This window comes from Streptomyces sp. NPDC089919 (genome assembly GCF_040684615.1).
Taxonomy (GTDB): domain Bacteria; phylum Actinomycetota; class Actinomycetes; order Streptomycetales; family Streptomycetaceae; genus Streptomyces.
Window position 1 is genome coordinate 1 of record NZ_JBFBGK010000038.1, and the last position, 57,671, is coordinate 57,671.

33 protein-coding genes and 1 riboswitch (1 of these 34 running past the window's edge) are annotated in these 57,671 nt (G+C 74.0%); of the genes, 27 read left to right on the forward strand and 6 right to left on the reverse strand.

Annotated features, from left to right (window positions below; genetic code table 11):
• Nucleotides 1-286 precede the first annotated feature (286 nt).
• Together AB0O40_RS17435 and AB0O40_RS17440 are read left to right on the forward strand one after the other, a co-directional pair.
• Nucleotides 287-1,252 (forward strand): GlxA family transcriptional regulator, encoded by a 966-nt coding sequence (locus AB0O40_RS17435; RefSeq protein WP_365041700.1) that lies wholly within the window; start codon nucleotides 287-289, stop codon nucleotides 1,250-1,252.
• A 148-nt stretch (nucleotides 1,253-1,400) separates the two neighbouring features.
• Nucleotides 1,401-2,036 carry a DJ-1/PfpI family protein gene (locus AB0O40_RS17440; protein ID WP_365041703.1) on the forward strand — a complete coding sequence of 212 codons (636 nt, stop codon included), beginning with the start codon at nucleotides 1,401-1,403 and terminating at the stop codon, nucleotides 2,034-2,036.
• Between the two features lie 60 nt (nucleotides 2,037-2,096).
• Here AB0O40_RS17440 and AB0O40_RS17445 read toward each other — a convergent pair whose 3' ends face one another.
• Complete coding sequence (locus AB0O40_RS17445) at nucleotides 2,097-2,855, reverse strand: enoyl-CoA hydratase/isomerase family protein (RefSeq protein ID WP_365041706.1); 759 nt, start codon at nucleotides 2,853-2,855, stop codon at nucleotides 2,097-2,099.
• A gap of 78 nt (nucleotides 2,856-2,933) precedes the next feature.
• Here AB0O40_RS17445 and AB0O40_RS17450 point away from each other — a divergent pair, with 78 nt between their 5' ends.
• Together AB0O40_RS17450 and AB0O40_RS17455 are read left to right on the forward strand one after the other, a co-directional pair.
• Nucleotides 2,934-3,644: an HdeD family acid-resistance protein gene (locus AB0O40_RS17450; RefSeq protein ID WP_365041709.1), complete on the forward strand. Its 711-nt coding sequence runs from the start codon at nucleotides 2,934-2,936 to the stop codon at nucleotides 3,642-3,644.
• Nucleotides 3,645-3,812: 168 nt separating this feature from the next.
• Complete coding sequence (locus AB0O40_RS17455) at nucleotides 3,813-4,277, forward strand: ATP-binding protein (RefSeq protein ID WP_365041779.1); 465 nt, start codon at nucleotides 3,813-3,815, stop codon at nucleotides 4,275-4,277.
• A 29-nt stretch (nucleotides 4,278-4,306) separates the two neighbouring features.
• On the opposite strand, the gene idi is transcribed toward AB0O40_RS17455, so the two are convergent.
• Together idi and AB0O40_RS17465 are read right to left on the reverse strand one after the other, a co-directional pair.
• Nucleotides 4,307-4,903: an isopentenyl-diphosphate Delta-isomerase gene (gene idi, locus AB0O40_RS17460; RefSeq protein WP_365041712.1), complete on the reverse strand. Its 597-nt coding sequence runs from the start codon at nucleotides 4,901-4,903 to the stop codon at nucleotides 4,307-4,309.
• A 128-nt stretch (nucleotides 4,904-5,031) separates the two neighbouring features.
• Nucleotides 5,032-6,366 (reverse strand): bifunctional class I SAM-dependent methyltransferase/N-acetyltransferase, encoded by a 1,335-nt coding sequence (locus AB0O40_RS17465; RefSeq protein ID WP_365041715.1) that lies wholly within the window; start codon nucleotides 6,364-6,366, stop codon nucleotides 5,032-5,034.
• A 401-nt stretch (nucleotides 6,367-6,767) separates the two neighbouring features.
• Between AB0O40_RS17465 and AB0O40_RS17470 the strand changes: the two genes are divergently transcribed.
• The 16 genes from AB0O40_RS17470 to AB0O40_RS17545 all read left to right on the forward strand — a co-directional run bounded on the left by AB0O40_RS17470 (nucleotide 6,768) and on the right by AB0O40_RS17545 (nucleotide 26,075).
• Nucleotides 6,768-8,546: a DUF5941 domain-containing protein gene (locus AB0O40_RS17470; protein WP_365041781.1), complete on the forward strand. Its 1,779-nt coding sequence runs from the start codon at nucleotides 6,768-6,770 to the stop codon at nucleotides 8,544-8,546.
• Nucleotides 8,543-9,295, forward strand: coding sequence for a phosphocholine cytidylyltransferase family protein (locus AB0O40_RS17475; protein ID WP_365041717.1), 753 nt, complete (start codon nucleotides 8,543-8,545; stop codon nucleotides 9,293-9,295). Before AB0O40_RS17470 ends, AB0O40_RS17475 begins: the two co-directional genes overlap by 4 nt.
• Nucleotides 9,283-10,344 carry an iron-containing alcohol dehydrogenase family protein gene (locus tag AB0O40_RS17480; protein WP_365041720.1) on the forward strand — a complete coding sequence of 354 codons (1,062 nt, stop codon included), beginning with the start codon at nucleotides 9,283-9,285 and terminating at the stop codon, nucleotides 10,342-10,344. Before AB0O40_RS17475 ends, AB0O40_RS17480 begins: the two co-directional genes overlap by 13 nt.
• Nucleotides 10,322-11,101 carry a CDP-alcohol phosphatidyltransferase family protein gene (locus AB0O40_RS17485; RefSeq protein WP_365041723.1) on the forward strand — a complete coding sequence of 260 codons (780 nt, stop codon included), beginning with the start codon at nucleotides 10,322-10,324 and terminating at the stop codon, nucleotides 11,099-11,101. The genes AB0O40_RS17480 and AB0O40_RS17485 overlap by 23 nt, the downstream gene beginning before the upstream one ends.
• Nucleotides 11,098-11,985, forward strand: a complete 888-nt coding sequence (locus AB0O40_RS17490) for a glycosyltransferase (RefSeq protein ID WP_365041726.1) — start codon at nucleotides 11,098-11,100, stop codon at nucleotides 11,983-11,985. The genes AB0O40_RS17485 and AB0O40_RS17490 overlap by 4 nt, the downstream gene beginning before the upstream one ends.
• 99 nt (nucleotides 11,986-12,084) lie before the next feature.
• Entirely contained in the window at nucleotides 12,085-13,014 is a 930-nt protein-coding gene (locus AB0O40_RS17495) for an ABC transporter permease (protein ID WP_365041729.1), read from the forward strand.
• The gene (locus AB0O40_RS17500) at nucleotides 13,007-13,795 is read left to right on the forward strand and encodes an ABC transporter ATP-binding protein (protein ID WP_365041732.1); all 789 of its coding nucleotides are present in this window, start codon (nucleotides 13,007-13,009) and stop codon (nucleotides 13,793-13,795) included. Before AB0O40_RS17495 ends, AB0O40_RS17500 begins: the two co-directional genes overlap by 8 nt.
• 332 nt (nucleotides 13,796-14,127) lie before the next feature.
• On the forward strand, nucleotides 14,128-15,048 hold the full coding sequence (gene hpnC / locus AB0O40_RS17505; protein ID WP_365041734.1) for a squalene synthase HpnC: 921 nt from the start codon (nucleotides 14,128-14,130) through the stop codon (nucleotides 15,046-15,048).
• Nucleotides 15,045-16,007 carry a presqualene diphosphate synthase HpnD gene (gene hpnD / locus AB0O40_RS17510; RefSeq protein WP_365041737.1) on the forward strand — a complete coding sequence of 321 codons (963 nt, stop codon included), beginning with the start codon at nucleotides 15,045-15,047 and terminating at the stop codon, nucleotides 16,005-16,007. The genes hpnC and hpnD overlap by 4 nt, the downstream gene beginning before the upstream one ends.
• A gap of 100 nt (nucleotides 16,008-16,107) precedes the next feature.
• Complete coding sequence (gene hpnE, locus AB0O40_RS17515) at nucleotides 16,108-17,508, forward strand: hydroxysqualene dehydroxylase HpnE (protein ID WP_365041740.1); 1,401 nt, start codon at nucleotides 16,108-16,110, stop codon at nucleotides 17,506-17,508.
• Nucleotides 17,505-18,656 (forward strand): polyprenyl synthetase family protein, encoded by a 1,152-nt coding sequence (locus AB0O40_RS17520; protein WP_365041743.1) that lies wholly within the window; start codon nucleotides 17,505-17,507, stop codon nucleotides 18,654-18,656. Before hpnE ends, AB0O40_RS17520 begins: the two co-directional genes overlap by 4 nt.
• 110 nt (nucleotides 18,657-18,766) lie before the next feature.
• Nucleotides 18,767-20,893 (forward strand): squalene--hopene cyclase, encoded by a 2,127-nt coding sequence (gene shc, locus AB0O40_RS17525; protein ID WP_365041745.1) that lies wholly within the window; start codon nucleotides 18,767-18,769, stop codon nucleotides 20,891-20,893.
• Nucleotides 20,893-21,609, forward strand: a complete 717-nt coding sequence (locus AB0O40_RS17530) for a 1-hydroxy-2-methyl-2-butenyl 4-diphosphate reductase (protein WP_365041748.1) — start codon at nucleotides 20,893-20,895, stop codon at nucleotides 21,607-21,609. The genes shc and AB0O40_RS17530 overlap by 1 nt, the downstream gene beginning before the upstream one ends.
• Before the next feature lie 5 nt (nucleotides 21,610-21,614).
• Nucleotides 21,615-22,637 (forward strand): adenosyl-hopene transferase HpnH, encoded by a 1,023-nt coding sequence (hpnH, locus tag AB0O40_RS17535; RefSeq protein ID WP_365041751.1) that lies wholly within the window; start codon nucleotides 21,615-21,617, stop codon nucleotides 22,635-22,637.
• A 49-nt stretch (nucleotides 22,638-22,686) separates the two neighbouring features.
• Complete coding sequence (dxs, locus tag AB0O40_RS17540) at nucleotides 22,687-24,672, forward strand: 1-deoxy-D-xylulose-5-phosphate synthase (RefSeq protein WP_365041754.1); 1,986 nt, start codon at nucleotides 22,687-22,689, stop codon at nucleotides 24,670-24,672.
• Nucleotides 24,669-26,075, forward strand: a complete 1,407-nt coding sequence (locus AB0O40_RS17545) for an aspartate aminotransferase family protein (protein ID WP_365041756.1) — start codon at nucleotides 24,669-24,671, stop codon at nucleotides 26,073-26,075. Before dxs ends, AB0O40_RS17545 begins: the two co-directional genes overlap by 4 nt.
• An 87-nt stretch (nucleotides 26,076-26,162) precedes the next feature.
• Here AB0O40_RS17545 and AB0O40_RS17550 read toward each other — a convergent pair whose 3' ends face one another.
• On the reverse strand, nucleotides 26,163-26,969 hold the full coding sequence (locus AB0O40_RS17550; RefSeq protein ID WP_365041759.1) for a tyrosine-protein phosphatase: 807 nt from the start codon (nucleotides 26,967-26,969) through the stop codon (nucleotides 26,163-26,165).
• A 280-nt stretch (nucleotides 26,970-27,249) separates the two neighbouring features.
• Nucleotides 27,250-27,445, forward strand: a riboswitch (cyclic di-AMP (ydaO/yuaA leader).
• A 4-nt stretch (nucleotides 27,446-27,449) separates the two neighbouring features.
• Here AB0O40_RS17550 and AB0O40_RS17555 point away from each other — a divergent pair.
• From AB0O40_RS17555 to AB0O40_RS17565, 3 genes are all read left to right on the forward strand, one after another.
• A complete protein-coding gene (locus tag AB0O40_RS17555; protein WP_365041762.1) occupies nucleotides 27,450-28,379 on the forward strand; it encodes a LysM peptidoglycan-binding domain-containing M23 family metallopeptidase in 930 nt (309 codons plus the stop codon).
• Between the two features lie 288 nt (nucleotides 28,380-28,667).
• Nucleotides 28,668-29,405 carry an SGNH/GDSL hydrolase family protein gene (locus AB0O40_RS17560; RefSeq protein ID WP_365041784.1) on the forward strand — a complete coding sequence of 246 codons (738 nt, stop codon included), beginning with the start codon at nucleotides 28,668-28,670 and terminating at the stop codon, nucleotides 29,403-29,405.
• A 193-nt stretch (nucleotides 29,406-29,598) separates the two neighbouring features.
• On the forward strand, nucleotides 29,599-30,792 hold the full coding sequence (locus tag AB0O40_RS17565; protein WP_365041764.1) for an MBL fold metallo-hydrolase: 1,194 nt from the start codon (nucleotides 29,599-29,601) through the stop codon (nucleotides 30,790-30,792).
• A 30-nt stretch (nucleotides 30,793-30,822) separates the two neighbouring features.
• Here the strand turns inward: AB0O40_RS17565 and AB0O40_RS17570 are convergent, their stop codons facing one another.
• Nucleotides 30,823-31,638, reverse strand: coding sequence for an alpha/beta hydrolase (locus tag AB0O40_RS17570; RefSeq protein WP_365041766.1), 816 nt, complete (start codon nucleotides 31,636-31,638; stop codon nucleotides 30,823-30,825).
• Between the two features lie 81 nt (nucleotides 31,639-31,719).
• On the reverse strand, nucleotides 31,720-32,160 hold the full coding sequence (locus tag AB0O40_RS17575) for a hypothetical protein (RefSeq protein WP_365041768.1): 441 nt from the start codon (nucleotides 32,158-32,160) through the stop codon (nucleotides 31,720-31,722).
• Nucleotides 32,161-33,095: 935 nt separating this feature from the next.
• Here AB0O40_RS17575 and AB0O40_RS17580 point away from each other — a divergent pair.
• The 4 genes from AB0O40_RS17580 to AB0O40_RS17595 form a co-directional block, all read left to right on the forward strand.
• On the forward strand, nucleotides 33,096-42,506 hold the full coding sequence (locus AB0O40_RS17580; protein WP_365041787.1) for an SDR family NAD(P)-dependent oxidoreductase: 9,411 nt from the start codon (nucleotides 33,096-33,098) through the stop codon (nucleotides 42,504-42,506).
• Nucleotides 42,503-48,130: a type I polyketide synthase gene (locus AB0O40_RS17585; RefSeq protein WP_365041770.1), complete on the forward strand. Its 5,628-nt coding sequence runs from the start codon at nucleotides 42,503-42,505 to the stop codon at nucleotides 48,128-48,130. The genes AB0O40_RS17580 and AB0O40_RS17585 overlap by 4 nt, the downstream gene beginning before the upstream one ends.
• Nucleotides 48,131-48,183: 53 nt before the next feature.
• Nucleotides 48,184-54,729, forward strand: coding sequence for a type I polyketide synthase (locus AB0O40_RS17590; RefSeq protein WP_365041773.1), 6,546 nt, complete (start codon nucleotides 48,184-48,186; stop codon nucleotides 54,727-54,729).
• An 80-nt stretch (nucleotides 54,730-54,809) separates the two neighbouring features.
• Nucleotides 54,810-57,671: part of an SDR family NAD(P)-dependent oxidoreductase coding region (locus AB0O40_RS17595; protein WP_365041776.1), annotated on the forward strand (this coding region is incomplete at its 3' end). 9,467 nt of the annotated region lie beyond the right edge of the window; the window shows 2,862 of its 12,329 annotated nt.

The following is a 57,671-nucleotide window of genomic DNA, read 5'->3' on the forward strand; positions in this document are numbered from 1 at the left end:
GAGGCGACCGCCGCGCAGCGGTGGTGCGGGGGCTCCGGGGGCAGCGCCCACCGGTTTCGGGAAGGGGCGGGGAGGGGCCGGCTCCGCGCAGCGGCCGGGCGCGGGCCCGGGCCCCGGGCCTCAATCGCCGGCGAGGCTGGATTTGCCACTGCCCGGGCCCCGGGCCTCAATCGCCGGCGGGGCTGGATTTGGCGGGGCTTCGGCGGGGGCGGGCGCCAGAGACGGTGGCAGGAAAGGTGGGGAGGGTGTCATTGCGGACGGGGGCGGGGGCGCGGAGCATGGGGGCATGACGCAGCGCAGCGTGCTCGTGGTCCTGTTCGACCAGGTGCAGAGCCTGGACGTGACCGGCCCCGTGGAGGTCTTCGACGGCGCCGGCCGCAGCCACCCGAGGGACGGCTACGAGATCCGCACGGCCTCGCTCGACGGCGCACCGGTCCGCACCTCCAGCGGCCTGACGCTCGCCCCCGACGGCCGCCTCGACGCGGCGGACCGCCCGCACACCCTGCTCGTGCCCGGCGGCCCCGGCACCCGGGACCCCGACCCGCGGCTGATCGACTGGCTGCGGACGCACGGCCCGCGGGCCGATCGCCTGGTGTCGGTCTGCTCCGGCGCCCTGCTGCTGGCCGCGGCGGGGCTGCTGGACGGCCGGCGCGCCACCTCCCACTGGGCGGTCTGCGAGCTGCTGGCCCGCCGCTACCCGGCGGTCCGGGTGGAGCCGGACCCGATCTTCGTCCGGGACGGGAACGTCGCCACCTCGGCCGGCGTGACGGCCGGGATCGACCTCGCCCTGGCGCTCGTCGAGGAGGACCTGGGCCGGGAGACGGCCCTGCTGGTCGCCCGTCACCTGGTGGTCTTCCTCCGCCGCCCCGGCAACCAGGCGCAGTTCAGCGCCCAGCTCGCGGCCCAGACCGCGCAGCGGGCCCCGCTGCGGGAGGTCCAGCAGTGGATCGCCGAGCACCCGGGCGACGACCTCTCCGTCGAGGCCCTGGCGGACCGCGCCCGCCTCTCGCCGCGCCACTTCGCCCGCGCCTTCCACGCCGAGACCGGGGTGAGCCCGGGCCGGTACGTGGAACGGGTCCGGGTGGAGCACGCCCGCCGCCTGCTGGAGGACAGCCCGGCGGGCGTCGCCCAGATCTCCCGGGCCTGCGGCTACGGCACCCCGGAGGCGCTGCGGCGGGCGTTCGTGAAGACCTTGGGGCAGTCGCCGGCCGAGTACCGGAAGCGGTTCAGCGGGGCGGGGGGTGACGGGTGAGAGGGCCTGGACCCCGCGCCCGGCCCGCCCGGGTCCCGCCCCGGCCCCGGTACCGGCCCCCGGCCGGGTGCGTGCCGGCCGGGGCCCCGTTCGTGTCCGTCCTGACTGCTGTCCCTGACCGTTGTCGCTGACCTTCAGAGGAGAATCCGTGCAGATCGCCATCGTGCTCTTCGACCGTTTCACCGCCCTCGACGCCGTCGGGCCCTACGAGACCCTCGGGCGGCTGCCCGGCGCGGAGACCGTGTTCGTGGCGGAGCAGCCCGGGCCGGTGCGCAACGACTCCGGCTCGCTGGCGCTGGTGGCCGAGCGGGCCCTGGCCGACGTACCGGCGCCGGACATCGTCGTGGTGCCGGGCGGGCCCGGGCAGACCCCGCAGATGGACAACCGGGTGCTGCTCGACTGGCTGCGCGCCGCCGACGCCACCAGCACCTGGACCACCTCCGTGTGCACCGGATCCCTGCTGCTGGCCGCGGCCGGGCTGCTCGGCGGCCGGCGGGCCACCTCGCACTGGCTGGCGCTGGAGACGCTGCGCGAGTACGGCGTCGAGCCCACCGGCGAGCGGGTGGTGACCGACGGCAAGTACGTCACCGCCGCCGGTGTCTCCTCCGGCATCGACATGGGACTCACACTGCTCGGCCAGATCGCCGGCGACCGCGTCGCCCAGTCCGTGCAGCTGCTGACCGAGTACGACCCCCAGCCGCCGTACGACGCGGGCTCCCCGGAGAAGGCGCCCGCGGACCTGGTGGAGGAGTGGCGGGAGAAGAGCCGGTTCGTTCTGAAGTAGGGGGGCCGGGGGCGGAGCCCCCGGTTTCGGGAAAGGCTCCGCGCAGCGGCTACGCCACCGTCACCGGGGCCACGTGAAGCGGGGCGGGCGCCGCTCCAGGAAGGCGGCGACGCCTTCGGCGGCCTCACGGGAGGCGGTGGCCTCGCCGGCCCAGTGCGCCTCACGACCCCGCAGGCCGTCCGCGAACTCCTTCGCGGCGGCCTGCGTGAGCCCGGACCGCGTGGTCAGGACCGCGGTGAACTCGGCCACCCGCTTGGCGAGTTGGCCGGACGGCAGCACCTCGTCCACCAGACCGGTCCGCAGCGCTCGCTCGGTGTCGATCAACTCGCCCGAGAAGAGCAGGTACTTGGCGGTCGCCGGGCCGACCAGGGCGACCAGGCGGCGGGTGGTGTCGGCCGGGTAGACGATGCCCAGCTTGGCCGGGGTGATGCCGAAGGCTGCGCCCTCCTCGGCGAAGCGGAGGTCGCAGGCGGCGGCCAACTGGCAGCCGCCGCCGACGCAGTAGCCGCGGACGGCGGCGATGGTGGGCTTGGGGAAGGCGGCCAGGGCGGTCTCCGCGCGGACCGCGAGGGTCTGCGGGTCGGCGTCCGCCGGGGCGTCGCGCAGGGAGGAGATGTCCGCTCCGGCGCAGAAGGTGTCGCCGGCGCCGGTCAGGACCAGGGCCCGGACCGCGGGGTCGGCCGCGAGGGCGGTCAGCAGCTCCGGGAGCCGGGTCCACATGGCCGCGGTCATGGCGTTGCGTTTGGCGGGGTGGTCGATGACGATCGTGGCCACCCCGTCGGTGACCGTGTGCCGCAGCTGTGCGTCCTGGCGCTCCATGCGCCGGATGCTATCCCGCCGGGCCGATCCTATGATCAAGGGAGTCCGGCAGGGGGGCGCGCTGACGAGGAGCCGCTGATGGCCGCTGACCGCAAGGCCGACCGAGCCGAGCGCGGGGACCCCGGTCCCGGTGACGCGCACCGGGAGGGCAAGAAGCTGAGCCGCAGCTTCGGGCTGCTGGCCCTGCTCGGGGTGATCCTGGTGATCGCCGGACTGATCGGCCTCCTGTACACCGGGCTGGCCACCCTGACGTCCATGACGCTCTTCGGCTGGCTGCTGCTGATCGGCGGCGCGGTCGGGCTGCTCCAGGCGGTGCAGTCGCGCAAGAGCAACTTCTTCTGGCTGGCGGTGGTGGTCGCGGCCCTCAACCTCGCCGCCGGGCTGGTCATCCTGCGCCGTCCCGAGGCCTCCGCCGAGGCGCTGACGATGTTCGCCGCGCTGCTCTTCCTGACCGGCGGCGCCTTCCGGCTGTTCGGCGCCCTGGTGGTGCGCGGTCCGCAGCTCGGACTGACGCTGGTGCAGGGCGCCTTCGGGATCCTGCTGGGCTTCCTGATCCTCAGCCGGTGGCCGGGCGACAGCCTGTACGTGATCGGTACGTTCTTCTCACTGGCGGTGCTCTTCGACGGGCTGAGCCTGCTGGCCCTGGGGCTGGGTGCCCGGCGGGTGCTGGGGATGGCGGCCGACGCGGGCAAGCAGCCGGACGGCGGGGCCGGTGCGCCCGGGACCGCCGGCGGGACCGGGACCGGTGCTGCTGAGGGCTGGGGGCGGCGCGAGGAGGGCGGTGCGTGAAGCCGCCCGTGGAAGATCAGGAACGGTCGAACAACTGACGCTGTCATAAACCACCGGTCAAAAAGCGTCCGATTGCTGCTGACTTCTGGTCAGCGCCCTGGCCCGGACCATCGGCTTCCCCACCCTTGGGCTGTGGAGACGATCGAGCGTGAAGACGGGGGCCGGGACATGGATGCACCGCCCCCGACCGTGCCCCCCACTTATGAGGGAGTCTGGCGGTTCACCGCACCCGCTACTGAAGAATCCGTTCCGCAGGCCCGGCACGCGGTCCGGGACCTGCTCCGCCGGCAGCTGACCGGCCTGCCCCCGGAGGCCGGGGACGACCTGGTGCACTCCCTGCTGCTGATCGTGTCCGAGTTGGTCACCAACTCGGTCCGGCACGCGGCGCTGCTCTCGCCCGAGGTGGCGGTGGAGGTGGCCATCGGCCGGGAGTGGGTACGGGTGGCCGTCGAGGACGACCACCCGTACCGCCCCAAGGCCCTGGAGGCCGACTTCGGCCAGACCGGCGGCCGGGGCCTGCTGCTGGTCCGTGAGATCACCGCGCTGGCGGGCGGGGTCTGCGACGTGGAGCACACCGCCGGCGGCGGCAAGGTGATCTGGGCGGCGCTGCCGCTGGCCCCGGCCGCCGGCTGAGGCCGGCGCCGGTCACCGGCGGCCGCTGCTCACCAGCCGGCGGCGTCGCCCGTCAGCTCGCGGATCGCGGGCCGGGCCGCGTCGAGGACGGTCATGAACCACGCCGAGAAGGGGTCCGCCGCGTGCCGCTTGGCGAGTTCCTGGGCCGTCACGTAGACGGTGTCGGCGATCTCCTCCGGGTCGGGCTGCACCGGGGCCTGCGCGAGTCCGACGAAGAGGTGGTTGTACTCCTGCTCGACCAGACCTGAGGCGGGGTCGGGGTGGTTGTAGCGGACCGTGCCCGCCTCGGCCAGCAGCGAGGGCGACAGGCCCAGCTCCTCGTACGTGCGGCGGGCGGCCGCGGCGAACGGGGATTCACCCGGATAGGGGTGGCCGCAGCAGGTGTTCGACCAGACGCCGGGGGAGTGGTACTTCCCGAGGGCGCGCTGCTGGAGGAGCAGGCGGCCGGACTCGTCGAACAGGAACACCGAGAAGGCCCGGTGGAGCTGACCGGGGGCCTGGTGGGCGGCGAGCTTCTCCGCGGTGCCGATGGTGTTCCCCGCCTCGTCGACCAGCTCGAGCATGATCGGCGCAGCGGCGGTGCCGTTGGACGCGCTGTTCGCGGCGGTGGCAGAAGTGATCGGCATAACCATCCTTCGCTTCGGACTACGGCCTTCAGTTTGCCGTACAAAAGCGGCTTGTCCTCACTTCGGTGATCTGCGCATGTCCGCCCCCCGTCGCGTGGTAGGCGACGGGGGGCGGGGGTGTGCGCCCGTCAGATCCCGAAGGGTGCCGGGTAACTGATCGTTCCCGCCGGGACGGCCGCGGAACCGTCCAGGACGAGCGCCATCATGTACTCGTCCGGGACCTCGAACGGCGCCCGGATCCCGTACCGCGAGGCCCGGACGAAGCCGAACCGCTGGTAGTAGGCGGGGTCGCCGAGCACCAGGACCAGCCCCTCGCCGGCCGCGCGCGCGGCGTCGAGCAGGGCGGCCACCACGGCGCTGCCCGCGCCCTGCCGCTGGGACCCGGGGACGCTCGCCACCGGGGCCAGCGCCAGCGCGGGCACCCCGTCGACGTGGCACCGGGTGAGCAGGGCGTGCGCCGCGACCGAGCCGTCCGCCGCCTCGGCCACGTACGACATGCCCGGCAGCCAGGCGGCCGGGTCGGCGCGCAGCGCGTCGACCAGGTCCGCCTCCTCCGGCGTCGGGAAGGCCGCCGCGTGCACGGCGTGCACGGCGGCCCGCTCCTGCGGCCGCTCGGGACGTACCGGCCGGCCGGTGCCCCAGGGGCGCAGCACGTAGCCGGTGTAGCCGTAGTCGGCGCCGTGGTCCCGGCGGACCGCGATCTCCTCGCGGGTGGCGGCCAGCGCGGCCGTCAGGGCGGCGGAGGGCGGCCCGGCTGCCTCGGCCCCGTCGGCCCGCCGGCCCAGCGGACCGTAGTACTCGTCCCAGTCGGACTCCGGCTGCGGCAGCACGGCCACCACCCGGTAGCCGGCCGCGGCGGCCGCCGCGCGGTTGGCGGGCTCGGTGCGCAGGGCGTAGTGCGGGGCCCAGAAGGCCCGGGCCGCGGCCGAGGGCCGGTCGGTGCGCCACTCGCACTCGGTCAGGACGAGGGTGCCGCCCGGTGCGAGCAGCCGCCGCCACTCCCGCAGCGCGGTGTCGAAGCCGATCGAGTAGGCGGAGCTCTCGGCCCAGATCAGGTCGAAGGAACCATCCGGACAGGGGACGGCGGCCATGTCCGCCTTGACGGTGCGGATGCGCCCGGCCAGGCCGCGCTCGTCGGCCGCGGCGCGCAGCTCCGCGAGGAACGGCTCGTGCAGGTCGACCGCGGTGACCTCGGCGCCGGCCTCGGTGGCCAGCAGCAGGGCGGCGCGGCCCGGACCGCAGCCCAGGTCCAGGACGCGGGGCCGCTCGGGCCGCCCGCCGGCGAGGGCGAGCAGCCGGCGGGTGGTGGCGTCGGAGCCGGGGCCCTGCCGGGGCAGCCCGTGGTGCAGGGCGAAGAAGGCCTCGTGGAGCGCGGCCTCGGGGACCCCGGCGGACGGGCCGGTCGCGGGGGCGCCGGAGGCGGAATCGGTGGTGGTGGGGACGTCGAGGGTGACGTCGGGCATGCCGGAAGCGTTGTCGGACAACGTGAACCCTTGTGATGAAGGAAAGACGGGTCCGGCCGACGGATCGCCGAAAGGGATCAGGCCTGGCCGGGCACCCGGAGGACGGGGACGAACCGCTGGTCGCCACGCACGGCGGCGAACGCCACGACGGTCATCAACCCACCTCCTCGGTCCTGCTCCACGCTTCGATGAGACGGGACGTCTCTGTGGTCATGCTAACAGCCGAGGGTTTGTCCCCGGGACGGCCGATCGACCATGATGATCACGACGGGCCGCCGTGCCCGAGATCATCGGCTTATCGGCGCGTAAACGGGTGGTGAACGCCCCCTTCCGTCCATCCGATAGCCTCTGCCGACGTGCCGCCCGCCCCCCGCGGCGCCCGTCCCAAGGAGTGAGTTCGTCTGCCGACCGCCATCCTCACCGGCCCGCCGGTACCCGGATCGCCGCTCGAGGGAGACCTGCGCTCGCTCGGCTTCGAGGTACGGATCGCCGCCGGCCCCCGCGACACCGGCGCCCTGCTGGCCTCCGTACCCGCGAGTGAGCGGGTCGCGGTGGTGGACAGCCGCTTCACCGGACACCGGCACGCCCTGCGCCTGGCGCTGACCGACCCGCGCTTCGGCGCCGCCGCCGTGCCCGGCGCGCTGACCGTCCAGCCGGCCGCCCGGCCGGGCCTGGACCGGGCGCTGGCCCGGGCCACCGCGCCCGCGCACAGCCTGCCCGACGAGCTGGCGGCCGTGATCGAGGCCGACGGCACCGTCGTCCAGCGGCCCGAGCTGGGCACGCTGGTCGCCGCGGTCCCCGAGACCCGGGCCCAGCGGGAGGTCGCCACCGCGGCGGTGGCCGCCGTCGACGACGAGGCGGTGCGGCTGCGCTCCGCCGTCAAGTCCCGCGACGGCTTCTTCACCACCTTCTTCATCAGCCCGTACTCGCGGTACATCGCGCGCTGGTGCGCACGGCGCGGGCTGACCCCGAACCAGGTCACCACCGCGTCGCTGATCACCGCGCTGATTGCGGCGGCCTGCGCGGCCACCGGCGAGCGCACCGGGTACGTCGCGGCCGGCGTGCTGCTGATTGTCTCCTTCGTGCTCGACTGCACCGACGGACAGCTGGCCCGCTACTCCCTCCAGTACTCCACCCTCGGGGCCTGGCTGGACGCGACCTTCGACCGGGCCAAGGAGTACTCCTTCTACGCGGGCCTCGCGCTGGGCGCCGCCCGGGGCGGGGACGACGTCTGGGCGCTCGCGCTGGGCGCGATGGTCCTGATGACCTGCCGGCACGTGGTCGACTTCGCGTTCAACGAGGCCAACCACGACGCCACCGCGAACACGAGCCCGACGGCCGCCCTCTCCGACCGCCTCGACAGCGTCGGCTGGACGGTCTGGGCCCGCCGGATGGTCATCCTGCCGATCGGCGAGCGCTGGGCGATGATCGCGGTGCTGACCGCCCTCACCACGCCCCGGATCACCTTCTACGCCCTGCTCGTCGGCTGCGCCTTCGGTGCCCTGTACACCACCGCGGGCCGGGTGCTGCGCTCCCTGACCCGCAAGGCCGAGAGGACCGACCGGGCCGCCCGGGCGCTCTACGACCTCACCGACACCGGCCCGCTGGCCGAGGCGGTCGCGTACGTGGGCCGCAGCCGCCGGGCGGGCGCCGCCAGCCTGGTCTTCGCCCTGCTCGCGGTGGCCCAGCTGGGCGCCACGGCCCTGTTCGTGCCCTTCGGCGGCGCGGAGTGGGCGGCCGCCGCGGGACTGTACGTCCTGCTGTCCGCCGTGGCCGTCGCCCGCCCCCTCAAGGGCCCGCTCGACTGGCTGCTGCCGCCGCTGTTCCGGGCCGCCGAGTACGGCACGGTCCTGGTCCTCGCCGCGAAGAGCGAGGTGAACGGAGCCCTTCCCGCGGCTTTCGGGCTGGTGGCGGCGGTCGCCTACCATCACTACGACACGGTGTACCGCATCCGCGGCGACGCCGGCGCGCCCCCGCACTGGCTGGTGCGGACGATCGGCGGCCACGAGGGCCGGGTCCTGGTGACCGCGGTGCTCGCCACCGTCCTCGCGCGCAGCGACTTCCCCGTCGCGCTCACGGCCATGGCCGGGTTCGTGGCACTCGTGGTGCTCGTGGAGAGCATCCGCTTCTGGGTCTCCTCCGGAGCACCCGCCGTACATGACGAAGGAGAACCAGCATGATCGGCCTTGTACTCGCTGCCGGTGCCGGACGCCGTCTGCGTCCCTACACCGACACCCTCCCCAAGGCCCTCGTGCCCGTCGGCCCCGAGGGCCAGGAGGAGAGCCTGACGGTCCTCGACCTGACCCTGGGCAACTTCGCCGAGGTCGGCCTCACCGAGGTCGCGATCGTCGTCGGCTACCGCAAGGAGGCCGTGTACGCGCGCAAGGACGCCCTGGAGGCCAAGTACGGCCTGAAGATCACGCTGATCGACAACGACAAGGCCGAGGAGTGGAACAACGCCTACTCCCTGTGGTGCGCGCGTGAGGTCCTCAAGCAGGGCGTGATCCTCGCCAACGGCGACACCGTGCACCCGGTCTCCGTCGAGAAGACCCTGCTCGCCGCCCGCGGCGACGGCCAGAAGATCATCCTCGCCCTCGACACGGTCAAGAGCCTGGCCGACGAGGAGATGAAGGTGATCACCGCCGAGGGCAAGGGCGTCCAGAAGATCACCAAGCTGATGGACCCGGCCACCGCGACCGGCGAGTACATCGGCGTCACCCTGATCGAGCCGGCGGCCGCCGAGGCGCTGGCCGAGGCCCTGAAGACCACCTTCGAGCGGGACCCCGACCTCTACTACGAGGACGGCTACCAGCAGCTCGTCGACGACGGCTTCACCATCGACGTGGCCCCCATCGGCGACGTGAAGTGGGTCGAGATCGACAACCACGACGACCTCGCCAAGGGCCGGACGATCGCATGCCAGTACTGACCCGGCTCATCCCGTCGCCGGTCGTCGTCGACATCAGCCGCGGGGCGATGGACGACCTGGCCGGCGTCCTCGCCGATCAGCGGATCTCCGCCTCCGGCAAGCTCGCGCTGGCCATCAGCGGCGGCTCCGGCCAGGCGCTGCGCGCCAAGCTGGAGCCGGTGCTGCCGCACGCCGACTGGTACCCCGTCGTGGACGGCACCATCGACTCCGCGGTGAAGCTGGCCGACGACATAAAGGGCCGCCGCTACGACGCGGTGGTGGGACTGGGCGGCGGGAAGATCATCGACGTGGCGAAGTACGCCGCGGCGCGGGTCGGCCTGCCGATGGTGGCCGTGGCCACCAACCTCTCCCACGACGGGATCTGCTCGCCGGTGTCCATCCTGGACAACGACAACGGGCGCGGCTCCTACGGCGTACCCACCCCGATCGCCATGGTCATCGACCTGGACGTGATCCGGGACGCCCCGGTCCGCTTCATCCGCGCCGGCATCGGCGACGCGATCTCCAACATCTCGGCGATCGCCGACTGGGAGCTCTCGCACGAGGTCACCGGCGAGGCCGTGGACGGCCTGGCCGCCGCGATGGCCCGGACGGCCGGCGAGTCCGTGCTGCGCCACCCCGGTGGCTGCGGCGACGACGAGTTCCTGACCGTGCTCTCCGAGGGCCTGGTGCTCTCCGGCATCGCCATGTCGATCAGCGGGGACACCCGCCCGTCGTCCGGCGCCTGCCACGAGATCAGCCACGCCTTCGACCTGCTCTACCCGGGGCGCTCGGCGCTGCACGGCGAACAGGTCGGCCTCGGTGCCGCCTTCGCCATGCACCTGCGCGGGGCCCGCGACCAGTCCGGCCTCTTCGCCGAGGTGCTGCGCAAGCACGGGCTGCCCGTGCTGCCCGAGGAGATCGGGTTCAGCGTGGACGAGTTCGTCGCCGCCGTCGAGTACGCCCCGCAGACCCGCCCGGGACGCTTCACGATCCTGGAGCACCTCAACCTGTCCGCAGCCGAGATCAGGGACGCCTACTCCGACTATGCCAAGACCATCAGTAGCTGAACTCCGCCCCGTCGTTCACCCCCCGGGCGTGAAGGACCGGCGCAGCGGGGAGCACTGGGGCGGCCGCCTGTACATGCGCGAGATCTCCCTGCGCATCACCCGGCTCCTGGTCACCACCAAGGTCACGCCCAACCAGCTGACCTACGTGATGACGCTGAGCGGTGTGCTGGCCGCCCCGGCCCTGCTGGTGCCGGGCGTCTGGGGCGCCGTCCTCGGCGTGCTCGCGGTCCAGGGCTACCTGCTGCTCGACTGCGTCGACGGCGAGGTGGCGCGCTGGAAGAAGCAGTTCTCGCTCTCCGGCGTGTACCTGGACCGGGTCGGCGCGTACCTGTGCGACGCGGCGGTGCTGGTCGGCTTCGGCCTGCGCGCCGCGGACCTGTGGGGCGGCGGCCGGATCGACTGGCTGTGGGCCTTCCTCGGCACCCTCGCGGCGCTGGGCGCCATCCTGATCAAGGCGGAGACCGACCTGGTCGGCGTCGCCCGGCACCAGGGCGGGCTGCCCGTGGTCAAGGAGGCGGCGGCCGAGCCGCGGTCCTCCGGCATGGCGCTGGCCCGGCGGGCCGCGGCCGCGCTCAAGTTCCACCGGCTGATCCTCGGCATCGAGGCCTCGCTGCTGATCCTGGCGCTGGCGGTGGCCGACCAGGTCCGCGGGGACCTGTTCTTCTCCCGGGTGGGCGTCGCCGTCCTCGCCGGCATCGCGCTGCTCCAGACCGTGCTGCACCTGGTGTCCATCCTCGCCTCCAGCAGGCTGAAGTGACCGCCCCGCTGCGCGTGGGCGCGGTGATCATCACCATGGGCAACCGGCCGGACGACCTGAAGGCCCTGCTCGACTCGGTCGCCCGCCAGGAGGGCGACCCGGTCGAGGTGGTCGTGGTCGGCCAGGGCGTCACCGTCACCGGCCTGGTGCCGGCCGGGGTGCGCACCCTGGACCTGCCGGAGAACCTCGGCATCCCGGGCGGCCGCAACGCCGGCATCGAGGCCTTCGGGCCCGGTGGCCGGGAGGTGGACGTCCTGCTGTTCCTGGACGACGACGGGCTGCTGCCCCGCACCGACACCGCCGAGCTGTGCCGCCAGGCCTTCACGGAGGACCCGGAGCTGGGCATCGTCAGCTTCCGGATCGCCGATCCGGACACCGGGGCCACCGCGCGGCGGCACGTGCCGCGGCTGCGTGCCGCGGACCCGATGCGCTCCTCGCGCGTGACCACCTTCCTGGGCGGCGCCAACGCCGTCCGCACGAAGGTGTTCGAGCAGGTGGGCGGGCTCCCGGGGGCGTTCTTCTACGCCCATGAGGAGACCGACCTGGCCTGGCGGGCGCTGGACGCCGGCTGGCAGATCGACTACCGGGCCGACATGGTGCTCTTCCACCCGACCACCGCGCCCTCCCGGCACGCGAGCTACCACCACAACGTGGCCCGCAACCGGGTCTGGCTGGCCCGGCGCAACCTGCCGGCCGTGCTGGTCCCGGTCTACCTCGGGGTCTGGACGCTGCTCACGCTGGTGCGCCGGCCCTCGGCCGCCGCCCTCAAGGCGTGGTGCGGCGGTTTCCGCGAGGGCTGGCGGGCCGACTGCGGTCCGCGCCGCCCCATGAAGTGGAAGACCGTGTGGCGGCTGACCCGGCTGGGACGCCCGCCCGTCATCTGACAAGCTCGGTTCTGGGACCATGGGCGTACTCCCGGGACCAGGTGCCCACGTGCCCCCCGCCCGACCGGCCGCGCATCTTGAAGACGAAAGTTTCAACTTGTGAGTGACACAACCCATGACGGCGCTCTCGCCACGAGCACGCCGCCGTCTCCCGACGCCGGGCTGAGCGCGGCGGAACTCGCCGCCAAGTACGGCCTGTCGGTGAGCGGTGCCCGACCGGGGCTCGGCGAGTACGTCCGGCAGCTGTGGGGCCGCCGCCACTTCATCCTCGCCTTCTCCTCGGCCAAGCTCATGGCGCAGTACAGCCAGGCGAAGCTCGGCCAGATCTGGCAGGTGGCCACCCCGCTCCTCAACGCCCTGGTCTACTACCTGATCTTCGGGCTGATCCTGCAGGCGGGCCGCGGCATGGAGAAGGGGGTCTACATCCCCTTCCTGGTGATGGGCATCTTCGTCTTCACCTTCACGCAGAGCTCCGTGATGGCCGGCGTCCGGGCGATCTCCGGCAACCTGGGCCTGGTGCGGGCGCTGCACTTCCCGCGCGCCTCGCTGCCGATCTCGTTCTCGCTCCAGCAGCTCCAGCAGCTGCTGTACTCGATGATCGTGATCTTCGCGGTGGCCATCGCCTTCGGCAACTACCCGGGCCCGTCCTGGCTGCTGGTCCTGCCGGTGCTGTTCCTCCAGTTCGTCTTCAACACCGGACTGGCGCTGGTCATGGCGCGGATGGGCGCCAAGACGCCCGACCTGGCGCAGCTGATGCCCTTCATCATGCGGACCTGGATGTACGCCTCGGGCGTCATGTTCTCGATCACCGTGATGCTCAAGGGCAAGCCGCACTGGATCGCGGACGCGCTCCAGTGGAACCCGGCGGCGATCTACATGGACCTCATCCGGTTCGCGCTGATCGACAAGTACGGCGCCTCGAACCTGCCGCCGCACGTGTGGGCCTTCGCGGTCGGCTGGGCCGTGCTGGTCGGCGTCGGCGGGTTCGTGTACTTCTGGAAGGCTGAGGAGCGTTACGGCCGTGGCTGAGAACAACCAGGCGGGCGTCCCCACGGTCATCGCGGACGACGTCCACATCGTCTACCGGGTCAACGCGGGCGGCGGCGGCAAGGGCAGCGCGACCGCGGCCCTGAGTAAGATCGTCCGCGGCAAGAAGCGGGCCGACTCGGCCCGCGGGGTGCGCAAGGTCCACGCGGTGCGGGGCGTCTCCTTCACGGCGTACCGCGGCGAGGCCATCGGCCTCATCGGCTCCAACGGCTCCGGCAAGTCCACGCTGCTGCGGGCCATCGCCGGCCTGCTGCCCTGCGAGTCCGGCAAGGTCTACACCGACGGGCAGCCCTCGCTGCTGGGCGTGAACGCCGCGCTGATGAACGACCTCACCGGCGAGCGCAACGTCATGCTCGGCGGTCTGGCCATGGGCATGTCCCGGGAGCAGATCAAGGAGCGCTACCAGGGCATCGTCGACTTCTCGGGGATCAACGAGAAGGGCGACTTCATCACCCTGCCCATGCGCACCTACTCCTCCGGCATGGCGGCCCGGCTCCGCTTCTCCATCGCGGCGGCCAAGGACCACGACGTCCTGATGATCGACGAGGCACTGGCCACCGGTGACCGCAAGTTCCAGATCCGCTCCGAGGAGCGCATCCGCGAGCTGCGCAAGGAGGCCGGCACGGTCTTCCTGGTCAGCCACAGCAACAAGTCGATCCGGGACACCTGCACCCGGGTGCTGTGGCTGGAGAAGGGCGAGCTGCTGATGGACGGCCCGACCGAGGAGGTCGTCGCCGCGTACGAGAAGGAGACCGGCCGCTAGGTCCCGGTCCCGGACGCTCCCGGCCCCTGCCGCAGCCGCGGTGGGGGCCGTGGCATGGTGTCGGGGCCGTCCGGGGAACGACATTCGGTTACCGGACGGACACCCGGGAGGGCCGTGAAGCGTTGTACAACGTAAGCTGTAGCGGTGCATATACGTGGCAAGTGGGGCGGTTTCTCCGCATGTGAGTCCCCGACTTCCCGCATTGCACCGGCGGCGTGTCCGAAATGGGCTGTATTGGGTCGGCAGTGTAGAACGGGAGATGTGACGGCAATGGCTACGGGAATTCTCCGGCCCCCAGGCACGCGAGCCGTCCCCGCCGCGGGCGGCGGGCGGTGACCGCGGGGTCCGGCATCCGGCCCCGGTCCGAAGCGGACCACGCGCGCGCCACCCTCGGGAAGGCGGCCCACGAGAACTTCCCGGTGGCCCCCTTCTTCGTGCCGCAGGCCTGGCGCGAGGGACTGCTGGCCGTCTACGGGTACGCCCGGCTGGTCGACGACATCGGCGACGGCGACCTCGCCCCCGGCGGCGGCGACGCCGCCCTGCTGGGCGTGGCCCCCGAGCACGCCGAGGACCGGCTCGCCCTCCTCGACGCCTTCGAGGCGGACCTGCTCCGGGTCTTCGACGGCGCCCCCCGGCACCCGCTGCTGCGGGACCTCCAGCCGGTCGTCGCCCGCCACCGGCTGACCCCCGAGCCCTTCCTCGGCCTCATCGCGGCCAACCGGCAGGACCAGCAGGTCACCCGGTACGCCACCTACCAGGACCTGCTCGACTACTGCGAGCTGTCCGCCAACCCGGTGGGCCGCCTGGTCCTGGCGCTCACCGGCACCGCCAGCCCCGAACGCATCCGCCGGTCCGACGCCGTCTGCACCGCACTGCAGATCGTCGAACACCTGCAGGACGTCGCCGAGGACCTCGGCCGCGACCGCATCTACCTGCCCGCCGAGGACATGGCGCGGTTCCGGGTCCGCGAGAGCGACCTGGCCGCCCCGTCGGCCGGCGCCGCCGTCCGCTCCCTGATCGCGTACCAGGCCGAACGCGCCGGCCACCTGCTGGATGAAGGCGCCCCGCTGGTGGGTAGCGTCCACGGCAGGCTCCGGCTGCTGCTCGCCGGCTTCGTCGGCGGCGGGCGCGCGGCCCTGGCCGCGGTGGCCGGAGCCGGGTTCGACGTGCTGTCCGGTCCGCCCAAGGCAGCCAAGCACCGGCTGCTCCGCGAAGTGGGCGCCGTCCTGCGCACCGCGCCGAGAGAAGGGTGAGCCCGACCGTGGAGGGCCAAACGACCGCGTCCGCACCGGTACTCGCCGCGTACACCTACTGCGAGGCCGTCACCGGCACCCAGGCGCGCAACTTCGCGTACGGCATCCGGCTGCTGCCCACCGACAAGCGGCAGGCCATGTCGGCGCTGTACGCCTTCTCCCGCCGGGTCGACGACATCGGTGACGGCACCCTGCCGCCCGAGGCCAAGGCCGCCCGGCTGGCCGACACCCGGGCGCTGCTCGACCGGATCCGCGAGGGCGCGGTCGACGAGGACGACACCGACCCGGTGGCCGTGGCCCTCGCCGACGCGGCCCGCCGCTTCCCGATCCCGCTCGGCGGACTCGACGAACTCATCGACGGCGTCCTGATGGACGTCCGCGGCGCCACCTACGAGACCTGGGACGACCTCGAGGTCTACTGCCGGTGCGTGGCCGGGGCCATCGGACGGCTCTCGCTCGGCGTGTTCGGCACCCCGAACGCCGGCGGCCTCGGGGCCGCCGACGCCGAACGCGCCTCCGAGTACGCCGACACGCTCGGCCTCGCCCTGCAACTGACCAACATCCTGCGGGACGTTCGCGAGGACGCCGGCAACGGCCGCACCTACCTGCCGGCCGAGGACCTGGCCAAGTTCGGCTGCGAGGAGGGTTTCGGATCCGACCGGGCACCGGCCGGCTCCGACTTCCCGGGCCTGGTCCACCACGAAGTCCGGCGGGCCCGGGCCCTGTTCGCCGAGGGCTACCGGCTGCTGCCCATGCTCGACCGGCGCAGCGGAGCCTGTGTGGCCGCCATGGCCGGCATCTACCGCCGCCTGCTCGACCGCATCGAACGCGAGCCGGAGGCCGTGCTGCGCGGCCGGGTCTCGCTGCCGGTGCGCGAGAAGGCCTACGTCGCCGTCCGGGGCCTGTCCGGCCTGGACGCGCGGACCATCTCACGCCGGAGCACGAGGAGGCGGGCCTGATGGACCAGGTGACCGGCCGGGCAACCGGCGCCCCCCGGAGCGCGTCTACGCGGGCGGGTGCCGGACCGTCGGGGTCGCGGACCGGGCGGGAGGAGGGCGCGTGAGCGACAACCGCGCCGTCGTCGTCGGCGGCGGCCTCGCCGGCGTCACCGCCGCCCTCGAACTGGCCGACGCCGGCCTCGAGGTCACCCTCCTCGAAGGCCGGCCCCGGCTGGGCGGCCTGGCCTTCTCCTTCCGGCGCGGCGAACTGACCGTGGACAACGGCCAGCACGTCTACCTGCGCTGCTGCACCGCCTACCGGTGGTTCCTGGACCGGATCGACGGCGCCGCCCTCGCGCCCCTCCAGGACCGGCTGGACGTCCCCGTCCTGGACGTCGCCGCCCCCGGCGGGCCGAAGTTGGGCCGGCTGCGCCGCAACTCCCTCCCCGTGCCCCTGCACTTGAGCAGCTCACTGGCCCGCTACCCGCACCTGAGCCTGGCCGAGCGGGCCGCCGTCGGCCGGGCCGCCCTCGCGCTGCGCGCCCTCGACCCCGCCGACCCGGCCCTGGACGGCGTGGACTTCGCCACCTGGCTCGGCCGCTACGGGCAGTCCCGGCGCAGCGTCGAGGCACTGTGGGACCTCATCGGCATCGCCACCCTCAACGCCCCCGCCGGGCGCTGTTCGCTGGGCCTGGCCGCCATGGTCTTCAAGACCGCCCTGCTCACCGAGCCCGGCGCCGCCGACATCGGCTGGGCCCGGGTCCCGTTGGGCGACCTGCACGACACCCTCGCCCGCAAGGCCCTGACCGCGGCCGGCGTCCGCACCGAACTGCGCGCCCGGGCCTCGGCGGTGACCCGTACCGCCGAGGGCACCTGGCGGGTCGCGACCGACGGCGAGGTCCTGGAGGCGGGCACGGTCGTGCTGGCCGTGCCCCAGCGCGAGGCCCACGGCCTGCTGCCGGCCGGCGCCCTCGACGACCCCGACACGCTCCTGGACATCGGCACCGCCCCGATCCTCAACGTCCACGTGGTCTACGACCGCAAGGTGCTCCGGCAGCCCTTCTTCGCCGCCCTCGGCACCCCCGTCCAGTGGGTCTTCGACCGCACCGACTCCTCCGGACTCGCCGACGGCGGCCAGTACCTGGCGCTGTCGCAGTCCGCCGCCCAGGCGGACATCGAGGAGCCGGTCGCCGTGCTGCGCACCAAGTACCTGCCGGAACTGGAGCGGCTGCTGCCGGCCGCGCGCGGCGCCAAGGTCCGCGACTTCTTCGTCACCCGGGAGCGGACAGCGACGTTCGCCCCCACCCCCGGTGTCGGCCGGCTCCGGCCGGGCAACCGCACCCACGCCCCGGGCCTCTTCCTGGCCGGCGCGTGGACCGCCACCGGATGGCCCGCGACCATGGAGGGCGCCGTGCGCAGCGGTATCGGCGCGGCGCACCACGCGCTCACCACCCTGGGCCGCCACCATGAACATCCTCCCCCCGGCTACGCGTGGGGGACCCGCAGCAGGAGCGCGGTATGACGACCAGTACGGCCCCCGCGACCGGCACGCCGGGCACGACCAGCACAGCAACAAGAGGAGAGCCAGTGAACCCGGGGAACCCGGCCGCCGACAGGGCGAACACGCCGACGGCGGAGAAGGCGGACACGGTCGCGCTCCTCGAGCGCGGCCGCGACCTGTCGACCCCCGTGCTGCGCGCCGCCATCGACCGGCTCGCAGCGCCGATGGACACCGTCGCCGCCTACCACTTCGGCTGGATCGACGCCCACGGCAACCCGTCGGACGGCGACGGCGGCAAGGCGGTCCGCCCGGCCCTCGCCCTGCTCTCCGCCGAGGCGGCGGGCGCCGCTCCCGAGGTCGGCATCCCCGGCGCGGTCGCGGTCGAGCTGGTGCACAACTTCTCCCTGCTGCACGACGACCTGATGGACGGCGACGAGCAGCGCCGGCACCGCGACACCGTGTGGAAGGTGCACGGCCCGGCGCAGGCGATCCTCGTCGGCGACGCGCTCTTCGCCCTGGCCAACGAACTCCTCCTGGAGCTCGGCACCGTCGAGGCCGGCCGGGCCACCCGCCGCCTGACCACCGCCACCCGCAAGCTGATCGACGGCCAGGCCCAGGACATCTCGTACGAGCACCGCGAGCGGGTCAGCGTCGAGGAGTGCCTGGAGATGGAGGGCAACAAGACCGGCGCGCTGCTGGCCTGCGCCGTCTCCATCGGCGCGGTCCTCGGCGGGGCGGACGACCGGACCGCCGACAAGCTGGAGGAGTACGGCTACCACCTGGGCCTGGCCTTCCAGGCGGTGGACGACCTGCTCGGCATCTGGGGCGACCCGGAGTCCACCGGCAAGCAGACCTGGAGCGACCTGCGCCAGCGCAAGAAGTCCCTGCCGGTGGTCGCCGCCCTCGCGGCCGGCGGCGAGGCCTCCGAGCAGCTGGGCGAACTCCTCGCCGCCGACGCGAAGAGCAACGAGTTCGACAGCTTCTCCGAGGAGGAGTTCGCGGCCCGCGCCGCCCTCATCGAGGCGGCCGGCGGCCGGCGCTGGACCGAGGAGGAGGCCCGGCGCCAGCACGCGGTGGCCGTCCAGGCCCTGGACGAGGTCGACATGCCCCAGAAGATCCGCGATCAGCTCGTGGCGCTGGCCGACTTCGTCGTCGTCCGCAAGAGATGATCACCATCGGGAGATGACTCGCGAGTCGCCGGCCGGCGCCGCCTGCTCCGCCAGGCGCCGGCCGACGGCGGACCCCAGCCAAGCAGAGGACACTGCACGAAGGGGAAGCCATGACAGCGACGACCGACGGAAGCGCCGGAGCGGCAGCGCCCGGGGCGGAAGCGGCCAGCGGAACAAACGAATCGCCTGCGGTGCCCGGGGCCCCGCAGACGGCGGGAGCCGGCCCCGCGACGGCCGGGCAGGCCGCCGCCGGACGGGGCGGGCCCGAGCCGGCCACCGGCCTGGAGGCCGCCGCCCTCCAGGCCGCCGCGGCGGCCACCGCCCACCTGCTCGGCCGCCAGGACCCGGCCGGCTGGTGGAAGGGCGACCTGGAGACCAACGTCACCATGGACGCCGAGGACCTGCTGCTGCGGCAGTTCCTCGGGATCCGGGACGAGAGCACCACCCGCGCCGCCGCCCTCTTCATCCGCGGCGAGCAGCGCCCCGACGGCACCTGGGCCACCTTCCACGGCGGCCCCAGCGACCTGTCCGCCACCATCGAGGCGTACGTCGCCCTGCGGCTGGCCGGAGACGCCCCGGACGCCGTGCACATGGCCCGCTCGGCCGCCTGGATCCGCGCCCACGGCGGGATCGCCGGGGCCCGCGTCTTCACCCGCATCTGGCTGGCGTTGTTCGGCTGGTGGCGCTGGGAGGACCTGCCCGAGCTGCCCCCCGAGCTGCTGTTCCTGCCGTCCTGGTTCCCGCTGAACATCTACGACTTCGGCTGCTGGGCCCGGCAGACGATCGTCCCGCTGACCGTGGTCTCGGCCAAGCGGCCGGTGCGTCCGGCGCCCTTCGCCCTCGACGAGCTGCACACCGACGCCCGGGACCCCAACCCGGCCCGGCCGGCCGCCCCGGCCGCCAGCTGGGAGGGCCTGTTCCAGCGCCTGGACAAGGCCCTGCACCTCTACCGGCGGCTCGCCCCGCGGCGGTTGCGCGGGGCGGCGATGAACACCGCCGCCCGCTGGATCATCGAGCGCCAGGAGAACGACGGCTGCTGGGGCGGGATCCAGCCCCCGGCCGTCTACTCGCTGATCGCCCTCCACCTGCTGGGCTACGACCTGGAGCACCCGGTGATGCGCGCCGGGCTGGCCTCGCTGGACCGGTTCGCCGTCTGGCGCGAGGACGGCGCCCGCATGATCGAGGCCTGCCAGTCACCGGTCTGGGACACCTGCCTGGCGGCCATCGCGCTGGTCGACGGGGGCCTGCCGGCCGACCACCCGGCCCTGGTCAAGGCCGCCGACTGGATGCTGGCCGAGGAGATCGACCGGCCCGGCGACTGGGCGGTGCGCCGCCCCCGACTCGCCCCCGGCGGCTGGGCGTTCGAGTTCCACAACGACAACTACCCCGACATCGACGACACCGCCGAGGTGGTGCTGGCGCTGCGCCGCATCCGGCACCCGCAGCCGGCCCGGATGGAGGGCGCGATCCGGCGCGGCATGAGCTGGAGCCTGGGCATGCAGTCGAAGAACGGCGCCTGGGCCGCCTTCGACGCCGACAACACCAGCCCGCTGCCCAACCGGCTGCCCTTCTGCGACTTCGGCGAGGTGATCGACCCGCCGTCGGCGGACGTCACCGCGCACGTGGTGGAGATGCTGGCGGTCGAGGGCCGCGCCCACCACCCGCGCACCCGGCGGGGCATCGACTGGCTGCTGGCCGAACAGGAGCCGGACGGTTCGTGGTTCGGCCGCTGGGGCACCAACTACGTCTACGGCACCGGTTCGGTGCTGCCCGCGCTGGCCGCGGCCGGCCTGCCCGGCTCGCACCCCGCGATGCGCAAGGCGGTGACCTGGCTGGAGAGCGTGCAGAACGACGACGGCGGCTGGGGCGAGGACCAGCGCTCCTACCACGACCGCAGCTGGGCCGGGCGGGGGGAGTCCACCGCCTCCCAGACCGCCTGGGCCTTGATGGCCCTGCTGGCCGCGGGGGAGCGGGAGTCCGCGGCCGTCGAGCGGGGGGTTGCCTGGCTCACCGGCACCCAGCGGGCCGACGGCTCCTGGGACGAGCCGCAGTTCACCGGTACCGGCTTCCCCTGGGACTTCTCCATCAACTACCACCTGTACCGGCAGGTCTTCCCGCTCACCGCGCTGGGCCGCTACCTGTACGGGGAGCCCTTCGCCGCGGGCGGCGTCGCGGACCGTACGCGGGAGCCGGCCCCGGTGGCCGCGCCCGCCCCGGCCGAGGGCGGTGGCGCCTGATGGGCGCCGACCGCCCCCCGGGGGCCGGAGACGGACCGCCGCTGCTGGTCGCCTGCGCGCTGGGCATCGAGCGGCTGGCGCTGCGCCGGGCCGGCCGGGCCGGGAGCGACGGCCCGCTCACGGTGGTGCGGACCGGCATGGGCCCCCGGGCCGCCGAGCGGGCGGTGGGCGCCGCGCTGGCCGCGCCCGGGATGGACCGGGCCGCGGTGGTGGCCACCGGCTTCTGCGCCGGGCTGCTGCCCGGGATGAAGCCGGGCGACCTGGTGGTGGCCCTGGAGACCCGGGACGAGCGGGGCGCCGTCCCCTGTGTCGGGGCCGAGCTGCTGGCCGGGGCGCTCGCCCGGGCCGTACCCGGCCGCACGGTCCACACCGGCCTGCTGACCGGCTCCGACCACGTCGTACGCGGCCCCGAGCGGGCGCAGCTGCGGGCGGCCGGGGCCGTGGCGGTGGACATGGAGTCCGCCGCCACCCTGTACACCGCCGTCCGGCGGCCGGGTGCGTGGGACGCGGTGGACCCCGTGGTGCTGCCCGGTGGTCCGGCGCCCCCGTCCGGCGGCCGCCCGGTTGCGGCCGTCCGGGTGATCGTGGACGCTCCGGAGCATGAGCTCGTCCGAATCGGCACGGTACGCGGTGGAATATCGGCCTTCCGCGTCCTTCGTGCCGTTCTTCCCGCTTTTCATGACTGGCACCGTAATTTGCTGCTCCCCAGGAGGTGAGCCAGATGGCCATGCCGCTGCGACAGTCCATCAGGGTCGGGACCTATCTCTTCGAACAGAAGCTCCGCAAGCGTGAGAAGTTCCCGCTCATCGTGGAGCTGGAGCCGCTCTTCGCCTGCAACCTGAAATGCGAGGGCTGCGGCAAGATCCAGCACCCGGCGGGGGTGCTCAAGCAGCGGATGCCCGTGGCGCAGGCGGTGGGCGCCGTGCTCGAGTCGGGTGCCCCGATGGTCTCCATCGCGGGCGGCGAGCCCTTGATGCACCCGCAGATCCACGAGATCGTGCGCCAGCTCGTGGCCAAGCGGAAGTACGTCTTCCTCTGCACCAACGCCATGCTGCTGCGCAAGAAGATCGAGAACTTCACGCCCTCGCCCTACTTCGCCTTCGCCGTGCACATCGACGGGCTCCGCGAGCGCCACGACGAGTCGGTGGCCAAGGAGGGCGTCTTCGACGAGGCGGTGGCGGCCATCAAGGACGCCCAGCGCCGCGGCTTCCGGGTCACCACCAACTCGACCTTCTTCAACACCGACACCCCGCAGACCATCATCGAGGTGCTCAACTACCTCAACGACGACCTGAAGGTCGACGAGATGATGATCTCGCCCGCCTACGCTTACGAGAAGGCCCCCGACCAGGAGCACTTCCTGGGCGTGGAGCAGACCCGCGAGCTCTTCAAGAAGGCCTTCGCGGGCGGCAACCGGGCCCGCTGGCGGCTCAACCACTCGCCGCTCTTCCTCGACTTCCTCGAGGGCAAGGCCGACTTCCCCTGCACCGCCTGGGCGATCCCCAACTACTCCCTCTTCGGCTGGCAGCGGCCCTGCTACCTGATGAGCGACGGCTACGTGCCCACCTACCGCGAGCTCATCGAGGAGACGGACTGGGACAAGTACGGCCGCGGCAAGGACCCGCGGTGCGCCAACTGCATGGCCCACTGCGGGTACGAGCCCACCGCGGTGCTGGCCACCATGGGCTCCCTCAAGGAGTCCCTGCGGGCCGCCCGCGAGACGGTCTCGGGCAACCGGGGCTGACGGCGGGCCCGGCGGAGCGACTGAACGAGATCCGAACAGGGGGCTCAGCATGTCGATTCTCGAAGGGATCCGGGGACCGCGCGACCTGAAGGCGGTCCCCGGGGAGCGGCTGGGCGAACTGGCCGCGGAAATCCGGGAATTCCTGATCCACGCCGTCTCCAGGACCGGCGGCCATCTCGGACCCAATCTCGGCGTGGTCGAACTGACCATCGCCCTGCACCGGGTATTCGAATCCCCGGCCGACCGGATCCTGTGGGACACCGGCCACCAGAGTTACGTCCACAAACTCCTCACCGGCCGGCAGGACTTCTCGAAACTCCGCGGAAAGGGCGGCCTGTCGGGATATCCCTCCCGCGAGGAGTCCGAGCACGATGTGATCGAGAACTCACACGCCTCCACCGCCCTCGGCTGGGCCGACGGCCTCGCCAAGGCCCGGCAGGTGCGCGGCGGCGGGGGCCACGTCGTCGCCGTGGTCGGTGACGGCGCGCTCACCGGCGGCCTGGCCTGGGAGGCGCTGAACAACATCGCCGCCGCCAAGGACCGGCCGCTGGTGGTCGTCGTCAACGACAACGCCCGCTCCTACGGCCCCACCATCGGCGGGCTGGCCGGCCACCTCGCCGCGCTGCGCACCAGCGACGGCTACGAACGGGTGCTGGCCCGCGGCAAGGACCTGCTGGAGCGCACCCCCGTGGTCGGGGCACCCCTCTACGGGGGCCTGCACGGGGCCAAGAAGGGCTTCAAGGACGCCTTCGCCCCCCAGGGCATGTTCGAGGACCTGGGGCTCAAGTACATCGGCCCGGTCGACGGCCACGACACCGGCGCGCTGGAGGCGGCGCTCACCCGCGCCAAGGGGTTCAAGGGCCCGGTGCTGGTGCACTGCATCACCGAGAAGGGCCGCGGCTGCCCGGCGGCCCTGGCCGACGAGGCCGACCGCTTCCACACCGTCGGGGTCATCGACCCCCTCACCGGGGAGCCCCTGGGACCGCCGCCGGGACCCTCCTGGACCTCGGTCTTCGGGGCCGAGCTGGCCGCGGTCGGGGCGGAGCGCCCCGACGTGGTGGCCGTCACCGCCGCCATGCTGCACCCGGTCGGCTTCACCGAGTTCGCCGAGAGGTTCCCGGACCGGGTCTGGGACGTGGGCATCGCCGAGCAGCACGCGGTCACCTCGGCGGCCGGCCTGGCCGCCGGGGGACTGCACCCGGTGGTCGCGGTGTACGCCACCTTCCTCAACCGGGCCTTCGACCAGGTCCTGATGGACGTCGCGCTGCACCGCAGCGGGGTGACCTTCGTGCTGGACCGGGCCGGGGTCACCGGCGCCGACGGGCCCTCCCACAACGGCATGTGGGACATGTCGGTCCTGCAGGTCGTACCGGGCCTGCGGATCGCCGCCCCGCGCGACGCCGGTCAGCTGCGGGCGCAGCTGCGCGAGGCGCTGGCGGTCGCGGACGCGCCGACCGTGCTGCGCTTCCCCAAGGAGGCCGTCGGGCCCGAGGTGCCGGCGCTCGCCCGGATCGGCGGCATCGACGTGCTGGCCCGCCCGGCCGGGCGCCCGGACGTCCTGCTGGTCGCGGCCGGGGTGATGGCCACGGTCTGCCTCGGCGCGGCCGAGCTGCTGGCCGCCCGGGGCATCGGCTGCACGGTCGTCGACCCCCGCTGGGTCAAGCCGCTGGACCCGGCGCTGGCCCCGCTCGCGGCCCGGCACCGGCTGGTCGCGGTGGTCGAGGACAACAGCCGCACCGGCGGGGTCGGCTGGGCGGTGGGCCAGGCGCTGCGGGACGCCGAGACCGACGTACCGCTGCGGACCTTCGGCATCCCGGAACGTTTCCTCGCCCACGCCAAGCGCGGGGAGGTGCTGGCCGACATCGGGCTGACCCCGGTCGAGGTGGCGGGCGGGATCGGAGCCGCCCTCCGGACCCTCGACGAGCGGGCCGCAGGCCCGCACCCGGGCGGGCCCGGCCCGGCCGCCGGCCGGGCCCACGACGGCGCGCGGGGCGGCGCACCCGCGCACGCACACGGCAAGGAGCGGAGCGCATGACGCAGGACCCCGCCGGCACCGGCCCGGCCTTCGACCTGAACCGGCTGCTGGCCGAGCGCGGCAGGGAACGGTACGAGCTGCACGCCCGCCACCTCAACCACCAGTTGCCCCGGATGCTGCACACCATCGGTTTCGACAAGGTGTACGAGCGGGCCGAGGGTGCGCACTTCTGGGACGCCGAGGGCAACGACCACCTCGACATGCTCGCCGGCTTCGGGGTGATGGGCGTGGGGCGCCACCACCCCGTCGTCCGCAAGGCGCTGCACGACGTGCTCGACGCCTCGCTCGCGGACCTGACCCGCTTCGACTGCGCGCCGCTGCCCGGGCTGCTGGCCGAGCGGCTGCTGGCGCACAGCCCGCACCTGGACCGGGTCTTCTTCGGCAACAGCGGCACCGAGGCCGTGGAGACCGCGCTCAAGTTCGCCCGGTACGCCACCGGCCGGCCCAGGGTGCTGTACTGCGCGCACGCCTTCCACGGGCTGACCACCGGCGCGCTGTCGGTCAACGGCGAGGACGGCTTCCGGGACGGCTTCGCCCCGCTGCTGCCCGACACGGCGGTGCCGCTCGGGGACCTCGGCGCGCTGGAGCGCGAGCTGCGGCACGGCGACGTGGCCGCGCTGATCGTGGAGCCGGTCCAGGGCAAGGGCGTGTACCCGGCGCCCCCCGGCTACCTGCGGGCCGCCCAGGAGCTGCTGCACCGGCACAAGGCGCTGCTGATCGCCGACGAGGTGCAGACCGGCCTGGGCCGCACCGGCGACTTCTACGCCTACCAGCACGAGGCCGGGGTCGAGCCGGACCTGGTCTGCGTCGCCAAGGCGCTGTCCGGCGGGTACGTGCCGGTCGGCGCCACCCTCGGCAAGGACTGGATCTTCAAGAAGGTCTACTCGTCCATGGACCGGGTGCTGGTGCACTCCGCCAGCTTCGGTTCGAACGCGCAGGCGATGGCGGCCGGGCTGGCCGTGCTGGCGGTGATGGAGGACGAGCAGCTGGTGGCCCGCTCCCGGGCCATGGGCGACCTGCTGCGCGGGAAGCTGGCCGCGCTGGTGGACCGGTACGAGCTGCTGCACGAGGTGCGCGGGCGCGGCCTGATGATCGGCATCGAGTTCGGGCGGCCCGCGTCGCTGGGGCTGCGCAGCCGGTGGACGATGCTCCAGGCGGCCCGCAAGGGGCTCTTCGCGCAGATGGTCGTGGTGCCGCTGCTCCAGAAGCACCGGATCCTCACCCAGGTCTCCGGCGACCACCTGGAGGTGATCAAGCTGATCCCGCCGCTGGTCATCGACGAGGCGGACGTGGACCGGTTCGTCACCGCCTTCTGCGCGGTGATGGACGAGGCGCACGGCGGGGGCGGCCTGATGTGGGAGTTCGGGCGGACGCTGGTGAAGCAGGCGGTCAGCGGGCGCTGAGGGGCCGGGCCGGCCGGGGGACCCCGGCCGGCCCGGGGTCCTCCTCGGAGCCCGTCCCGGCCGGCGGGACGGACCCGGCGCGGCGGCTCAGACCAGCAGCCGGTCGCGCAGCCGGTCCAGGGTCTCGGGGCTGAGTCCGAGGCCTTCGGCCAGGTAGCGGTCCACGGTGCCCCACAGCTCCTCGATGGCCTCGAAGGCGGTGAGCAGGTACTCGGCGCGGGCCTCGAAGAGGGGCGAGAGCAGCGCCATGACCTCGGCGGAGGGACCCCCGTCGGCCTCCGGCTTGCGCTGGACCCGGTAGCGGCGGTGCGGGGCGTTGGACTCGAGGTAGTCGGCCACGATCGCCTCCCGCTCGACCCCGAGGGCCAGCAGCGTGAGCGCGATGGTCAGCCCGGCCCGGTCCTTGCCGGCGGCGCAGTGCATCAGGGCCGGGACGCTGTCCTCGGCCAGGGCGTGGATGACGCGGCTGTGCTCGGCGGTGCGCTCCTCGATCATGATCCGGTACGAGGAGGACATCCGGGCGGCGGCCTTGCCGTCCCCGAGCAGTTCGGTGAGCTGGTCCAGGTTGCCGGTGCGGACCATGCCCCAGAACTGCTTGCCCTCGGCGGGGTCGGAGAGCGGGATGTTGATGTTCAGCACGCCGGGGAGGGCGACGTCGGCGCCTTCGAGCGAGGTGTCGGCGTTGTTGCGGAAGTCGAAGATCGTGTGCAGGCCGAGCGAGGCGAGGTATTCCGCATCGGTTTCGGTGGCTTGGGCGAGATGTCCGCTTCGGAACAGAAGCCCCGTTCGTACCCGGCGGCCGTCGACGGCCGGAAGTCCGCCCACGTCGCGGAAGTTGCGCACGCCGGTGAGCTCCGGCTCGGTCGCCGGTGCCTGGGGTATCTGCTGGGTCACTGGGGCTCCTCGCGGCTCGGGTGATGTGTCCGAATTGCACTACTTGGCGTCAAGTTACCGCAGGGGGGCGGGAGATGTCCCCACCCCCTGGTGAGCAGGATCATACGGTGACGTTCTGTGGTCGAGCCGGAATCCCCAATTCCGTTCACTGGCGGGCCATTACGCGGTCGCAATAGACGGAGTGTTACCGGAATTCCGGAGATCATTCCTCCCCGGGTAATCCGAGAGGGAATTCCGGGCTTGTTCCCCCCGGTCGAACTGGAATACGTTCCCCGGGAATCCGGGCGGATCGCCGAATCCTGCCGCCGCCCGATGACCGCACTCATTCGATCACTCGTGCGGCAGGAGCGGGGGAACCAGGTAAGTCGCCGATCCCGGATCTTCCGTCCGGACGGCTCGGGGTGAAGCCGCGCGATGCGGCCGGGCATCTCCAGCCCGAACCCGACAGCTCACCTCGCAGGCGCCGGAGAGGAATGCGCCATGCCCGGAAAAGGCAAGCACCGCCGCCCGAAGCCCAGCCCGCTCAGCCGCTCCCTCGCGGTCGCCGGCACCGGCGGGGCCGCGCTGGCCCTGCCGCTGATCGGGGCCACCGGAGCCACCGCGGCGGGCCACACCGCCCCCGGGCACACCGCCGCCGCGGCGCCGGCCGTCCAGGCCGCCCCCGGGCACACCGCCGCGCTGCCGGCCGCCGCGCCGGCCACGTACACCGTGGTCGCGGGCGACTACCTCTCCAAGATCGCCGACGAGCACGGTCTGGCCGGCGGCTGGCAGCAGCTGTATGCCGACAACCGCGCCGCCGTCGGCGGGAACCCCTCCCTGATCCACCCGGGGCTCGAGCTGACCCTCGGCGCGAAGGCGGCCGCCGGTGCTCCCGAGGCCGCGCAGGCCCCGAAGGCGGCCAAGGCCGCGGGCCACGCGAAGCCGCAGGCCGCGGCCGCGCAGGCGCCGGCCGAGCGGCCCGCGACGACCGCCGCCAGCCGCTCCGCGCAGCGCAGCACCGGCGCCGTCTCCTTCATGGCCCCGGTCAGCGCGAGCATCACGACGCAGTACCACGAGGGCGGCAGCATGTGGTCCAGCGGCTACCACACCGGGGTGGACTTCGCGGTCGGCACCGGTACCACCGTCCACGCGGTGGCCGCGGGCACCGTGGTCTCGGCCGGCTGGGCCGGCGCCTACGGCAACGAGGTCGTCATCCGGCACGCGGACGGCCGCTACTCGCAGTACGGCCACCTCTCGCAGCTGAACGTCTCCGCCGGGCAGAGCGTCGCCGCGGGCGACAGCATCGGCCTGTCCGGTTCCACCGGCAACTCCACCGGCCCGCACCTGCACTTCGAGATCCGCACCGGCCCGAACTACGGCGAGGACATCGACCCGCTCGCCTACCTGCGGGGCAAGGGCGTCAGCGTCTGAGGCGCCTCCGGAGCGCGTCCGCGTCGGCGTGCGAGGCGCGTCCGCACCACGCGTACGGCCGGGGCCCCGAGGGGGCGCCGGCCGTACGTCTGGCCCCCTCCAACCGACCGGGTGGTACAGATCACCCTGCGTCAACCCCTGCCTACGGTCGCGTAGGTCACATCTTTGGGTGAAGGATGTGCTCCCGTGGCAGGCGATTCGACACCTTCAGCAGCTCAGGCAACCGCGGCGGACCCGCACGGCACCCCGGCGACCCCTCCGGCGGTCCGGGCCGGCTCGTACGCGGCCATCGGCGACAGCTTCACCGAGGGCGTGGGCGACCCGGGCCCCGACGGCACCTTCCTCGGCTGGGCGGACCGGCTGGCGGTCCTGCTCGCCGACCGGCTCCCCGAGCACGAGTTCCGCTACGCGAACCTCGCCGTGCGCGGCCGGCTCCTCGACCAGATCGTCGCCGAGCAGGTCCCGCGGGCCATGGAGCTCGCCCCCGACCTGGTGACCTTCTGCGCCGGCGGCAACGACATCATCCGCCCCGGCAGCGACCCGGACGACGTGGCCCAGCGCTTCGAGGCCGCGGTGGCCGCGCTCACCGCTGCCGTGCCCACCGTGATGATCACCACCGGCTTCGACACCCGGGGCGTGCCGGTGCTGCGCCACATGCGCGGCAAGATCGCCACCTACACGGCCCACCTGCGCTCCATCGCCGACCAGTACGGCTGCCCGGTGCTGGACCTGTGGTCCCTGCGGTCCGTCCAGGACCGGCGGGCCTGGGACCACGACCGGCTCCACCTGTCGCCGGAGGGCCACACCCGCGTCGCGCTGCGCGCCGCCCAGGTGCTCGGCCTCGAGGTGCCCGCCGACCCGGACCAGCCCTGGCCGCCGCAGGAGCCCCGGGGCTCCGCCGAGGTCGCCCGCGACAACGTCCAGTGGGCCCGCGAGCACCTCGTACCGTGGATCGGCCGCCGGCTGCGCGGCGAGTCCTCGGGCGACCACGTCGAGCCGAAGCGGCCGGACCTGCTGCCGCTGTAGGGATGCGGCCCCGTCGTGCGCGGCAGCCGGGGGAGTGCGGCGCCGGCGGGAACGGATTCCGGCCGTCCGGAATCCTCCGGGGCGGGCGAGCGTTGGGAAGTACGGGAACACTGGGACCGGGGGCGCGGACACACGCGCCCCTCCGGACCCGCCCGGCCCGTCCCCGACCGCTCCGACCGCCCCTGGAGGCGCCTTGTCCGGCTCCCGAACCCTGCGAGCAGAGCTGCGCGCCCTGCGGCCCGAGTCCTTCGGCGCCGACCCCTCCGGTGCCCGGATGGAGCGGATCCGCCGCTCGCCGAACTTCGCCGACGGCGTCTTCCAGAACCCGCTCGGCGCCCGGCAGCGGCCCAGCGGCTCCATGGTGGAGTTCGCCAAGATCTACTTCGACAAGGAGCAGCGGGTCCGCCGGACGCCCGCCGGTCCCATCCCGCTGCACCCCACCACCCTCGCCGACATCGCCCGGCCGCCGGCCACCGGCCTGCGGCTGACCTGGCTGGGCCACTCCACCGTGCTGGCCGAGATCGACGGCCGCCGGGTGCTCTTCGACCCGGTCTGGGGGCAGCGCTGCTCCCCCTTCCCCTTCGCCGGCCCCAAGCGGCTGCACAAGGTCCCCGCCCCGCTGGCGGCGCTGGGCCCCCTGGACGCCGTGGTGATCTCGCACGACCACTACGACCACCTCGACCTGCCGACGATCAAGGCGCTGGCCGCCACGGACACCGTCTTCGCGGTGCCGCTGGGCGTCGGCGCGCACCTGGAGCGCTGGGGCGTGGCCCCCGACCGACTGCGCGAGCTGGACTGGCAGGAGACCACGAAGATCGCGGGCCTGTCGCTGACCGCCACCCCGGCCCGGCACTTCTGCGGCCGGGGCCTGCGCAACCAGCAGCACACCCTGTGGGCCTCCTGGGCGGTGGCCGGCCCCGAGCACCGGATCTACCACAGCGGGGACACCGGCTACTTCCCCGGCTTCCAGGAGATCGGCGCGGAGCACGGCCCCTTCGACGCCACCATGATCCAGATCGGCGCCTACTCCGAGTACTGGCCCGACATCCACATGACCCCCGAGGAAGGGGTCCGGGCCCACCTCGACCTCCAGGGCGGCCGGGCGCACGGCGTGCTGCTGCCGATCCACTGGGGCACCTTCAACCTGGCCCCGCACCCGTGGGCCGAGCCGGCGGAGTGGACCGCCGACGCTGCGGGCGCGGCCGGCCAGCAGGTCGCGGTCCCGCGCCCGGGAGCCCCCTTCGAGCCGGCCGGCACCCTGCCGGTCGACCCCTGGTGGCGCGCGGTCTCCGAACCGCTCACGGCCCACTGGCGCCGCCCGGCCGCGACCGCCGTCCCGGTACCGGACCCGGCCCCGGGCGACCTCGACCTGGCCGGCGAACGCTGACGCCGCCGCCCGGGGCGCCACGCAGCCGCGTCAGCTCCCGGGACCGAGGCCCGCGGCGAAGGCGAGCAGCCGGTCGCTGACTGCGCGGGGCTGGTCGAGGTGTGCGGCGTGCCCCGCGTCCGCGATGACGGCCGAGGCGGCCAGCGGATTGAGGGCGGCCGTCGCGGCGGCGTGCCCGGCGGGCCAGAACTGGCTCTGGGCGCCGGCGAGGACCAGCACGGGCACGTCGACGCGGGCGACGACGTCCCGCCAGTCCTGGCGGGAGTGGTCCAGCAGCAGGGGGAGGGTGTCGGGGGTGATCACGCTCTCGGCGCCGCGGCCGCCGGCCTGCCTGATCGCGGTGTCGACGGCGGCCGGATCGGCCCAGGCGCGGCCGTGACCGGTGGCGAAGGCACCCGGATCGGTGAAGAAGGTGCCGGTGTTCTCGTCCGTGAGCCCGTAGAAGCCGTAGGGCCAGTCGGGGGTGTTCATCATCTTGGGCGTCTGGTCGACGGTGACGATGCCGGCCAGCCGTCCCGTCCCCACCAGGTCGGCGTACGCCCAGAGGGTGTTGGCGCCCATCGACTGCCCGACGGCGACGACACCGCTCAGGTCCAGCGCCGTGACGAGGTCGTCGACGTCCTTGCCGTGCCGCGCCATCCGGTGCCCCCAGGAGGGCCGGTCGGACTGCCCGTGCCAGCGGCGGTCCAGTGAGACGACCCGGTATCCGGCCGCCAGCAGCGGGGCCCATTGCAGGGCCCAGTCGTCCGCGGGCGCGCCGTATCCCGGGACGAGGAGCACGGGCCGGCCCCCGCCCTCGTCGTAGTAGTGCAGGCGGACCCCGTCATTGGTGGTGATCTGGGGCACGGGGCCTCCTGGAGGGGGAGCGGCGGGACCGTCCCATCCTCCGTCGACGGGCCCGGACGTGTCGGCGGGCGCGCGCGTCCCTCACCCGCCCGGGTGCGGTGCCCGCTGTCGCGGGTCGCGGCGCTGCGCGATGCGGGCCACGTCCCGGAGCATCCGCCGGACCAGCAGCCGGTGCGGGCCGAGGCCGATGACCAGGGTGCGGTAGGTCCGGCCCGTGAGGCCGGGGAAGACCCCGTAGGAGCGGGCCGCGAGCACGGTGCCCCGGGCATCGCCGGTCAGGACGAAGCCCAGCGCGTAGCGGGAGAACCGGTGCCGGCCGGCCAGGGTGAGGCATTTCCCCGGCACGCTCTCGGTGACCGCGAAACCGGGGAAGGCGGCGCCCTCCTCGGGCAGTTCTCCGCGCACCGCCCGATGCTCGGCGCCCACCAGAGCCGCGAATCCGCTGCCGATTCCCAGATGGGTCCGGGACACGTAGGCGACGAGCGCTTCCCAGGTGGCCGTCGCGGGCGCGGTCACGAGCACGGTGTGTTCGTCGATGAAGGGAAGACCGGAGCTGCGGTCGGGGGGTTCCGGGGATTCGGGGGATTCGGGGGGCTCGGGGGATTCCATCGGTGTCCGTTCGGCCTTCCGGGAGGGCGGGCGGGGCGGGTGCGGGACGTCTTGCGCTGGGGAGCGTACGCGCCGGGGCCGCCGCGGGGTCGCCGGGGGCCGGGCGGGCTCCGGGTGCCGGTCTGCGGCACGCGGTGCCTGTACCAGGGGTTCCGGGCGGGCCCGGGCGGCGTCAGGCGGAATCGAGCGTCCCGCGAGGCCGGTGCGGAGGCCTTCCGGTAACTGTGCTGTTGAACGGCCGAGTTGTGACCTTCATCAGGCCGAAACCGGGGCTCGGCGACCGGAATCCGACGTCGGCCGATCGGATACGGCCATCCCGCTCAAGCGGGACTCGAGATCAACTTGAGGTGCGGGTCAAGGGCTGGCTGAGGGTGAACATCCGTTTCCACTCAACAACCTGAGGGTTGTTCAGTTCTCGCCAGGTCCGAACCATCGCCTCCCGGCCACCGGTTGTCCGCCGGTCGGCGCGCTTCCGGAGGGCGGGCACCGGGTGCCATCCCCGCGTCGCTGACCTGGGGGTTCGCGATCTTGGCCGGGGCGCTCCGGGGTGTCCGCGGATCGGTGTGCGCTGCACCCGTTAACCCCCCGTTCGCCGGGCGGTCGGAGCCGTTCCGGGATTTACCCGCCGGTAGATATGTGGGGTTCCGGTAAAGCTCTCGAAATTACTGCCGAGTTGACTCGCGAGTAGCGCTGGCGTGATTCATCCACGCGGTAACTGCCGGACCGGTACGGCTGCTAGCGTCTGCGAGCCATGAACTCATGCCCCTGCTGATCAGGGTCCAATCATCGGGTTCTGGCAATTGCCAACGGGGGGATTCCATTGGCAGCGGGGGGAAGTTGTGACAGCAATGTGTCGTCGGCGTATCGCGATTATCGGAATCGCGGCGAGGCTGCCGGATTCTTCGGATCCGCAGGAATTCTGGGAACTGGTGCGGAACGGCGGTGACGCCGTCCGGCCGCGCCCGGCCGATCGACCGTTCGGCCCCGGCACCGGCGGATTCGTCGACGGCGTCGACCGGTTCGATCCGGAGTTCTTCGGAATCACCCCGCGCGAGGCCGGCCAGCTCGATCCGCAGCAGCGGCTCGCGCTCGAACTGGCCTGGCAGGGGCTGGAGGACGCCCGGATCGCCGCCGACCCCTCGCTGCTGCCCCGCACGGGCGTCTTCCTGGGCGTGATGGCCGGGGACTACGCCGACCTGGTGGCCATGTCGGGGGCGGACGCCGTCACCCGCCACACCCTCACGGGCCTGGGCCGCGCGCTGGTCGCCCAGCGGATCTCCCACGGCCTGGGCCTCCAGGGCCCCAGCATGACCGTCGACACCGGCCAGTCCTCCTCGCTCGTCGCCGTCCACCTGGCCTGCGAGAGCCTGCGCTCCGGCGAGAGCGAACTCGCCCTGGCCGGCGGCGTGCACCTCAACGTCTCACCGCTCAGCAGTGCCGTGGTCGAGGCCGCCGGCGCCCTCTCGCCCGACGGCAGGTGCCACGTCTTCGACGAGCGGGCCAACGGCTACGTCCGCGGCGAGGGCGGCGGCCTGGTCGTCCTGAAGCCGCTGGAACGCGCGATCGAGGACGGCGACCACGTCTACGCCGTCATCGAGGGCAGCGCCGTCGGCACCGGCTCGGGCGACGGCGGGCTCACCGTCCCCAGCAGCGACCAGCAGGCCCGCACCATCACCCAGGCCCTGGAGAACGCCCGGACCGAAGCCGCCCGGGTGCAGTACGTCGAACTGCACGGCACCGGCACCAAGGTCGGCGACCCGGTCGAAGCCCGCGCGCTCGGCGCGGTGTTCGGACCCACACGGCCCGCCGGCGCACCGCTCGCGGTCGGTTCGGTCAAGACCAACATCGGCCACCTGGAGGGAGCGGCCGGTATCGCCGGCCTCATCAAGACCGCCCTGTGCGTCCACCGCCGGGAGTTGGTCCCCAGCCTGAACTTCGAGCGCCCCAACCCCCGGATCGATCTGCCCGGTTCGGGCCTGCGCATGGTCACCGGGAACGAGCCCTGGCCGGGCGACGGCGGGCCGGCCACGGCCGGCGTGACCTCGCTCGGCATCGGCGGCAGCTGCTGCCACGTGGTGCTCACGGCCGCCCCCGCGGAAACCCCCCGCGTCGAGCCGGCCCCGGTGCGGCCGTCGGTCGTACCGGTGCTCGTCTCCGGGAAGAGCCCGGCGGCGCTGGTCGCGCAGGCCGAGCGGCTGCGGACGCACCTCGCCGGGCGGCCCGAGCTGGACCTCCTGGACGTGGCGTACTCGGCCGTGGCCACGCGGGCGCAGTTCGACCGGCGGGCGGTCGTGGTGGCCGCGGACCGGGAGGCGCTGTTGGCAGGCCTGGACGGGCTGATCGCCGAGCGGACCGCGGGCCGGGGGTCGGTGGCGGGCAAGACCGCCTTCCTGTTCACCGGGCAGGGTGCGCAGCGTCCCGGCATGGGCGCCGTACTGGCGGCCGAACACCCGCTGTTCGCAGCGGCGTTGGACGAGGTGTGTGCGGCCTTCGACGGGCTGTTGGGCCGGTCGTTGAAGGAGTTGTTGTTCGCGGCGGAGGGTTCGGCCGAAGCCGGGCTGTTGGACCGTACGGAGTTCACGCAGGCTGCGTTGTTCGCGGTCGAGGTGGCGCTGTTCCGGCTGCTGGAGTCGCTGGGCATCACGGCGGACGTGCTGATCGGGCACTCGGTGGGCGAGATATCCAGTGCCCATGTGGCGGGTGTCCTCTCGCTCCAGGACGCCTGCCGTCTGGTGGCGGCCCGTGGGCGGCTGATGGGTGCACTGCCCGCCGGTGGTGGGATGGTGGCGGTGCAGGCGACGGAGGACGAGGTCCTGGCGTCCCTGGCCGGGTTCGAGGACCGGCTGTCGGTGGCTGCGGTCAACGGGCCCACCTCGCTGGTGGTCTCCGGTGAACTGACCGCGATCGACGAGTGGTTGCCGTTCTGGCAGGAGCAGGGGCGGAAGACGACCCGGCTGCGGGTCAGCCATGCCTTCCACTCGCCGCTCATGGAGCCGATGCTGGCGGAGTTCCGGGCCGTGGCGGCCGGGCTGGTGTTCCACGAGCCGCGGATCCCGGTCGTGTCGAACCTGACCGGTGGGCTCGTGTCGCAGGAGCTGACCGATCCGGGCTACTGGGTCTCGCACGTCCGCGGCGCCGTGCGGTTCGCCGACGGGGTGCGGACGCTGGCCGGCGAGGGTGTGACCCGGTTCGTCGAACTGGGTCCCGATGCGGTGCTGACGTCACTGGCCCGACAGACGCTGGACGCCCCCGGCCTGCTCTTCGCGCCGGTCCTGCGGGCCCGTACGCCCGAGGCGGAGGCCTTCGCCGGCTTCCTGGGCCAGGCGCACGTCGCGGGGCTGCCCGTGGACTGGGCCACGTACTACGCCGGAACGGGCGCGCGCCGGGTCGAGTTGCCGACGTACGCCTTCCAGCGGGAGCGCTACTGGCTGCCCGAGAGCCCGCTGGGCGCGGACCTCACCGCCGCCACCCGGCCGGCGGCCGAAGGCCGGGAGCCGGCCGGGGAGCCGCAGGGCGATGCGGCCGCGACGGCCGCCGGCGGCTGGGCCGCACGGGTGGCCGTACTTCCCGAGGCCGAGCGTGAACGCCAGGTGCTGGACGTGGTGTTGGGGGAGGTCGCGGCGGTCCTCGGCCGCCCCGACGGTTCCGCCGTCGATCCCCGCCGGGCGTTCAAGGAGCTGGGCTTCGACTCGCTCGCGGGCGTCGAGCTGCGCGACCGGCTCATGGAGCTGACCGGCCTGCGCCTGCCCACCACCCTGGTCTACGACCACCCCACCTCGGCCGCGGTGGCCGGGCTGCTGGCGGCCGAGGCCGCCGGGACCGCAGGGGACCAGGCGGCGACCGTGCCGGCGTACCGGGGCCGGACCGAGGAGCCGCTGGCGATCGTCGGCATGGCATGCCGCTACCCGGGCGGGGTGGGCTCGCCCGAGGAGCTGTGGCGGCTGGTCGCGGAGGGCCGGGACGCGGTCGGCGGACTGCCGACGGACCGCGGCTGGGACCTGGAGCGCCTGTGCGACCCGGACCCCGGGCGGGCCGGCACGATCTCCATGCGCGGCGGCAGCTTCCTCGACGGCATCGGCGAGTTCGACGCCGGGTTCTTCGGGATCAGCCCGCGCGAGGCCGCGGCCATGGACCCCCAGCAGCGGCTGCTGCTGGAGGCGGCCTGGGAGGCCCTGGAGGACGCCGGCATCGACCCCGGCACCCTGCGGGGCAGCGACGGCGGGGTGTTCGCCGGAGTGATGCCGATGGACTACGGCACCTCGCCGGAGTACGCCGGCACCATGCCCCCGGAGGCGGAGGGCTTCCGGCTGACCGGTACGACCACGAGCGTGGTCTCGGGCCGGGTGGCCTACAGCCTCGGGCTGGTCGGCCCGGCGGTGACGGTGGACACGGCGTGCTCCTCGTCGTTGGTCGCCCTGCACCTGGCCTCGCAGGCCCTGCGGTCGGGGGAGTGCTCGCTGGCACTCGCCGGTGGTGTGACAGTGATGTCGGGTCCGTTCCTGCTCCAGGAGTTCAGCCGCCAGCGGGGTCTGGCGGAGGACGGCCGGTGCAAGTCGTACGCGGCGGCCGCGGACGGCACCGGCTTCTCCGACGGCCTGGGGCTGCTGGTCCTGGAACGGCTCTCCGACGCACAGCACAACGGCCGCCGCATCCTCGGCGTGATCCGGGGCAGCGCCATCAACCAGGACGGTGCGAGCAACGGCCTGACCGCGCCGAACGGTCCGTCGCAGGAGCGGGTGATCCGTGCCGCTCTGGCCAACGCCGGTCTCGTGCCCGCGGATGTGGATGCGGTGGAGGGGCATGGCACGGGTACCCGGCTGGGTGATCCGATCGAGGCCCAGGCGCTGTTGGCGACGTACGGCCAGGAGCGGGTGAACGGCCCGCTGCGGCTGGGTTCGGTGAAGTCCAACATCGGTCACACCTCGGCTGCGGCCGGTGTGGCGGGTGTGATCAAGATGGTCAAGGCGATGCAGCACGGTGTGCTGCCGCAGACGCTGAACGTGGATGCGCCCTCGCCGCACATCGACTGGTCGGCCGGTGAGGTCGAGCTGCTGACCAGCGCCGCCGAGTGGCCCGGGTCCGCCGACCGGCCCCGCCGCGCGGGCGTGTCGTCCTTCGGCGTGAGCGGCACCAACGCCCACCTGATCCTGGAGGAGGCCCCGGCCGCGGAGCCCGCCGTGGCGGCGACGGCGGCCGGGCCGGTGCCGGTGGTGCTCTCGGCGAAGACCCCGGAGGCGCTGGCGGAGCAGGCGGAGCGGCTGCGGGCGCACGTCGGCGAGCGGCCTGAGCTGGCTGTGCTGGACGTGGCGTACTCGGCGGTGGTGTCGCGGGCGCAGTTCGACCGGCGGGCGGCCGTGGTGGCCGCGGACCGCGAGGGGCTGTTGGCGGCTCTGGAGGCGCTGGCCGGGGGGCCCGTGGACGGGGGGCCGGTGGCGGGCAAGACGGCCTTCCTGTTCACGGGGCAGGGTGCGCAGCGGCCCGGCATGGGTGCCGAACTGGCCTCGGCCTACCCGGTGTTCGCGGATGCGTTGGACGGGGTGAGTGCCGTCTTCGACGGGCTGTTGGGCCGGTCGCTGACGGAGTTGTTGTTCGCGGCGGAGGGTTCGGCCGAGGCCGGGCTGTTGGACCGTACGGAGTTCACGCAGGCGGCGTTGTTCGCGGTCGAGGTGGCGTTGTTCCGGCTGGTGGAGTCGCTGGGTGTGACGGCTGATGTGCTGATCGGGCATTCGGTGGGTGAGCTGGCCAGTGCCCATGTGGCGGGTGTCCTCTCGCTCCACGACGCCTGCCGTCTGGTGGCGGCGCGTGGGCGGCTGATGGGTGCACTGCCCGTCGGCGGTGGGATGGTCGCGGTGCAGGCGACCGAGGACGAGGTCCTGGCGTCCCTGGCCGGCTTCGAGGGCCGGCTGTCGGTGGCCGCGGTCAACGGACCGACCTCGTTGGTGGTCTCCGGTGAACTGGCTGCGATCGATGAGTGGTTGCCGTTCTGGCAGGAGCAGGGGCGGAAGACCACGCGGCTGCGGGTCAGTCATGCCTTCCACTCGCCGTTGATGGAGCCGATGCTGGCGGAGTTCCGGGCGGTTGCGGAGGGTCTGACCTTCCACGAGCCGCGGATCCCGGTGGTGTCGAACGTGACCGGTGGCGTGGTCTCGGTGGAGCTGACGGATCCGGCGTACTGGGTCTCGCACGTCCGGCAGGCCGTCCGGTTCGCGGACGGTGTACGGACGCTGGCCGGCGAGGGTGTGACCCGGTTCCTGGAGCTGGGTCCGGACGCGGTGCTGACCGCGCTCGCGCAGCAGACCGTGGACACGGACGACGCCGTCTTCGTGCCCGTGCTCCGTGCCCGTACGCCCGAGCCGGAGGCATTCGCGGGCTTCCTGGGGCAGGCGCACGTCGCGGGGATACCCGTCGATTGGACCGCGTTCTACGCCGGTACCGGGGCGCGCCAGGTCGAGCTGCCCACGTACGCCTTCCAGCGCGAGCGCTACTGGTTGGCCCCGGTCTCAGGCTCCAGCGATCCGGCCGCGGCCGGGCTGGGCCGGATCGAGCATCCGGTGCTGAGCGCCGCGGTGGCGGTGGGGGACCGGGACGAGTGGGTCTTCACCGGCCGCCTCTCGCTGGAGAGTGCCCCCTGGGTGCGCGACCACGAAGTGCTCGGGACGGTCCTGGTGCCGGGTACCGCGCTCGTGGAGCTCGCGTACGCCGCGGGGCGGCAGACCGGGGCGCCCGTGGTCGAGGAGCTGGTCCTGGAGGCACCGCTGGTCCTGGAGGCGGGCCGGCCGGTGCACGTGCAGGTCACCGTCGCGGGCCCCGACGAGGAGGGCCGCCGCGAGGTCGCGGTCTACTCCCGGCCGCAGGCGCCGGGTGAGGACGGGGCCGCGCCCCGGGCCACCTGCCACGCCCGCGGCACGCTGACCGCCGAGGACTCCGCCGACACCACCGCGCCGTGGGCGGTGCAGTGGCCTCCGGCGGGTGCCCAGCCGCTCGCCACCGACGTGCTGTACGCGCGGCTGGCCGACCTCGGGTACGCGTACGGACCGGCCTTCCGGGGCGTCCGGGCCGCCTGGCGGGCCGGGGAGGACGTGTACGCGGAGATCGCGCTGGGCGAGGAGCAGGCCGGGGAGGCCGGGGCGGGCTCCGGGGCCTTCGGGATCCACCCGGCGCTCTTCGACGCCGCGCTGCACGGCGGGCTCGAGGGGCTGGCCGGCGGGGACGCCTCCGTCACCCACCTGCCCTTCTCCTGGGCCGGGGTGCGCATCGACGCGGCCGGCCGTACCCGGTTGCGCGTGCGGATCGCCCCGGCGCAGGACTCCGGGCTGCGCATCGACCTCGCCGACGAGCGGGGGACCCCGGCCGGCGGGGTGGAGCGGCTGGCTTTCCGGCCCGCCGAGCGGGCCAAGTTGCGGGGCGGCCGGCCGGCCGTGCAGCAGGCATTGTTCCGGGTCGACTGGACCGAGGTCACGGCTCCCGACGCGGCGCCGGCCGACCGGATCGTGGCCCTCGGCGAGCTGCCGCTGCCGGTCCAGCGGTTCCCGGACCTGGACGCGCTGGAGGACGCGATCGCCGGCGGCGACCCGGTTCCCGGGGCGGTCGTCGTGCAGCTCCGTCCGGCCGTGGACGCCGGCGACCCGGCGCGGACGGCCCGTACGGTCGCCTGCGACGCCCTCGCCCTGGTCCAGCGGTGGCTGTCCGCCACCCTGCTGGACGACTCCCGGCTGGTCGTGGTCACCCGCCGCGGCATCGCGGTCGGGGAGGAGGCACCCGACCTGGGACTCTCCCCGGTGTGGGGGCTGCTGCGCTGCGCCCAGTCGGAACACCCGGGCCGGTTCCTCCTGGTGGACGTCGAGGACACCGTCGGCGGGCTCCCCTGGGACACCCTGCTCGGCACGGACGAACAGGAGTTGGCCGTGCGGGCCGGGCGGGTGCTCGCGCCCCGGCTGGCGCGTGCCGCAGGGCAGGTCCCGGCCTCCCACGACGCGTGGCGGCTGTCGATCGAGCGGAAGGGGTCCCTGGAGGACCTGGAGATCGTCCCCTCCGACGCCGATCGGCCGCTGGCCGCGGGCGAGGTGCGCATCGGTGTCCGGGCCGCGGGCCTGAACTTCCGGGACGTGCTGATCGCGTTGGGGACGTACCCGGGCCAGGCGCCGCTGGGCAGCGAGGCCGCCGGTGTGGTCGTCGAGGTCGGCAGCGGGGTCGTCGGACTCGCCCCCGGCGACCGGGTGATGGGCCTGGTGCCGGACGGTTTCGGATCGTTGGCGGTCACGGACCGGCGGCTGGTCGTGCCGATGCCCGAGGGCTGGTCGTTCACCGAGGCCGCCTCGGTGCCGCTGGTGTTCCTCACCGCGTACCACGGTCTCGTGGACCTGGCCGGACTGCGGTCCGGGGAGCGGCTGTTGGTGCATGCGGCGGCCGGCGGTGTGGGCATGGCCGCGGTGCAGCTGGCCCGGCACTTCGGTGCGGAGGTGTACGCGACGGCCAGTGAGCCGAAGTGGGACGCCGTCCGCGGCCTGGGGGTGGCGCCCGATCGGATCGCCTCCTCGCGCGACCTCGGTTTCCGGGAGCGGTTCCTGGAGGTGACCGGTGGCGCGGGTGTGGACGTGGTGCTGAACGCCCTGGCGGGTGAGTTCATCGACGCCTCGCTGGAACTGCTGCCACGTGGTGGCCGGTTCATCGAGATGGGCAAGGCCGACCTGCGCGACCCGGAGGTGGTGGCCGCCGGGCACACGGGCGTCCGCTACCGCTCCTACGACCTGTTCGAGGCGGGTCCGGAGCGGATCCAGGAGATGCTGACGGAGGTCGTGGGTCTCTTCGAGCAGGGTGTGCTGACGCATGCGCCGGTGCGGACCTGGGACGTGCGGCGGGGTGCGGAGGCGTTCCGTTTCCTGCGCGAGGGCCGCAACACGGGCAAGGTCGTGCTGACCGTCCCCGCGCCGATCGACCCCGAGGGCACCGTCCTGATCACCGGCGGTACCGGCGGCCTCGGTGCACTCTTCGCCGAACACCTCGTGCGGCAGTACGGCGCCCGGCACCTGCTGCTGGTCAGCCGCCGCGGCCCGGAGGCCGAAGGGGCGGCCGGACTCACGGCCAGGTTGGCGGACCTGGGTGCGGCGGTGCGGGTGGCCGCCTGCGACGTCGCGGACCGGGACCGGTTGGCCGAGCTGCTGGGCTCCCTGGACCGGCCGTTGACCGCGGTGATCCACACGGCCGGTGTGCTGGACGACGGCGTGGTGGGCTCGCTCACCCCGGAGCAGGTCGAGAACGTGCTGCGGCCCAAGCTGGACGCGGCCCTGCACCTGCACGAACTGACCGCGGAACACGACCTGTCGGCCTTCGTGCTCTTCTCCTCCGTCGCCGCCCTGATCGGCAGCCCGGGCCAGGCCAACTACGCCGCGGCCAACGCCGCGCTCGACGCGCTGGCCGTCCGCCGCCGGGCCATCGGCCTGCCGGCGCTCTCCCTCGGCTGGGGACTGTGGGCGGAGGAGCGGAGCATGGGCGGCACCCTCGACGGGGCGGGCGCCGCCCGCTGGGCCCGGATGGGCATCGAGCCGCTGCCGAACGACCTCGGCCTGGCGCTCTTCGACGCCGCCCAGCTGCTGGCCACCGCGACCCCGGTGCCGGTACGCCTCAACTCGGGCGTCCTGCAAGACCGGTTGGGCACCGGCACGCTCCCGGGACTGTTCCGGGGGCTGGTGCGGGAACCGGCCCGGTCCACCGGGGCGGCCAGCGCCACCCTGGCCGAGCAGCTGGTCGGCGTCCCGGAGGCGGACCGGGCGCGGGCGGTCGAGCACCTGGTCACCACGCACGTCGCGGCGGTCCTCGGCCACGCGTCGGCGGGGGCCCTCGACACCGGCACCCCCTTCAAGGCCCTGGGCCTGGACTCGCTGGCGGCGGTCGAACTGCGCAACCGGCTCACCAAGGCCACCGGCCTGCGGCTGCCGACCACGCTGGTCTTCGACCACCCCACCCCGGCCGCCGTCGCCAGCCTCCTGCACCAACGGGCGGGCGGTGAGCGGGGAGGTGACCGGCCCGCCCCGATGGACGAGGCGATCCGGCAGCTGGAGTCGCTGTTGGCCGCCGGGGACGGCGACGACCTGGCCGGCTTCGAGCTGCGGCTGCGCTCCCTCGGGAACAGGTTGCGGACCGTCCTCAACGGAATGGGCGAGGACCGCGACGACACCTCCTTCGACGGCGCAGCCGACCTGGACGACGTGTCCGACGACGACATATTCGAGTTGATCGACAAAGAGATCGGAATGGCATGAACCAGGCCGCGGGGGACGTGGTACAGGGCGGCTCGAACAGCGACGAGCAGAAGCTGCGCCTGTATCTGCGAAAGGTGACCGGTGAACTGCGCACCGCCAATCGGCGGATCCGTGACTTGGAACAGCGCGAGAACGAACCACTGGCGATCGTCGGAATGGCGTGCCGCTATCCGGGTGGGGCGAATTCCCCCGAAGAACTGTGGCAGTTGGTCGCCGAAGGCCGGGACGCGATTTCGGGCCTGCCGACCGACCGCGGCTGGGACCTGGAAAGCCTCTACGACCCGGACCCCGACCGGACCGGGACGGTGACCACCCGGGGCGGTGGATTCCTGGCCGGTGCGGGCGAGTTCGATGCGCAGTTCTTCGGGATCAGCCCCCGCGAGGCCCTGGCCATGGACCCGCACCAGCGGCTGCTGCTGGAGTCGGCGTGGACGGCCCTGGAGGACGCGGGACTCGACCCGACGACGCTGCGTGGCAGCGACACCGGTGTGTTCGCCGGTGTGGTGCCGATGGACTACAGCCTCACCATGCCGCCCGAGCTGGAGGGCTTCCGGCTGACGGGTACGACCACGAGCGTGGTCTCGGGCCGGGTGGCCTACAGCCTCGGGCTGGTCGGCCCGGCGGTGACGGTGGACACGGCGTGCTCCTCGTCGTTGGTGGCCCTGCACCTGGCCTCGCAGGCCCTGCGGTCGGGGGAGTGTTCGCTGGCGTTGGCCGGTGGTGTGACGGTGATGTCGGGTCCGTTCCTGCTCCAGGAGTTCAGCCGGCAGCGGGGTCTGGCGGAGGACGGCCGGTGCAAGTCGTACGCGGCCGGGGCGGACGGCACCGGCTTCTCCGACGGGGTCGGCGTCGTGGTGCTGGAGCGGCTGTCGGACGCGCAGCGGCACGGACACCGGGTCCTGGGCGTGATCCGCGGCAGTGCGGTCAACCAGGACGGTGCGAGCAACGGCCTGACGGCGCCGAACGGCCCCTCGCAGGAGCGGGTGATCCGGCAGGCGCTGGCGAGTGCCGGTCTGTCGCCGGCCGATGTGGACGCGGTGGAGGGGCACGGGACGGGTACCCGGCTGGGTGACCCGATCGAGGCCCAGGCGCTGTTGGCGACGTACGGCCAGGAGCGCGCGGCCGGCCCGCTGCGGCTGGGTTCGGTGAAGTCCAACATCGGTCACACCTCGGCTGCCGCGGGTGTGGCGGGTGTGATCAAGATGGTGAAGGCGATGCAGCACGGTGTGCTGCCGCAGACGCTGAACGTGGATGCGCCCTCGCCGCACATCGACTGGTCGGCCGGTGACGTGGAGCTGCTGACCCGGGCGGTGCAGTGGCCCGCCGCGGACGGCCGCCTGCGCCGGGCCGGCATCTCCTCCTTCGGGGTGAGCGGGACCAATGCGCACCTCATCGTGGAGGAGCCGCCGGCCGCGGCGGAGCCCGCGGCGGCGCCCGACCGGGTGAGCGGCCCGGTGTCGCCGCAGGTGCCGGTGCCGGTGCCGGTGGTCGTGTCGGGCAAGGGGCCGGAGGCGCTGGCCGCGCAGGCGGAGCGGCTGCGGGCACACCTCGCGGCACGGCCCGAGCTGGGCGTCCTGGACGTGGCGTACTCGGCGGTGGCCTCGCGGGCGCAGTTCGACCGGCGGGCCGCCGTGGTGGCCGCCGACCGGGAGGCGCTGCTGGCCGGACTGGCCGCGCTGGCGGGACAGCAGGGCGCGGCCGGGGTCCTCACCGGACGGCCGGTGGCAGGGAAGACGGCCTTCCTGTTCACCGGGCAGGGTGCGCAGCGTCCCCGCATGGGCGCCGGACTGGCGGCCGCGTACCCGGTGTTCGCGGCCGCCCTGGACACGGTCTGTGCCTCGTTCGACGGGTTGCTGGACCGGTCGTTGAAGGAGCTGTTGTTCGCGCCGGAGGGCTCGGCCGAGGCCGCGCTGCTGGACCGTACGGAGTACACGCAGGCGGCCCTGTTCGCCGTGGAGGTGGCGCTGTTCCGGCTGCTGGAGTCCTCGGGTGTGACCGCGGACGTGCTGATCGGCCACTCCGTGGGTGAGCTGTCCGGCGCCCACGCGGCGGGCGTGCTGTCGCTCGGGGACGCGTGTCTGCTGGTGGCGGCCCGGGGCCGGCTGATGGGTGCGCTGCCCGCGGGCGGTGGGATGGCGGCGGTGCAGGCGACCGAGGAGGAGGTCGTCGCCGCGCTGGCCGGCTTCGAGGGCCGGCTGTCGGTGGCCGCGGTCAACGGGCCGACGGCCGTGGTCGTCTCCGGTGAACTGGACGCCCTCGACGCGTGGTTGCCGCTGTGGCAGGAGCAGGGGCGCAAGACGACCCGCTTGCGGGTCAGTCATGCCTTCCACTCGCCGCTGATGGAGCCGATGCTGGTGGAGTTCCGGTCGGTTGCGGAGGGTCTGACCTTCCACGAGCCGCGGATCCCGGTGGTGTCGAACGTGACCGGTGGGCTGGTGACCCGGGAGCTGACGGACCCTGCGTACTGGGTGTCCCATGTGCGGGAGGCGGTCCGGTTCGCCGACGGCATCCGTACGCTGGCCGGTGAGGGTGTGACCCGGTTCCTGGAGCTGGGCCCCGATGCGGTCCTGACCGCGCTCGCCCAGCAGGCCGTGGACACCGAGGACGCCGTCTTCGTGCCGGTCCTCCGTGCCCGTACGCCGGAGGCGGAGGCCTTCGCGGCCTTCCTCGGTCAGATCCACACGGCCGGTGTCCCGGTCGACTGGACCGCGTTCTACGCCGGTACCGGTGCGCGCCGGGTCGAGTTGCCCACGTACGCCTTCCAGCGCGAGCGCTACTGGTTGGCCCCGGTCTCAGGATCCAGCGATCCGGCCGCGGCCGGGCTCGGTCGGATCGAGCATCCGGTGCTGAGCGCCGCGGTGGCGGTGGGGGACCGGGACGAGTGGGTCTTCACCGGCCGCCTCTCGCTGGAGAGTGCCCCCTGGGTGCGCGACCACGAAGTGCTCGGGACGGTCCTGGTACCTGGCACGGCCCTCGTGGAGCTCGCGTACGCCGCCGGACGGCAGACCGGGGTGCCCGTGGTCGAGGAGCTGGTCCTGGAGGCACCGCTGGTGCTCGACGCGGACCGGCCGGTGCACATCCAGGTCACCGTCGGGGCGCCCGACGACACGGGGCGGCGCGAGGTCGCCGTCTACTCCCGGCCCGAGGGACGGGAGCAGGGCGCGGGCGACGGGGCCTCCCCGGCCACCTGCCACGCCCGGGGCACCCTGCTCGCGACGACCGGTGGACCGGCCCCGGCGGTGGCCGAGTGGGCGGTGCAGTGGCCGCCGGCCGGCGCCGAGCCCGTCGCCACGGACGAGGTCTACGCCCGCTTTGCCGAGTTGGGCTTCGGCTACGGACCCGCCTTCCAGGGCGTCCGGGCGGCCTGGACGTCAGGTGACACCGTCTGCACCGAGGTGGCGCTCCGCGCCGAAGAGGCGGACGGGCCCCAGGGCTTCGCCCTCCATCCGGCACTGTTCGACGCCGCCCTGCACGGCGGGCTGGACCGGCTCGACCCGGGCGACGGCTCCGCACGGCTGCCCTTCTCCTGGTCGGGCGTGGAGCTCGGCGGGACGGGGCGGACGGCCCCGGCCCGGCTCCGGGTCCGGATCGGCGCGGCCGGCGAGTCCGGGCTGCGGATCGAGCTGGCCACCGAGTCCGGCGAACGCGTCGGCAGTGTCCAGCAGTTGGCTTTCCGCACGGTCGAGCGCGCCCAGCTGGCGTCCGCCCGTCGCGGTCCGGACGAGGCGCTGTACGAGACCGCCTGGCTGCCCCTCGCCCCGTCCGGGGTGCCCGGGAGGGCCGGCGGGGCCGGTGTGGTCGTCCTCGACGCCGTGCCGGACGCGGACTCGGCGTCCGGGGACCGGGCTGCTGCCCCGGGGGCCGGCTTCGCCGGTCAGCTGGCGGCCATCGCCCGGCTCGACCGGTCGGTGGCCGGCGGGGCGCCGGCGCCGGAGCTGGTCGTCGTACCGCTGGACGGTACGCCCGAGCTGACGGTCGGGGCGGCCCACCGGTCCGCCCGCCATGCGCTCGCCCTCGTACAGCAGTGGCTGGCCGCCGGATCGCTGGCCGCCGCCCGGCTGGCCGTCGTCACCCGGCGGGCCGTGGCGGTCGGTGCGGAGGCACCGGATCCGGCGGGGGCACCGGTGTGGGGGCTGCTGCGCACCGCACAGTCCGAACACCCGGACCGTTTCCTGCTGGTCGACACGGTCGGTGATGAACTGCCCGACTGGGTGCAGGTGTCGGCCACGGACGAGCCCCAACTCGCCCTGCGGGGCGGTGAGCTCCTGGTGCCGCGCCTCGTCCGGGCCGACGGCGCCCGCGCGGGCGCCGACGTCGGCGCCTGGGACCCGGCCGGCACGGTGCTGATCACCGGCGGCACCGGTGGCCTCGGCGCGGTGTTCGCAGAGCACTTCGTCACGGAACTCGGCGCTCGGCACCTCACGCTGGTCAGCCGCCGCGGATCCGCGGCCGAAGGCGTCACGGAACTGGTGGACCGGCTCGCGGCGCTGGGCGCCGAGGTCGCCGTGGCGGCCTGCGACGTGGCCGACCGCGACCGGCTCGCCGAGCTGATCCGGTCACTGGAGCGGCCGCTGACCGCGGTCGTGCACGCCGCCGGCGTGCTCGACGACGGCCTGGCCGAGGCGATGACGCCGGAGCAGCTGGAGCGGGTCCTGCGGCCCAAGCTCGACGCCGCCCTCCACCTGCACGAACTGACCGCGGACAGCGCCCTGTCGGCCTTCGTGCTGTTCTCCTCGATCACCGCCCTCGTCGGCACCCCCGGCCAGGCGAACTACGCCGCGGCCAACGCCTTCCTCGACGCGCTCGCCGCCCGGCGGCGGGCCGACGGGCAGCCGGGCCTCTCGCTCGCCTGGGGCCTGTGGGACGAGGCCGCGGGCATGGGCGGCGCCCTCGACGAGGCCGACCGGGCCCGGCTGGCACGCAGCGGCGTACAGCCCCTGCCCACCGGCCTGGGCCTCGAACTCTTCGACCGGTCACGCCGGTTCGAGACCGCGCAGCTGGCCCCGGTCCTGCTGGACCTGGGCGCCCTCCGGGCCCGGGCGCGCACCGGCTCGCTGCCGGCGCTGCTGCGCGCGCTGGCCCCCGTACCGGCGCGGCGGGCCGAGGCCCCGGCCGCGCCGCTGGCCGAGCGGTTCGCCGCCCTCCCGGCGGCCGAGCGGGCCCGGACCGTCCTCGACCTCGTCCAGCAGCAGGTGGCGTCCGTCCTCGGACACGCGTCACCCGGCAGCATCAGCCCGGCCCGGGCCTTCAAGGACCTCGGCTTCGACTCCCTCTCGGCGGTCGAGCTGCGCAACCGGCTCAGCCGGGCCAGCGGCGTCCGGCTGGCCCCGACGATGGTCTTCGACCACCCGACCACGGAGTCGGTGGCGCAGCTGCTGCTCACCGAGCTGGGCGGCGACACGGCGCCGGAGCCCTCCGCCGCCGACCGGCAACTCGACGAGCTGGAACGACTGTTCGCGGGCCTGGTCGGCGCGGAGCGGGCGCACGCGGCCGGTCGGCTGCGGACCCTCCTCGGCTCGCTCGGCGGCGACGACGCACCCCAGCGCACCGGTGACCTCATCGAGGCCGCCGACTCCATGGACGAGGTACTGGCCCTGCTCGACGCCGAGTTCGGGGAGGCCTGATCCCCATGACCGACACCACGAAGACGACGCACGAACCGGACGGGACACGGCGGATGAGCACTGGAACGAACGACGCGCAGCAGCAGGAGAAGCTCGTCCGCTACGTGAAGCGGCTGGCCACGGACCTCGACACCACCCGCGCCCAGCTCAAGGACTACCAGGACCGCGCCCACGAACCCCTCGCCATCGTCGGCATGAGCTGCCGCTACCCCGGCGGCGTCACCTCCCCGGACGAGCTGTGGCAGCTGGTCGACGAGGGCCGGATCGGCACCGCGAGCGAGTTCCCCGCGGACCGCGGCTGGGACCTGGACAACCTCTACGACCCGGACCCCGACCACACCGGCACCTCGTACACCCGCGGCGGCGGGTTCGTCGACCGGGCCGCCGAGTTCGACGCCGACTTCTTCGGCATCAGCCCCCGCGAGGCCCTGGTCATGGACCCGCAGCAGCGGCTGCTGCTGGAGTCCTCCTGGGAGGCCTTCGAGGACGCCGGGATCGACATCACCGCGCTGCGCGGCAGTGACACCGGCGTCTTCTGCGGCGTCATGTACCAGGACTACGGATTCGTCGCCGGGACCAGCGACCGGCGGCCCGAGGTCGAGGGCTACCTCTCGATCGCCTCGGCCGGCAGCGTCGCCTCCGGGCGGATCAGCTACACCTTCGGCTTCACCGGTCCGGCCGTCACCGTGGACACCGCCTGCTCGTCCTCGCTGGTCGCCGTGCACCTCGCCGCCCAGGCGCTGCGCGCCCGGGAGTGCTCGCTGGCGCTGGTGGGCGGGGTGACCGTGCTGGCCCGGCCCAGCATCTTCGTCGAGTTCAGCCGGCAGCGCGGGCTCTCGCCCGACGGGCGGTGCAAGGCGTACGCGGCGGCCGCCGACGGCGTCGGCTGGGCCGAGGGCGCCGGCCTGCTGGTGCTGGAGCGCCTGTCCGACGCCCGCCGCAACGGCCACCGGGTGCTCGCCGTGGTCCGGGGCAGCGCCGTCAACCAGGACGGTGCGAGCAACGGCCTGACCGCGCCGAACGGCCCCTCGCAGGAGAAGGTGATCCGCCAGGCCCTCGCCGACGCGGGGCTGCGGGCCGCCGACGTCGACGCCGTCGAGGGACACGGCACCGGCACCCCGCTGGGCGACCCCATCGAGGCCAAGGCCCTGCTGGCCACCTACGGGCGGGAGCGTGCGGCCGGCCCGCTGCGGCTGGGCTCGGTCAAGTCCAACATCGGGCACACCCAGGCGGCGGCCGGTGTGGCCGGCGTCATCAAGATGGTCAAGGCCCTGGAGCACCGGGTGCTGCCGCGCACCCTGCACGTGGACGCTCCCTCGCCGAACGTCGACTGGACGGCCGGCGAGGTGTCCCTGCTGACCGAGGCCCAGCCCTGGGAGCCCGGCGAGCGGCTGCGGCGGGCCGGCGTGTCGTCCTTCGGCGTCGGCGGCACCAACGCGCACGTGATCCTCGAGGAGGCACCCGCGCCGGACGGGGCGCCGGCCCCGGTCGCCGGGCCCCCGGCCGGTGCCGCCGCCGGGTCGGAGGCCGGTGCGGTCGCCGAGCCCCCCGCGGCCCTGCCCGTCCTGCTCTCCGCCGCCGGGGACGCCGCGCTGCGGGCCCAGGCCGACCGGCTGCGGGCCCTGATGATCGCCCGCCCCGAGCTGGGCGTCCGCGACCTGGCCTTCTCGTCCGCGACCAGCCGGGCCCACCTCGACCGGCGGGCCGCCGTCGTCGCCACCGACCGGGGCGCGCTGCTCTCCGGCCTCAAGGCCCTCTCGGCCGGCGAACCCGCCGCGCACGTCCTGGAGGGCCGGACGGCCGGTGACCGAGCCGTCTTCGTCTTCCCCGGCCAGGGCGCCCAGTGGGAGGGCATGGCGGTCGGACTCCTCGACTCCTCCCCGGTCTTCGCCGCCGAGATCGCAGCCTGCGGCAAGGCGCTCTCCCCTTACGTGGACTGGCAGTTGGAGGAGGTCCTGCGCGGGGCGCCCGGCGCACCCGGACTGGACCGGGTGGACGTGGTCCAGCCCGCGCTCTTCGCCGTGATGGTCTCGCTCGCCGCGCTGTGGCAGTCGTACGGCGTCGTGCCCGAAGCGGTGATCGGCCACTCCCAGGGCGAGATCGCCGCCGCCTGCGTGGCCGGCGGACTCTCCCTCGACGACGCCGCCCGGGTGGTCGCCCTGCGCAGCCGCGCCATCCGCGAACGGCTCGCCGGCAAGGGCGGTATGGCGGCCGTCGCGCTCCCCGTGGACCGGGCCGAGGACCTGCTGGCCCCGTACGACGGACGCATCTCGGTCGCCGCGGTCAACGGCCCCTCCGGCGTGATCGTCTCCGGCGAGCCGGCGGCCCTCGACGAGCTGGCCGCGGTCTGCGAACGCGACGGGATCCGGCTGACCCGCGTCTCGGTGGACTACGCCTCGCACTCGGCGCAGGTCGCCACCATCGAGGCCGAACTCCTCGACGTGCTGGCCCCGATCGCCCCGCGCGCCGGCCGCATCCCCTTCTACTCCACGCTGTCGGGCCGCTTCCTCGGCACGGAGACGCTGGACGCCTCGTACTGGTACCAGAACCTGCGCGGCCGGGTCGGCTTCGAGGCGGGCGTCCGCGCGCTGATCGACAACGGCATGAACTGCTTCATCGAGGTCTCCCCGCACCCCGTGCTCAAGCTGCCGGTGGAGGAGACCGTCCAGGCCCTGGACGCCGCGGACCGGGCCACCGTGCTCGGCTCGCTGCGCCGCGGCGAGGGCGGCCCCGAGCGCTTCGCCACCTCGCTCGCCGCGGCCCACAACGCCGGTGCGGCCGTGGACTGGACGGCCTTCCACGAGGGCACCGGCGCGCACCGCGTCGACCTGCCGACCTACGCCTTCCAGCGCGAGCGGTACTGGATGATGCCCGGCACCTCGGGCGACCCGGCCGCGGCCGGCCTGAGCCGCTTCGACCACCCGGTGCTCAGCGCCGCGGTGGCGGTCGGGGACCGGGACGAGTGGGTCTTCACCGGCCGGGTCTCCCCGGACGCCCTGGCCTGGACCGAGGACCACGCGGTCTTCGGCACCGTCCTGCTGCCGGGCGCGGCCCTCGTCGAACTGGCCCTGGCGGCCGGCGCCGCGACCGGCTGCCCGGTGGTGGAGGAGCTGGTGCTCCAGGCGCCGCTGGTGCTGTCGGAGGGTGCGGCGCGCCAGGTCCAGGTGACGGTGGGCGCCGCGGACGCGGAGGGCCGTCGTGAGGTGGCGCTCTACTCGCGGGCGGAGGCGGCGTCCGCCGCCGGTCCGGCCGAGGAGCAGGTGGTCTGCCACGCCCGTGGCCGGCTGACGGGCCAGGCGGAGCCGGTCCGGCCGTTCGGGGCGCAGTGGCCCCCGGCCGGCGCCGTACCGGTGCCCGTCGAGGGCTTCTACTCCCGCGCAGCGGTGGCCGGTTACGAGTACGGCCCGCTGTTCCAGGGGCTGCGGTCGGTATGGCGGTCGGGCGAGGACCTGTTCGCCGAGGTACGGCTGCCCGAGGGGGTGCCGGCCGACGGCTTCGGTCTGCATCCGGCGTTGTTCGACGCGGTGCTGCACGCGGCGCTGGTGGAGAAGGACCTGTCCGCCGGTGTGGAGCTGCCGTTCTCCTGGGCGGGGGTCCGCCTCGGCGCCGGTACCGGTACCACGGCCCGGGTCCGCATGACCAGGACCGCCGCCTCGGAGCTGCGGATCGACGCGGTGGACGAGCGCGGGGCGCTGGTCCTCGCCGTCGAGTCGCTGACCGTACGACCGGTGGACCAGGCGCAGTTGGCGGGCGCGCAGGGCGGCCAGAGCCCGCTCTACCGGCTGGAGTGGTCGCCGGTGCCCGCCGGCTCCGCCGGCACCCCGCTCGCCGTGGCGGTGCTCGGCGAGGGTACGGGCGTGACGGGCATCGGTGAACGCTACCCGGACCTGGCCGCGCTGGAAGCGGCCCTGGCCGCGGGCGCGGACACCCCGGACGTCGTCCTGCTGGACGCCGCCGTCACCGCCCTCGAGGCCGATCAGGCCCGCGAGGCGCGGGAGTTCACCACCACGACGCTGGACCTCCTCCAGCGGTGGCTGGCCAGTGAGCGGCTGGCCGGGGCCCGGCTCACCGTGGTCACCCGCGACGCGGTCGCCGCCGGCGGCCGGACCCCGGACCTGCGGCAGGCGCCCCTGTGGGGCCTGGTCCGCAGCGCCCAGTCCGAACACCCGGGCCGGTTCGCCCTGGTGGACCTCGACGGCGGCACCACGGCGGAATCCGACCCGGCTGCCGGACCTGACTGGACGGCGCTGCTCGCCACCGAGGAGCCGCAGCTCGCGGTCCGCGCCGGTGCGCTGCTCGCCCCCCGCCTCGCCAAGGCGGCACAGGCCCCGGTGGCCGGCGCCTGGCTGCTCGGCAGCAGGCGCAAGGGCTCCCTGGAAGACCTCGCCCTGCTCCCCTCGGGCGGCGAGCGGCCGCTGGGCGTCAACGAGGTGCGCATCGGGATCCGCGCCGCGGGCCTCAACTTCCGCGACGTCCTGATCGCCCTCGGCACCTACCCGGGCGAGGCGCCCCTGGGCAGCGAGGCCGCCGGCGTGGTCCTGGAGGTCGGCACCGAGGTCACCGACCTCGTCCCCGGCGACCGGGTCTTCGGCCTGGTGCCGGACGCCTTCGGCCCGGTGGCGGTGGCCGACCGGCGCACCGTCGTCCCGATGCCGGAGGACTTCACCTTCGTGCAGGCCGCGGCCCTGCCCGTGGTCTACCTCACCGCGTACTACGGCCTGGTGGACCTCGCCGGACTGCAGGCCGGGGAGCGGCTGCTGGTGCATGCGGCGGCCGGCGGCGTGGGCATGGCCGCGGTGCAGCTGGCCCGGCACTTCGGCGTGGACGTGCTCGCCACGGCCAGCGACTCCAAGCGGGCCGCCGTCCGCGAACTCGGCGTCGAGGAGGCACACATCGCCTCCTCGCGTGACCTCGGTTTCCGGGAGCGGTTCCTGGAGGTGACCGGCGGTGCGGGTGTGGACGTGGTGCTGAACGCCCTGGCGGGTGAGTTCATCGACGCGTCGCTGGAACTGCTGCCGCGCGGTGGCCGGTTCATCGAGATGGGCAAGGCGGACCTGCGGGACCCGGAGGTGGTGGCCGCCGAGCACAGCGGCGTCCGCTACCGCTCCTACGACCTGCTGGAAGCGGGTCCGGAGCGGATCCAGGAGATGCTGACGGAGGTCGTGGGTCTCTTCGAGCAGGGTGTGCTGACGCATGCGCCGGTGCGGACCTGGGACGTGCGGCGGGGTGCGGAGGCCTTCCGTTTCCTGCGCGAGGGCCGCAACACCGGCAAGGTCGTGCTGACCGTCCCCGCGCCCATCGACCCCGACGGCACGGTCCTGATCACCGGCGGCACCGGCGGCCTCGGCGCCCTCTTCGCCAAGCACCTGGCCCGCCACCACGGCGCCCGGCACCTGCTGCTGGTCAGCCGCCGCGGCCCGGCCGCCGAGGGCGTCCCGCAGCTGCTGGCCGAGCTCGCCGAGCTGGGCGCCGACGCCCGGGCCGCCGCCTGCGACGTGGCGGACCGCGACCGGCTCCGGGACCTCCTCGGCTCCCTGGACCGGCCGCTGACCGCGGTGATCCACTCGGCCGGCGTGCTCGACGACGCCACCCTCGAAGCCCTCACCCCCGAACAGGTCGAGCGGGTCATGCGCCCCAAGCTCGACGCCGCCCTCAACCTGCACGAACTGACCGCGGACACCGACCTGTCGGCCTTCGTCCTCTTCTCCTCGCTCGCCGCCCTGATCGGCAGCCCCGGCCAGGCCAACTACGCCGCCGCCAACGCCTTCCTGGACGCCCTCGCCGCCCGCCGCCGGACCGCCGGGCAGCCGGCCGCCTCACTGGCCTGGGGCCTGTGGGGCGACGCCACCGGCATGACCGGCGAACTCGGTGCGGCCGGCCTGGCCCGCCTCGAACGCATGGGCGTCGCGGCCCTCACCAACGACCAGGGGCTCGAACTCTTCGACGCGGCCGGCCAGCTCGACGAGGCCGTGCTCGTCCCCGCCCGACTCGACCAGGCCGCCCTGCGCGCCCAGGCCCAGTCGGGACTGCTCCCCGCCCTCCTGCGCGGCCTCGTCCGGGCCCCGGCCCGGCGCGCCGAGCAGAGCGGCGGCTCGCTCGCCGACCGCCTCGCCGGCGCGGAGCCGGCCGACCGGGAGCGCCTGACCCTGGACCTCGTACGCTCCCAGGTCGCCTCCGTACTCGGCCACGCCTCGGCGGACTCCGTCGACGCCGAACGCGCCTTCAAGGAGCTCGGCTTCGACTCCCTCGCGGCCGTCGAACTGCGCAACCGCCTCACCCCGGCCACCGGCCTGCGGCTGCCCACCACCCTGGTCTTCGACCACCCGAACCCGCTCGCGGTGGCCCGGTTCCTGATCACCCTGGCCATGCCCGGCTCGGCGGGGGCCGAGCCGGGCCGGCGCTCCGAAGAGGACGAGATCCGCGACCTGCTGACCTCGATCCCGCTCGGCCGACTGCGCCAGGCCGGGCTGCTCGACGCCCTGCTCGAACTGGCCTCGGGCGGCAGCGCCGACACCGGGGCGCCGGCCGAAGAAGCCCTCTCCATCGACGACATGGACGTCGCCGCACTGATCCGGATGACCCAGGACGGCGCGGAATGACCGACGGCCCCACCACGCCTCACCCGAACACAGCTGAGAACACGGCCGCCGCACCGCGGCCGAACGGGGGAACCACAAAGATGTCCGCCCAGCAGAACGAGCTCGTCGAGGCCCTGCGCACCTCACTGAAGGAGGCCGAGCGGCTTCGCCAGCAGAACCGCCGGCTACTCGCCCAGGCCAGCGAACCGATCGCCATCGTCGGCATGAGCTGCCGCTACGCCGGCGGGGTCGGCTCGCCCGAGGACCTGTGGCGCCTGGTCGCCGACGGCCGGGACGGCATCGTCGGCCTGCCCACCGACCGCGGCTGGGACCTGGAACGCCTCTACGACGCCGACCCGGAGCGGTCCGGCACCGTCTACGCCCGCGGCGGCGGCTTCGTCGACCGCGTCGGCGACTTCGACGCCGGGTTCTTCGGCATCAGCCCCCGCGAGGCCCTGGCCATCGACCCCATCCAGCGCCTCCTGCTGGAGGCCTCCTGGGAGGCCCTTGAGGACGCGGGCCTCGACCCGGCGGCGCTCCGCGGCAGCGACACCGGTGTCTTCGCGGGCGCCGTCATGTCCGACTACGGCAGCACCGATCAGCCCGAGCTGGAGGGCTTCCGGCTGGCCGGCACCGCTTCCAGCGTGGTGTCCGGCCGCGTCGCCTACACCTTCGGCTTCGAGGGCCCCGCCGTCACCGTCGACACCGCTTGCTCCTCCTCCCTCGTCGCCATGCACATGGCCGCCCAGGCCCTGCGCTCGGGTGAGTGCTCGCTGGCCCTGGTCGGTGGCGTGACCGTGCTGGCCGGCCCCTTCCTCCTCCAGGAGTTCAGCCGCCAGCGGGGCTTGGCCGAGGACGGCCGCTGCAAGCCGTACGCGGCCGGCGCCGACGGCACCGGCTTCTCCGACGGCGTCGGCCTGGTCGTCCTGGAACGGCTCTCCGAAGCCCGCCGCAACGGCCACCGGGTACTCGCCGTCATCAAGGGCAGCGCCATCAACCAGGACGGTGCGAGCAACGGCCTGACCGCCCCGAACGGTCCGTCGCAGGAGCGGGTGATCCGTGCCGCACTGGCCAATGCCGGTCTGTCGCCCGCGGATGTGGACGCGGTGGAGGGGCATGGCACGGGTACCCGGCTGGGTGATCCGATCGAGGCGCAGGCGCTGTTGGCGACGTACGGCCAGGAGCGGGTGAACGGCCCGCTGCGGCTGGGGTCGATCAAGTCCAACATCGGTCACACCTCGGCTGCGGCCGGTGTGGCGGGTGTGATCAAGATGGTGAAGGCGATGCAGCACGGTGTGCTGCCGCAGACGCTGAACGTGGATGCGCCCTCGCCGCACATCGACTGGTCGGCCGGTGAGGTCGAGCTGCTGACCCGGGCGGTGCAGTGGCCCGCCGCGGACGGCCGCCCGCGCCGGGCGGGCGTGTCCTCCTTCGGCATCAGCGGGACCAACGCCCACCTGATCCTGGAGGAGGCCCCGGCCGCCGAAACCCCCGAGGCCCCGGCGACGACCCCCGCCACGGGCCCGGTGCCCGTGGTCCTCTCCGGCAAGAGCCCGGAGGCGCTGGTCGCGCAGGCCGAGCGGCTGCGGGCGCACCTTGCCGAGCGGCCCGAGCTGGCTGTGCTGGACGTGGCGTACTCGGCGGTGGTGTCGCGGGCGCAGTTCGAGCGGCGGGCGGCGGTGGTGGCCGCGGACCGCGACGGGCTGCTGGCGGCCCTGGAGGGGCTGATCGCCGAGCGGACCGCGGGCCGGGGGCCGGTGGTGGGCAAGACCGCCTTCCTGTTCACGGGGCAGGGTGCGCAGCGGCCTGGGATGGGTGCCGAACTGGCGGCCTCCTACCCGGTGTTCGCGGAGTCTCTGGATGCGGTCTGTGCTGTGCTCGACGGGCTGTTGGGCCGGTCGTTGAAGGAGTTGTTGTTCGCGGCGGAGGGTTCCGCGGAAGCCGCGCTGTTGGACCGTACGGAGTTCACGCAGGCTGCGTTGTTCGCGGTCGAGGTGGCGCTGTACCGGCTGGTGGAGTCGCTGGGTGTGACGGCTGATGTGCTGATCGGGCACTCGGTCGGCGAGCTGGCCAGTGCCCATGCGGCGGGTGTGTTGTCCCTTGAGGACGCGTGCCGGTTGGTGGCGGCCCGGGGGCGGCTGATGGGTGCACTGCCCGTCGGCGGTGGGATGGTCGCGGTGCAGGCGACCGAGGACGAGGTCCTGGCGTCCCTGGCCGGGTTCGAGGGCCGGCTGTCGGTGGCCGCGGTCAACGGACCGACCTCGTTGGTGGTCTCCGGTGAACTGGCCGCGATCGATGAGTGGTTGCCGTTCTGGCAGGAGCAGGGGCGGAAGACGACCCGGCTGCGGGTCAGTCATGCCTTCCACTCGCCGTTGATGGAGCCGATGCTGGCGGAGTTCCGGGCGGTCGCGGAGGGTCTGACCTTCCACGAGCCCCGGATTCCGGTCGTCTCGAACGTGACCGGCGGCCTGGTGACCCGGGAGCTGACGGACCCCGCGTACTGGGTCTCGCACGTCCGGGAGGCGGTCCGGTTCGCGGACGGTGTGCGGACGCTGGCCGGCGAGGGTGTGACCCGGTTCGTGGAGCTGGGTCCGGACGCGGTGCTGACCGCGCTGGCCCAGCAGACCGTGGACACCGAGGACGCCGTCTTCGTGCCGGTCCTGCGGGCCCGTACGCCGGAGCCGGAGGCCTTCGCCGCCTTCCTGGGGCAGGCGCACGTCGCGGGTATCGCCGTCGACTGGACCGCGTTCTACGCCGGTACCGGTGCCCGCTGCGTCGAGCTGCCCACGTACGCCTTCCAGCGGGAGCGGTACTGGCTCGCGCCGGGCTCCGGTACGGGAGACCCGGCCGCCGCCGGGCTCGGCAGGGTGGGCCACCCCGTCCTCGCGGCCGAGGTGCGGATCGGGGACCGGGACGAGTGGCTGTTCACCGGCCGGCTGTCCACCGAGTCCCACCCCTGGACC

Coding starts and splice junctions, on each gene's coding strand:
- AB0O40_RS17435 (WP_365041700.1), top strand. CDS start 287: ATGACGCAGCGCAGCGTGCTCGTGGTCCTGTTCGACCAGGTGCAGAGC.
- AB0O40_RS17445 (WP_365041706.1), bottom strand. CDS start 2,855: ATGGAGCGCCAGGACGCACAGCTGCGGCACACGGTCACCGACGGGGTG.
- AB0O40_RS17450 (WP_365041709.1), top strand. CDS start 2,934: ATGGCCGCTGACCGCAAGGCCGACCGAGCCGAGCGCGGGGACCCCGGT.
- AB0O40_RS17455 (WP_365041779.1), top strand. CDS start 3,813: ATGGATGCACCGCCCCCGACCGTGCCCCCCACTTATGAGGGAGTCTGG.
- idi (WP_365041712.1), bottom strand. CDS start 4,903: ATGCCGATCACTTCTGCCACCGCCGCGAACAGCGCGTCCAACGGCACC.
- AB0O40_RS17465 (WP_365041715.1), bottom strand. CDS start 6,366: ATGCCCGACGTCACCCTCGACGTCCCCACCACCACCGATTCCGCCTCC.
- AB0O40_RS17475 (WP_365041717.1), top strand. CDS start 8,543: ATGATCGGCCTTGTACTCGCTGCCGGTGCCGGACGCCGTCTGCGTCCC.
- AB0O40_RS17480 (WP_365041720.1), top strand. CDS start 9,283: ATGCCAGTACTGACCCGGCTCATCCCGTCGCCGGTCGTCGTCGACATC.
- AB0O40_RS17485 (WP_365041723.1), top strand. CDS start 10,322: ATGCCAAGACCATCAGTAGCTGAACTCCGCCCCGTCGTTCACCCCCCG.
- AB0O40_RS17520 (WP_365041743.1), top strand. CDS start 17,505: ATGACGACCAGTACGGCCCCCGCGACCGGCACGCCGGGCACGACCAGC.
- shc (WP_365041745.1), top strand. CDS start 18,767: ATGACAGCGACGACCGACGGAAGCGCCGGAGCGGCAGCGCCCGGGGCG.
- AB0O40_RS17530 (WP_365041748.1), top strand. CDS start 20,893: ATGGGCGCCGACCGCCCCCCGGGGGCCGGAGACGGACCGCCGCTGCTG.
- hpnH (WP_365041751.1), top strand. CDS start 21,615: ATGGCCATGCCGCTGCGACAGTCCATCAGGGTCGGGACCTATCTCTTC.
- dxs (WP_365041754.1), top strand. CDS start 22,687: ATGTCGATTCTCGAAGGGATCCGGGGACCGCGCGACCTGAAGGCGGTC.
- AB0O40_RS17545 (WP_365041756.1), top strand. CDS start 24,669: ATGACGCAGGACCCCGCCGGCACCGGCCCGGCCTTCGACCTGAACCGG.
- AB0O40_RS17555 (WP_365041762.1), top strand. CDS start 27,450: ATGCCCGGAAAAGGCAAGCACCGCCGCCCGAAGCCCAGCCCGCTCAGC.
- AB0O40_RS17580 (WP_365041787.1), top strand. CDS start 33,096: ATGTGTCGTCGGCGTATCGCGATTATCGGAATCGCGGCGAGGCTGCCG.
- AB0O40_RS17585 (WP_365041770.1), top strand. CDS start 42,503: ATGAACCAGGCCGCGGGGGACGTGGTACAGGGCGGCTCGAACAGCGAC.
- AB0O40_RS17590 (WP_365041773.1), top strand. CDS start 48,184: ATGAGCACTGGAACGAACGACGCGCAGCAGCAGGAGAAGCTCGTCCGC.